At 36.3% G+C, this 52054-nt stretch carries 55 protein-coding genes and 5 tRNA genes; 13 read left to right on the top strand and 47 right to left on the bottom strand.

Going from position 1 to position 52054, the window contains the following annotated elements:
* Positions 1-202 precede the first annotated feature (202 nt).
* Together ACS604_RS18275 and ACS604_RS18270 are read right to left on the bottom strand one after the other, a co-directional pair.
* Positions 203-279, bottom strand: a tRNA-Pro gene (locus ACS604_RS18275).
* Positions 280-596: 317 nt separating this feature from the next.
* On the bottom strand, positions 597-1757 hold the full coding sequence (locus ACS604_RS18270) for a tyrosine-type recombinase/integrase (protein ID WP_474772514.1): 1161 nt from the start codon (positions 1755-1757) through the stop codon (positions 597-599).
* Between the two features lie 239 nt (positions 1758-1996).
* On the opposite strand from ACS604_RS18270, the gene ACS604_RS18265 reads away from it, so the two are divergent.
* A complete protein-coding gene (locus tag ACS604_RS18265; protein WP_474772512.1) occupies positions 1997-3985 on the top strand; it encodes a hypothetical protein in 1989 nt (662 codons plus the stop codon).
* Positions 3986-4016: 31 nt separating this feature from the next.
* On the opposite strand, the gene ACS604_RS18260 is transcribed toward ACS604_RS18265, so the two are convergent.
* Genes ACS604_RS18260 through ACS604_RS18245 form a run of 4 tightly spaced genes read right to left on the bottom strand, consistent with a single transcriptional unit; the run spans position 4017 to position 7367 of the window.
* The gene (locus ACS604_RS18260) at positions 4017-6737 is read right to left on the bottom strand and encodes a toprim domain-containing protein (RefSeq protein ID WP_474772510.1); all 2721 of its coding nucleotides are present in this window, start codon (positions 6735-6737) and stop codon (positions 4017-4019) included.
* Between the two features lie 15 nt (positions 6738-6752).
* Positions 6753-6923, bottom strand: a complete 171-nt coding sequence (locus tag ACS604_RS18255) for a hypothetical protein (RefSeq protein WP_474772509.1) — start codon at positions 6921-6923, stop codon at positions 6753-6755.
* Between the two features lie 4 nt (positions 6924-6927).
* Entirely contained in the window at positions 6928-7161 is a 234-nt protein-coding gene (locus ACS604_RS18250) for a hypothetical protein (protein WP_057073299.1), read from the bottom strand.
* Positions 7158-7367 carry a hypothetical protein gene (locus tag ACS604_RS18245; RefSeq protein WP_057073300.1) on the bottom strand — a complete coding sequence of 70 codons (210 nt, stop codon included), beginning with the start codon at positions 7365-7367 and terminating at the stop codon, positions 7158-7160. The genes ACS604_RS18250 and ACS604_RS18245 overlap by 4 nt, the downstream gene beginning before the upstream one ends.
* A gap of 82 nt (positions 7368-7449) precedes the next feature.
* On the opposite strand from ACS604_RS18245, the gene ACS604_RS18240 reads away from it, so the two are divergent.
* Complete coding sequence (locus ACS604_RS18240; RefSeq protein WP_474772507.1) at positions 7450-7791, top strand: hypothetical protein; 342 nt, start codon at positions 7450-7452, stop codon at positions 7789-7791.
* 23 nt (positions 7792-7814) lie between these two features.
* Positions 7815-8744 (top strand): hypothetical protein, encoded by a 930-nt coding sequence (locus tag ACS604_RS18235; protein WP_474772506.1) that lies wholly within the window; start codon positions 7815-7817, stop codon positions 8742-8744.
* A gap of 59 nt (positions 8745-8803) precedes the next feature.
* Here the strand turns inward: ACS604_RS18235 and ACS604_RS18230 are convergent, their stop codons facing one another.
* From ACS604_RS18230 to ACS604_RS18215, 4 genes are all read right to left on the bottom strand, one after another.
* Positions 8804-9133, bottom strand: coding sequence for a hypothetical protein (locus ACS604_RS18230; RefSeq protein ID WP_474772505.1), 330 nt, complete (start codon positions 9131-9133; stop codon positions 8804-8806).
* A 17-nt stretch (positions 9134-9150) separates the two neighbouring features.
* Positions 9151-9738 carry a hypothetical protein gene (locus tag ACS604_RS18225; RefSeq protein WP_474772503.1) on the bottom strand — a complete coding sequence of 196 codons (588 nt, stop codon included), beginning with the start codon at positions 9736-9738 and terminating at the stop codon, positions 9151-9153.
* A 176-nt stretch (positions 9739-9914) separates the two neighbouring features.
* Positions 9915-10481: a hypothetical protein gene (locus ACS604_RS18220; protein ID WP_474772502.1), complete on the bottom strand. Its 567-nt coding sequence runs from the start codon at positions 10479-10481 to the stop codon at positions 9915-9917.
* A gap of 4 nt (positions 10482-10485) precedes the next feature.
* On the bottom strand, positions 10486-10791 hold the full coding sequence (locus ACS604_RS18215; protein ID WP_474772500.1) for a hypothetical protein: 306 nt from the start codon (positions 10789-10791) through the stop codon (positions 10486-10488).
* Between the two features lie 196 nt (positions 10792-10987).
* On the opposite strand from ACS604_RS18215, the gene ACS604_RS18210 reads away from it, so the two are divergent.
* The 5 genes from ACS604_RS18210 to ACS604_RS18190 all read left to right on the top strand — a co-directional run bounded on the left by ACS604_RS18210 (position 10988) and on the right by ACS604_RS18190 (position 15263).
* Positions 10988-11821, top strand: a complete 834-nt coding sequence (locus ACS604_RS18210; RefSeq protein ID WP_474772499.1) for a hypothetical protein — start codon at positions 10988-10990, stop codon at positions 11819-11821.
* 137 nt (positions 11822-11958) lie between these two features.
* A complete protein-coding gene (locus ACS604_RS18205; RefSeq protein ID WP_474772498.1) occupies positions 11959-13467 on the top strand; it encodes a hypothetical protein in 1509 nt (502 codons plus the stop codon).
* A 77-nt stretch (positions 13468-13544) separates the two neighbouring features.
* Positions 13545-14141 carry a hypothetical protein gene (locus ACS604_RS18200; protein WP_474772496.1) on the top strand — a complete coding sequence of 199 codons (597 nt, stop codon included), beginning with the start codon at positions 13545-13547 and terminating at the stop codon, positions 14139-14141.
* 4 nt (positions 14142-14145) lie between these two features.
* A complete protein-coding gene (locus ACS604_RS18195) occupies positions 14146-14982 on the top strand; it encodes an HNH endonuclease (protein ID WP_474772494.1) in 837 nt (278 codons plus the stop codon).
* A gap of 8 nt (positions 14983-14990) precedes the next feature.
* Positions 14991-15263 (top strand): hypothetical protein, encoded by a 273-nt coding sequence (locus ACS604_RS18190; protein WP_474772493.1) that lies wholly within the window; start codon positions 14991-14993, stop codon positions 15261-15263.
* 9 nt (positions 15264-15272) lie between these two features.
* On the opposite strand, the gene ACS604_RS18185 is transcribed toward ACS604_RS18190, so the two are convergent.
* Genes ACS604_RS18185 through ACS604_RS18175 form a run of 3 tightly spaced genes read right to left on the bottom strand, consistent with a single transcriptional unit; the run spans position 15273 to position 16233 of the window.
* Positions 15273-15488 carry a hypothetical protein gene (locus ACS604_RS18185; RefSeq protein WP_474772491.1) on the bottom strand — a complete coding sequence of 72 codons (216 nt, stop codon included), beginning with the start codon at positions 15486-15488 and terminating at the stop codon, positions 15273-15275.
* Between the two features lie 3 nt (positions 15489-15491).
* Entirely contained in the window at positions 15492-15926 is a 435-nt protein-coding gene (locus tag ACS604_RS18180; protein ID WP_474772490.1) for a hypothetical protein, read from the bottom strand.
* A gap of 4 nt (positions 15927-15930) precedes the next feature.
* Positions 15931-16233, bottom strand: coding sequence for an ogr/Delta-like zinc finger family protein (locus ACS604_RS18175; protein ID WP_262737230.1), 303 nt, complete (start codon positions 16231-16233; stop codon positions 15931-15933).
* Between the two features lie 113 nt (positions 16234-16346).
* Between ACS604_RS18175 and ACS604_RS18170 the strand changes: the two genes are divergently transcribed.
* Together ACS604_RS18170 and ACS604_RS18165 are read left to right on the top strand one after the other, a co-directional pair.
* Positions 16347-16547 carry a Com family DNA-binding transcriptional regulator gene (locus ACS604_RS18170; RefSeq protein WP_080947828.1) on the top strand — a complete coding sequence of 67 codons (201 nt, stop codon included), beginning with the start codon at positions 16347-16349 and terminating at the stop codon, positions 16545-16547.
* A complete protein-coding gene (locus ACS604_RS18165) occupies positions 16513-17316 on the top strand; it encodes a DNA adenine methylase (RefSeq protein ID WP_130175769.1) in 804 nt (267 codons plus the stop codon). Before ACS604_RS18170 ends, ACS604_RS18165 begins: the two co-directional genes overlap by 35 nt.
* Here the strand turns inward: ACS604_RS18165 and ACS604_RS18160 are convergent.
* The 15 genes from ACS604_RS18160 to rpe form a co-directional block, all read right to left on the bottom strand.
* A complete protein-coding gene (locus ACS604_RS18160; RefSeq protein WP_474772488.1) occupies positions 17304-18293 on the bottom strand; it encodes a hypothetical protein in 990 nt (329 codons plus the stop codon). The genes ACS604_RS18165 and ACS604_RS18160 overlap by 13 nt on opposite strands.
* Before the next feature lie 327 nt (positions 18294-18620).
* Positions 18621-18697 (bottom strand) — tRNA-Pro (locus ACS604_RS18155).
* A gap of 4 nt (positions 18698-18701) precedes the next feature.
* A tRNA-His gene (locus ACS604_RS18150) sits at positions 18702-18777 on the bottom strand.
* Positions 18778-18809: 32 nt separating this feature from the next.
* Positions 18810-18886 (bottom strand) — tRNA-Arg (locus ACS604_RS18145).
* 56 nt (positions 18887-18942) lie between these two features.
* Positions 18943-19019: transfer RNA gene (locus tag ACS604_RS18140), tRNA-Pro, on the bottom strand.
* A gap of 142 nt (positions 19020-19161) precedes the next feature.
* Entirely contained in the window at positions 19162-20226 is a 1065-nt protein-coding gene (gene nadA / locus ACS604_RS18135; protein WP_296529007.1) for a quinolinate synthase NadA, read from the bottom strand.
* 144 nt (positions 20227-20370) lie between these two features.
* The gene (gene argJ, locus ACS604_RS18130; protein WP_474772487.1) at positions 20371-21591 is read right to left on the bottom strand and encodes a bifunctional glutamate N-acetyltransferase/amino-acid acetyltransferase ArgJ; all 1221 of its coding nucleotides are present in this window, start codon (positions 21589-21591) and stop codon (positions 20371-20373) included.
* 133 nt (positions 21592-21724) lie between these two features.
* On the bottom strand, positions 21725-22204 hold the full coding sequence (locus ACS604_RS18125) for a methylated-DNA--[protein]-cysteine S-methyltransferase (protein WP_474772485.1): 480 nt from the start codon (positions 22202-22204) through the stop codon (positions 21725-21727).
* Between the two features lie 12 nt (positions 22205-22216).
* Positions 22217-22537 (bottom strand): DMT family transporter, encoded by a 321-nt coding sequence (locus ACS604_RS18120; RefSeq protein ID WP_474772484.1) that lies wholly within the window; start codon positions 22535-22537, stop codon positions 22217-22219.
* A 149-nt stretch (positions 22538-22686) separates the two neighbouring features.
* Positions 22687-23682 carry a cation efflux transmembrane domain-containing protein gene (locus tag ACS604_RS18115; protein ID WP_474772482.1) on the bottom strand — a complete coding sequence of 332 codons (996 nt, stop codon included), beginning with the start codon at positions 23680-23682 and terminating at the stop codon, positions 22687-22689.
* A gap of 28 nt (positions 23683-23710) precedes the next feature.
* Positions 23711-24466, bottom strand: coding sequence for a copper resistance protein B (locus tag ACS604_RS18110; RefSeq protein WP_474772481.1), 756 nt, complete (start codon positions 24464-24466; stop codon positions 23711-23713).
* Positions 24453-26396 carry a copper resistance system multicopper oxidase gene (locus ACS604_RS18105; protein ID WP_474772480.1) on the bottom strand — a complete coding sequence of 648 codons (1944 nt, stop codon included), beginning with the start codon at positions 26394-26396 and terminating at the stop codon, positions 24453-24455. Before ACS604_RS18105 ends, ACS604_RS18110 begins: the two co-directional genes overlap by 14 nt.
* A gap of 40 nt (positions 26397-26436) precedes the next feature.
* Entirely contained in the window at positions 26437-26832 is a 396-nt protein-coding gene (locus ACS604_RS18100) for a hypothetical protein (protein ID WP_312825259.1), read from the bottom strand.
* A gap of 103 nt (positions 26833-26935) precedes the next feature.
* Complete coding sequence (locus tag ACS604_RS18095) at positions 26936-27757, bottom strand: Cof-type HAD-IIB family hydrolase (RefSeq protein WP_238612637.1); 822 nt, start codon at positions 27755-27757, stop codon at positions 26936-26938.
* Between the two features lie 355 nt (positions 27758-28112).
* A complete protein-coding gene (rpe, locus tag ACS604_RS18090) occupies positions 28113-28799 on the bottom strand; it encodes a ribulose-phosphate 3-epimerase (protein WP_474772479.1) in 687 nt (228 codons plus the stop codon).
* Positions 28800-28983: 184 nt separating this feature from the next.
* On the opposite strand from rpe, the gene ACS604_RS18085 reads away from it, so the two are divergent.
* Positions 28984-29256 (top strand): DUF2218 domain-containing protein, encoded by a 273-nt coding sequence (locus ACS604_RS18085; protein ID WP_004794449.1) that lies wholly within the window; start codon positions 28984-28986, stop codon positions 29254-29256.
* On the opposite strand, the gene fghA is transcribed toward ACS604_RS18085, so the two are convergent.
* From fghA to ACS604_RS18055, 6 genes are all read right to left on the bottom strand, one after another.
* Positions 29257-30102, bottom strand: a complete 846-nt coding sequence (gene fghA, locus ACS604_RS18080; protein WP_474772478.1) for an S-formylglutathione hydrolase — start codon at positions 30100-30102, stop codon at positions 29257-29259. It lies immediately after the preceding gene.
* Positions 30071-31522, bottom strand: coding sequence for a C13 family peptidase (locus ACS604_RS18075; RefSeq protein WP_174758402.1), 1452 nt, complete (start codon positions 31520-31522; stop codon positions 30071-30073). The genes fghA and ACS604_RS18075 overlap by 32 nt, the downstream gene beginning before the upstream one ends.
* 136 nt (positions 31523-31658) lie before the next feature.
* Positions 31659-32450, bottom strand: coding sequence for a class I SAM-dependent methyltransferase (locus tag ACS604_RS18070; RefSeq protein ID WP_353157946.1), 792 nt, complete (start codon positions 32448-32450; stop codon positions 31659-31661).
* A gap of 9 nt (positions 32451-32459) precedes the next feature.
* Complete coding sequence (gene tsaB, locus ACS604_RS18065) at positions 32460-33125, bottom strand: tRNA (adenosine(37)-N6)-threonylcarbamoyltransferase complex dimerization subunit type 1 TsaB (RefSeq protein WP_353157944.1); 666 nt, start codon at positions 33123-33125, stop codon at positions 32460-32462.
* 135 nt (positions 33126-33260) lie between these two features.
* Complete coding sequence (locus ACS604_RS18060; protein WP_312825266.1) at positions 33261-33788, bottom strand: DapH/DapD/GlmU-related protein; 528 nt, start codon at positions 33786-33788, stop codon at positions 33261-33263.
* Positions 33789-33807: 19 nt separating this feature from the next.
* Positions 33808-34437 (bottom strand): CoA pyrophosphatase, encoded by a 630-nt coding sequence (locus ACS604_RS18055; RefSeq protein WP_085942204.1) that lies wholly within the window; start codon positions 34435-34437, stop codon positions 33808-33810.
* Between the two features lie 114 nt (positions 34438-34551).
* Here ACS604_RS18055 and ACS604_RS18050 point away from each other — a divergent pair, with 114 nt between their 5' ends.
* Positions 34552-35100, top strand: coding sequence for an NUDIX hydrolase (locus tag ACS604_RS18050; protein ID WP_002115876.1), 549 nt, complete (start codon positions 34552-34554; stop codon positions 35098-35100).
* A 56-nt stretch (positions 35101-35156) separates the two neighbouring features.
* Here ACS604_RS18050 and filF read toward each other — a convergent pair whose 3' ends face one another.
* The 6 genes from filF to filA all read right to left on the bottom strand — a co-directional run bounded on the left by filF (position 35157) and on the right by filA (position 43274).
* On the bottom strand, positions 35157-37085 hold the full coding sequence (gene filF, locus ACS604_RS18045; protein ID WP_312825205.1) for a putative pilus system protein FilF: 1929 nt from the start codon (positions 37083-37085) through the stop codon (positions 35157-35159).
* Positions 37086-37103: 18 nt separating this feature from the next.
* A complete protein-coding gene (gene filE, locus ACS604_RS18040; RefSeq protein WP_474772475.1) occupies positions 37104-38393 on the bottom strand; it encodes a putative pilus assembly protein FilE in 1290 nt (429 codons plus the stop codon).
* Entirely contained in the window at positions 38387-40051 is a 1665-nt protein-coding gene (gene filD / locus ACS604_RS18035) for a putative pilus system OmpP1/FadL family transporter FilD (protein ID WP_005302851.1), read from the bottom strand. The genes filE and filD overlap by 7 nt, the downstream gene beginning before the upstream one ends.
* Before the next feature lie 12 nt (positions 40052-40063).
* The gene (gene filC, locus ACS604_RS18030) at positions 40064-41233 is read right to left on the bottom strand and encodes a putative pilus system protein FilC (RefSeq protein ID WP_474772474.1); all 1170 of its coding nucleotides are present in this window, start codon (positions 41231-41233) and stop codon (positions 40064-40066) included.
* 44 nt (positions 41234-41277) lie between these two features.
* Positions 41278-42111, bottom strand: a complete 834-nt coding sequence (gene filB, locus ACS604_RS18025; protein WP_312825209.1) for a putative pilus system C39 family peptidase FilB — start codon at positions 42109-42111, stop codon at positions 41278-41280.
* Between the two features lie 305 nt (positions 42112-42416).
* Positions 42417-43274: a putative pilus system protein FilA gene (gene filA / locus ACS604_RS18020; protein WP_353157935.1), complete on the bottom strand. Its 858-nt coding sequence runs from the start codon at positions 43272-43274 to the stop codon at positions 42417-42419.
* Between the two features lie 356 nt (positions 43275-43630).
* Here filA and ACS604_RS18015 point away from each other — a divergent pair, with 356 nt between their 5' ends.
* The gene (locus ACS604_RS18015) at positions 43631-44989 is read left to right on the top strand and encodes a chorismate-binding protein (RefSeq protein ID WP_474772471.1); all 1359 of its coding nucleotides are present in this window, start codon (positions 43631-43633) and stop codon (positions 44987-44989) included.
* A 3-nt stretch (positions 44990-44992) separates the two neighbouring features.
* On the opposite strand, the gene hisC is transcribed toward ACS604_RS18015, so the two are convergent.
* From hisC to ACS604_RS17980, 7 genes are all read right to left on the bottom strand, one after another.
* Positions 44993-46078, bottom strand: coding sequence for a histidinol-phosphate transaminase (gene hisC, locus ACS604_RS18010; protein WP_474772470.1), 1086 nt, complete (start codon positions 46076-46078; stop codon positions 44993-44995).
* Positions 46079-46147: 69 nt separating this feature from the next.
* On the bottom strand, positions 46148-47437 hold the full coding sequence (gene hisD / locus ACS604_RS18005; protein ID WP_005302839.1) for a histidinol dehydrogenase: 1290 nt from the start codon (positions 47435-47437) through the stop codon (positions 46148-46150).
* 106 nt (positions 47438-47543) lie between these two features.
* A complete protein-coding gene (gene hisG / locus ACS604_RS18000) occupies positions 47544-48227 on the bottom strand; it encodes an ATP phosphoribosyltransferase (RefSeq protein WP_003655841.1) in 684 nt (227 codons plus the stop codon).
* Positions 48227-49483: a UDP-N-acetylglucosamine 1-carboxyvinyltransferase gene (gene murA / locus ACS604_RS17995; protein ID WP_013198909.1), complete on the bottom strand. Its 1257-nt coding sequence runs from the start codon at positions 49481-49483 to the stop codon at positions 48227-48229. Before murA ends, hisG begins: the two co-directional genes overlap by 1 nt.
* A 6-nt stretch (positions 49484-49489) precedes the next feature.
* A complete protein-coding gene (gene ibaG / locus ACS604_RS17990; RefSeq protein WP_004794487.1) occupies positions 49490-49741 on the bottom strand; it encodes a BolA family iron metabolism protein IbaG in 252 nt (83 codons plus the stop codon).
* Positions 49742-49876: 135 nt separating this feature from the next.
* Entirely contained in the window at positions 49877-50218 is a 342-nt protein-coding gene (gene hpf, locus ACS604_RS17985) for a ribosome hibernation-promoting factor, HPF/YfiA family (protein ID WP_111856410.1), read from the bottom strand.
* Positions 50219-50383: 165 nt separating this feature from the next.
* Entirely contained in the window at positions 50384-51832 is a 1449-nt protein-coding gene (locus tag ACS604_RS17980) for an RNA polymerase factor sigma-54 (protein ID WP_004794488.1), read from the bottom strand.
* Between the last annotated feature and the right edge of the window lie 222 nt (positions 51833-52054).

The following is a 52054-nucleotide window of genomic DNA, read 5'->3' as shown; positions in this document are numbered from 1 at the left end:
ACAGAGAACAGAGAACAGAGAACAGAGAACAGAGAACAGAGAACAGAGAACAGAGAACAAGCTTATATAAACAAGTTCAAAAATTGGAGTATGTATGAATTAAAATTTCGAACTAGAAAACAAAAAAATTTCTTCTATCGGTAAGATATGAAGAAATTTTTTAATCTTTGGGATATTTTTAAAGCTTTAATGCTTTTAAATATGGTCGGAGCAGTAGGATTCGAACCTACGACCCCCTGGTCCCAAACCAGGTGCACTACCAGGCTGTGCTATGCTCCGAAATTGGGGTGAATGACGGGATTCGAACCCACCACAATTAGGCACATAGTTATATATAAATCAGATATTTATACTGAAATAAAACTTTAAAAATACTAAATATGGGAATTTAAGGTCTTTTATACACGTTAGTGGCCAAGCTTTGATTGTTATTTATGGCCACTTTTTGAAACGCGCTGAATCAATGGCTTAACCTTTGTTGGCAGCTCTATACGTTTTGAAGTAATAGAGTAATAAATAAAAAAAGTGCCTATAGTAATAGGCACTTATAAAAGGTTTTGAATGTAAGGTTTCGAGTAAGGCTAGAGTAAATAGAATTACATCGTGATGTAGTTGTTTAGCTTGGTAATGTAGTCTGGCAGATCCTCAGCAATAAGTTTGCCGTAATGCTTGTAAATCATAGATGTATCGCTATGGCCAAGCTGCTCGGCTATCCATTCTGGTGGAACTTGGCCAGACGTTAGAAGTTGGCTGGCAAAAGTATGTCTACCTTGGTTAATTCCACGCTTCCGAACCTTTGCTTTATTTAAATGCTTATTCCAACGATAACGTAATTCATGGTACTCAAAGTGATTCGACCGTTCATGATTAATCCAAACAAAACGAACTTTTTCGACTCTCCTGGTCTTATTATCCCGTTGCAGTACTTCAATTGTTTTTGATCGAGCATTACCTGTAATTTGATATTGTTTTTTGAGAGCCGTAATTGCCGGTTCAAGAAGTTTGATTTTCCGCTTTCTGCGTCGATTCTTGGTTACCCGATAAATTCCCCGGACATAAGATCTCGAAATTTGGATAGTACCCTTCTCTAAATCAATATCTTCCCAAGCGATCGGGATCTGCTCTGACATTGAGAGTCCAGTCCAGAATAGACAAGGCAATAGGTTCTGAATATCGAGATCCGTTTCAGTGTTTAAGATCATTGCAATTTCGACTTTGCTAAACGGATCTGGCTCTGGCGTATCAACTTGGTGAATTACAATGTTTTCAAAAGGGTTGTAAGGCATTTGTCTTTCATCGCGCCAAATCGCATGGATCTGCGAAAAACGAGTAATAATTTCCCGTACGGTCTTATTGTTTAGACTATCTTTTAGCTGCTCAATCCACTTTTTAAGCATGTTCGTATTTATATCTTTTGGGTTAATTTGGCCCCATTTTGGAATGATATGATTGTAAACATGGCCCTTATAAGAATCATAAGTACTCGGTGCAACCTCTTTAATTGTTTGGCTCAAATAAAGCTGGGCATAGTATGTAACCTGATTCTTTTGTAAGTGTTTTGAGTTTGGAAAATGTTTGGCCAAGCTGAATTGCTCCAGCTGTATTTCTAATTTTATTAAATTGGCCAGTTTCTCTGCTCTATCCTGATTCTCTGGAGTAAATGCCCAGTCTAATGTTTCTTTAATGACTTGTTCGGTTGCGATCGGACGCATCCAAATTCTCATCGATTTTCCACGGATTTCAAGTCCTGCAGACATATGTAGACCTACATTTAAGTATCTTAATAATTAGGAATATTTTAGAGGAATGCACGTCCATTCAGAGGCGCATAAGAGGAGCTTAAAAGGTGCTTTCATATAATTAGAAATTTTAAAACAATATTTAATCAAAATATTTTTATTTAAAAGCTCTCTTTCCACTATAATTTTATAGTACAAGCTGTTTTAAAATCTCTTTTCACTTATAAATAACTTATTACATATATTGAGAAAATAGTATGCAATTCATAAAAGATTCTTTTACAGATAAAGTTAGAAGAGGAAAAATTAAATCACCATTACGTCAAGATTTCTCATTAGAAAAATGGAAATCGGCATCTAAAATCACTGACTTTGATAAGCAATTAGAAACTGCAGGCTTACTATTCCATCTACAATTTTCAGCTATACGCCAAGCCCTTAATGATATAAAAAAAGCTAACCTTCCTTTAAATAATGTAGATTTTCTACATTTCTTTATTGGAATAGCAAATCGAAACTCAGTAGTCCTAAAAAAACAAATGGAACAATATATTCCTAAGGAATCTAATACATTTCTTGATTTAGAATTACATGAAACAATATTAGAAAATAATCCATTAGGTATAGAACTTACAATTAATGAGGCTGTTATTGGATCAATAGATGGAATTTACTACAACATAACTACTCATCTATCCGAATCTAAAAAAATAATTAATTTAGAAATATCAAATGAGGAAATTTTCGAAAATTTACAGTTAGAAAATGCTTACTCTCAACTTTATGACATCTATGAAAAATATTGGAATTCTATACTTTATGAGCAAATGACTTTATCTATTATAGATAACAATATAGAACTTAGATCAAATGATCTACTTATGATTCCATATTTAATTTCGGACACAAGGAGGTCTCAAAAGGAACTACATGGAATTCTAGTTGCTCAACCTATAATTCGAGAAATCCTTAATAAAAGAAATTATGTTGAATATAAAAATAATAATTTTTTTATAAGTAATTTTAATGAATTACGTCCGCGAAAGAAGGTCATTCTTGAAAACTGTCAGTTTACATTTACAGAGAAAACAATTTCATTTCTACCAAAAGAAATACCAAATAAAAATTTTGATATAAATGATGTAATTGAAATATTTTTACAACTATGTTCTATAAGTTTAGATATCTTAGATAATTGTCCTAATGATACTGAAATTCCTTTTGGTTCATATCAAAAATTAAAATTATTTAGTCCTGCGATTAATACTAAAAATTTAATCAAAAGTATAAGTTTAGTAACTTCAAAAAAGGAAGATACTATTAGAGAAATAATCGAATTTTTAACTTTTCCAAATTCTGAAATTAAATTCAAAAATAGAAGTGATCTATGGCGAAATCCTATTATAAAAATTAATGAAAATGAAATTATATTTATTTTAGAACCATTATTACATCCTGTGGGAACACGATGCTTTGAAGGATGGATGGCAAATGCTGGTGTTGAGCTAAAGGAAAAGGGAACGCCATTTGAAGAATTTATAAAACAAAAATTAAATTCTGCTCTAAAGAAGAATTCTTACGTTAATAATTTTAAAATTATAGAACATGGTAATATTTCAATTGATAGAGAATCAGAGGAAATTGATCTTCTAGTTATTATAGATAATTTAATTATTATTGGAGAGGCAAAATGTATCCTTTCAACTGACAGTGCCATTTCTTATTGGAATGCTTTAAATACGATTAAGAGAGGAAGCGAACAAATTATTAGAAAAAACAACTTTATTAGAAAGAATTTAGAAAAATTTATTAAACAAGTAGGCTTAAATTACAATTCCAATATTCAATATATAATTCAACCTATAGTTATTACGAGTAATAGTATTGGAGTAGGTTATAGTTTTTTCGATGTTCCAATTGTTGACACTACTATTCTTGTTAATTATTTTAATAGTCCTATATGCCCTCTAATTTCAACAAGCCAGCAAAAGCATTTAGTATATTTAAAATTATATGAAAATCTTGAGACTCTTATTTATAATTTCCAAAAATTTATTAAAAATCCTCCTCCTATCCAAAGTTATAAAATTTATGGAAACACTACTCATGAAATTCCAATTATTAGTCCTTATGACAACTTCAAAACAACTTGGAGATTTAAAAGATTGGCAATTACTGAGGTAAGTAATAAGAAAATTTTAGATCATGATTTTGGCTTCCCTATGATAATTAACAATAAAGGTTAAGAACAATATTGTTCTTAACCTAAAAATTAAATTAATCAGATTTTTGTTGTAACGGTTTTTCGAAGATCCAACACCGTTTTGTTGAACTGGTAATTTTGCTTTGTATGGCTTTATTGGCTTCAATGAAGCGGTAATGAAGGCTATGGCGCAGTGTATTTTGAAGCTCATTTACTTCAGGTAATGCGTATCGATAATCCGCTGCGACTTTGTATAAATGGGCAAAATTGATAGCCATAATGTCTGACCTAGCAGCATGGTTTACGACCGTATCGTGGTTTTCCATTTTTCTAATTGAATCTTCCATTTCTTCGATCGTATTCCAGAAATTCTGGACAATAACTGGATCTGACTTGAGTATCTGGTCACGGCTCTGAGCCATCTTGATAAATTCTTCAGTAACCTGTTTTTGTACTTGTGCTGGCACTTCAATTACATGTCGGCACATGGCATCAAATAGCGACATTAATTGAGCATGGTTATGAACAATACGAGAGCTTTGAATACTGTATTTTTCTTCATGGAGCATTGCGTCATATTTTTCATAGCCAATATTGAAGGCTTCTAAAATGTCTTTTTCTTTGCTCAAGCATTGTAAAATAAACTGGCTAACATTCTCAGGCTCATATTTTGATAAGTTACGTGATGCATAAAGGCTTGCTTTGCTTAGCTGATCTTTAAAGAATTTAACGTGAACAATACGACCCATGATTGCTTCAGATGCTAGAACTTCAGCATTTTGGCTAATAATTAGCGTACCCATGAATAATGGTTCGTATGTAGTATTACCCCCAGATTTCACACCCATTGCACCTAATGACCCACCGTCATACATGGTTTTGCACATATCCCAGTTGAATTGCTTAGATGAATTTTCACCTTGGCGATCTGACTCAATGAATACGACTGGAAGGTTAGATACTTGACGTAAAGTACGTATTAGACCTGCTTTGGATGTTTTAGTAGGATCTAGACCTTCATAGTTCACACGGCCAAACAATTTCCATAAAAACTGGATTAACGTTGATTTACCAGTACCCGGTTCACCAACAAGTTCCAAAAATGGAAATGACTTATGTGTTTTGCGGATCTGCTGTGCGTATAGGCCACCAAAAAAAGCTGTTAAACCAATTAAGCCTTTAACTCCATAGGCTTCGATCAGATCTTTAACCCAAGTTTGTTGATACTCTTCTTGGTTATTGTTTATTTCCAATGCAAATGGCGCATTACATTTAAGGTTTGTATGGCGTGGAAGCTCAAAATAATCTTCTTTATTGATCACATATTGCTTACCAGCTTGATACGCTAAATCGCCTAACACATAGGTTTTTTGCTCTAAGTGATAACCAACATAATCGATTAACTGAACACGTTTAATATCCTTGAGCTCACGTTTTAGAAATGTGAGCAGTTGCTTACTATTCCCTTCATAAAAAACACCTGGTGCAACATGTAGAAGACGTTTGCCAAACTCTGGAGCTGAAGAAATGTGGGAAGGACTAAATGTGTTTTTAATCGTCTTCGCTCCACGTGGGAAATCTATCTGAAAGTAATAATCTGCTTCATCAATTTCCTTTTGATATTGGTAGTAAAGGCCGTGTGGTCGACATTCCATCATGATTTCTACATCTGAAGAATGTTTAATGGCTGCATCACGTCGCTCTTCGATAGCTTTGTCTTTTTCTTCTTGTGCCCAATCTTCATTATCATTGGGATCAAAATTGATGCCCTTCATATAGTCATCGTATTTATCCATATTCAACTTGAACCAATAAACGCAGTTATTGAAATCGAAAGGAAATGACTTAGTACCGAACCGCTTGTAGATAAGTATGCCTTTATCCACAGGTTTATCGGCGATCAATAAAGAACCGTAATATTTATATGTTTCTATGTCTGAAAACTTGAGACGATCTTGTTTATAAAGGTCATTCCAGTCTGTTTTTTTACGCCCACCAGGAGGAAGTGCAGCTTCAGATTCAAAGCCAAGTTCTTCAGCTAAAGCTATATTTTTTCTTATACCTTCATGGCCAGCATTATCGTTATCGTATGCCCACACAAGCTTTGGTAAAGAAAGCTCTTGTTCGGCACATTTCATTGCAATGTGATTAAGTAATATTTTAGGGAAATTGCCAGCAGATAATGCTGAAAAACTGGTAATACCTGATAACCAAAGAGCGATCGTGTCGAAGATCCCTTCAGTGATCCAGATTTCTTTAGACTCAATATAATTTGTGTTTGGAGTCATCCAAGCATGGCCAGCTGAAGACCAATCTTCTTTAAAAGTAGTTTTAGGCAATACCCCTTGTTCATCTAGAACGCGCTGCCACCACCCTGTGTTCTCTTTGTCATCGGTAATTGGGAATCTTAACGTAACAGAAGTGGTTTTCTTTGGTTTATAACGTGTGATGCTTTCTTGTGTGTATAGCCCTTTAAGTTTCTCTAAAGGAAAACCACGACCTTCAACAAGGTAAGCATTTACAGTTTTATTTGGATCTTCAGGAGTTGGTTCAAATCGTTTTTCCCATTTTTCAAATAACTCAGGGAATAAATCACGAATGTGGTTTTCTTTACCACATTCGTTTTTACGTGGGCAGAAAACTACCCACGGTTCCTCAGGATATACCCAAGCTGATGCTTCCTTATGATTACAGTCAGGGCATCTACCACGCAATTTATTGTTGCCTTTTACTTTGAAGCCGTAGACATCTTGCAACTTCTCTACTACTAAAGCTTTGGTTTCTGGAAACATCATTTTCAATAAACTGCCTTAAAATAAATGCCGATTTTTCTTTCTAAGTTCCTGCCCTGCTAATTTTCCAAGTAGTTCTTGGATCCTTTGTCTGGCAAGGTACTCAATGGTTTCATGACCTAAAGACTTTTGTACTTCCTGTACAATTTCCTTCTCTTTATCCGAAAGAGCTATTTCCTGTGTTGGCATCAATTCAGCTCCTTGAAAGGTGATCTGATGCGCCTTTGTTTAAGTAGTTCTCTAAGCTAAAGTTATCTTGAATGTCTTCTGCGATTAGCAAAGCTAAAGCTTGTTTCATAACAAGCTGACGCATGATCACACCCGGATTGACACCTGTAAGCCGTGAGACAACTTTAAATAGATCAGACTCATCATCAGTTAGGTTGACGTTGTAACGGTTATCCCGTTTTTGGTTCATTCGACTCATGGGTTTGGGTCCTCGTTGGTTGATGTTTGCTTTTTACCTTGGTAATAGATTCGTGCGATGACGCTGGAACGGCTTGTATCCGTTTCATCTACCTCTTTATCGATTTCTGTTACTTCTTCTTTTGGTAAATAAACGATGCATGCAACGCGACCACCGCTGATCTTTTTAGATCGGGAACGATTAGAAGGTGAAGTTTCTGTACTCATACAGTATCCTACGGTTATAGTGATGTGCTACGAATCACTATAGCATAAATATTTAGTCTTTCAATAAGTATAGGTGAAATATATGTCCAAAAATTTGGCTGTAGAGATTACACAAAGGTTCACAGAAGAACTGGAACGCAAGAGTTTGAAAGCAAAACCGCTTTCTAGAAGCATTGATGCGCATGAAAATACGTTAGGTAACTATGTTCGGAACAAAGTTCCTGATCAGTGGGTTTACCTTGCAAAACTACAAAAACAAGGCATTGATATTCGTTATGTGCTGTTAGGAATTGATCCTGACTTTAGCGGCCTTACGAGTGAAGAAAGTTTGTTATTAAAAGCGTATAGACAGCTCAGCACCGAAGCTCAGGAAGCTTTACTGCGTTTAAGTTCCGTATATGCAAAAGAAGTCGAAAATAAGTAATTCAAATGTAGAAGAAGTAAGAAATGGCAAGAATCAAAGTAAAACAGTTATTTACCTTTTTATGCGCGGATTTAAAACAATTAATAAGGTTCAATGTTGTACCAGTTGATAAAGGTTTCTCACACATTGACTTTTCAGCTAATAAAAAGAGTGAATTAAATGAATATTTCATTAAATACACGACTGACGCAGGGAATTATGAAATTAAGGATGTAGTTGAATTAATGGAGTATGTTCTGATTTTTTGTCATGAATTAGCGCATTGTTTAAATAACCATAGTGTATATAGACCAGAAGAAAACACAGAATATTCAGCTATGGAGGCTCATGCTGATTTTCTTGCAGGACGAATGGCTACTGCTTTTTATACACATGGCTATAATTTACAAAGAATTATTGAAACTGTTTATAAATACAATAAGAAAGACCAGAGAGATAAAACTGTTTATTGTAAATTAATGGCTAAAGCTATTAGCAAACTTTACTTTGATTTTTACAAAGGCAATGAAGACCCTAGATACCCTCATCCAACAGAAAGAACAGGGCTAAATATTGCAGGTATTAGTTCATTTTTCTACCGTTCTCCTCAATTTCAAACAGTACGAGGTGAATATATAATGATCAATTTAGTTATAACTATGAATTTAGATCCTGAAATTCATACAGATATGAGAGAAGCGAGTATCTTAGGTGAAGCTAATTCGAAATTTATGGAACATGTTCTTGATGTCCATCTTAAAATTCAAGGTGACACTTCCCAAATAAATGATATTCAATCTCCACTAATGCAGCATATTTTTGGTACACAATACATTAAGAATGAAAGAATTCGTCGTATGCATAAAGAACATATGAAGAATGAAGTTCTTAATTTTGTAAAAGAAAAAGGGTTAACAGACTTAATTAATGAGGAAGTCTTTGACGAGTTTGAATTAAGAAAACATAATAATTAGGCAATAGAAAAATAAAATAAAGCCCATAATATAATGGGCTTTAGATTCGTTATTAGACCTTATAAAAATGCAAAGCCTAATGAATTATTAACTATGTTTTTGACTGCGTCTAATGCATCATTAATTGCTTGTTCTACCATTAACAAAGTCATTCCTTTCAATGCTAGCATTACAGCTCTGGCTGTATTTTTTTGCATTTCTAACAGAATACTTGCTTCACCAGCAGAAATTTGCCCAGTTTTTAGCAAAAATTCAATATTTACAATTGTTGTTGCTAACTTATCGAATTCTCCTGTTGCGTAGTCTTTAATAGTGGGCCAGTGCTGTTTAAAAGACTTTTGAGCAGAATTTACCATTATTTGGAATATTTCTTCAAATTGAATACTCATGATATTACCCCTAATATTTATGAAGTTTTATCTTCTTTATCACCACGTTTTTTCGCTAACTCAAGTTTCATGATTGCACCTAAATGAGAACTAAAACTTGTCTGTATGGGTTTGATATAGATTTTTTTTAGTTCTTTATCACCGCGATTTTTTAAGTTAACGGGTGCTCCATATGCAGTATTACAATCCATTGATAGATCAACCCCTTCTTTTTTAACAATTTGCTTTTGAGCATCTGTTAAAGCAGGTTGATTATCGAAACATTGTTTATGCAACAAAACTAAATATGCAAAGTTTTCTTTAAGTAATTGAACTTGTTGTTGAGTTAACTCATTCTTGTAAATGATTGCTGCTCTAGATTCTAAAGCGTTTATATCTGCTAACACGCCTTCATAAAACTTCTGATTTTCTTTAAAAGTAGTTGGTGCTCCTTGAAGGTTTTTCATGGATATAAAATATGTATCCATTTTCTTTTGAAGTTCCTGTGTTTGGGTATCAACGTTTTCGTCGTAATTTGATACTAATTGTATTGAGGTACAACCAGTAAAAATTAAACCAATTGATATAAACAAACCTATGAATTTTGAATCGTTTTTCTTAAGCATTTTTATTTCCCTCAAGTTTTATACATTATGTAATTTATACTTATTTTTTATATGCTTAGCTCCTTTATCAGGATTTAATAAAACTATATTCTTTTTATTTATTTACAGCAATACATATTATTTTAATTGATATTAACTAGATAATAAAAAGCCCACTTTATACAGTGGGCCTTTATCTATTCCTCTAATTTCTGTTGAACAATATTCAACTTGTCTTCTAGATCCATAAGTTTATAAATCAGATCATTTTGTTTATAGATCACATCTCTATTCTCATTTCCCACTTCGAGTGATTTTCTCCATACTCGAATTGAACTCAAAACCATATCTAAACAAAGTTCTGCATCTTTATCTAAAAGTTCCATATTTACCCCATTAGCAATTTGATTTAATTGAAATTGCCAAACCCGTACCTCTGTGTTGTTCCAGATCGGGCTGATTAGGGTATGTTCTCCATTAAACTTAGGATAAATAAGATCTTTTAGCGACGAATTTAATAAACCTATATCGATATTTTTGAATGAATGGTCAGTTTTTGACAGTTCTTCGATCAAATCATTAATTTGATCTGGGCAAATTGATAAAAAGCCCTTGTCTGTTTGGTGATTAAAAAGGATTTGACTGCTAGTCACACTATCTATGAGCAAGAATAATTGTTCACAGAGTAAACGGCTTTTTTCATTTGTTGCCTGAACCCGTGGTGCAATGGGCACATAGGGAATAATATTTTCATTGATTTGCATGAGATTACTTCCCTAAAAAAAGAAAAGAGAATGTAAACGCGACCATACAAATAAATGCAGAACCTTCATAAAGATTTCTGAGGAATTTAGAACGTTTGATTTGCTTTTGGCGTTTTAAAAACGCTTCTAAATCAAGGATAGGCGTGTGTTCGATGATTTGAATAGATTTTTTCATGATGAATACTCTTGGTAAGTTCTTTGCAAACCTACCGCCATCACTTCTCACGGTGATGGTGGCAGACCGAACAGGGGTGAGAATACCGTACCAAGAGAAACGGCCAGCTAAAAGCTGCCCTGCCCGATCTACCATAGTGATTCTATCAGATCAGACATTTTAGGCAAAAAAAAGCCGCTTTAGAGCGGATGTTTTCTGCTCTCTTGGATGTTTTCAGGTTCTCACGCCTGTACACAGATTTTGCTGTGCTTTTTCATATTGCCGATAGTGAATCGTTATGTCAAGATACCAATTTGCTATTTTTAAATAATTCCTAGGTTATTAGCCACTTATGCAAGATAAACAAAATAAAGAGTCCGTAGAACTTAAAAACCCCCAAGTGCTGCAGGTAACCAAATATTACTTTATAAAAGACTTTAATGTTTTTAAAAATAATCTACCTTTATTTATTATTCTTCCTTCAATATTAGGGGGAATATGGCAAGTTCTAGAATTATCATTTATTGACCCTTCATACATTAGATTTTTTTCAATCAATCAAATTATTCCAGATGGATTATTAATATTATTCCTATCATTTTATTTATTCAGCATCCATAATATTATAAATAGTTTACCAATACCTAAATTTAATAAAGAGGATTTCGAAGACACCTCATTGATAGAATTTATAATTTTTAATTCAATACCAGCAATTGCAATTATTTGGGGTTACATAAAAATTTACTCTACTGAATATCATTCATTTTTTACAATTTTATTAAATTTATTTCTATTAGTCCTAATTGCTTTTTTTATCATTGGAATATTTATTCAAATTGATTTAAGCATGATCAAGAAAAACACACGACTCAAAAAAATAATTTTTAATTTTAACTTTAGAAAGACAATATTTATACTATTAATTATTATTTTTTCACTTCCAGTCTTCAAAATGTTAAAAACAGCTAGAGAATTAGTAAGTATCCCCAACAATCTAAACAATTTTAATAAGGCAACTACTAAATTTATAGAAAATAATAAGCTAAAAACTCCCCCTAAATTACTATATTTCAATAAGGATTATTTATTCTATGAAATAAAAACAGGAAACAAAAAAATGATTGAAATATATGAAACCAAAAATCTCTTTTCCGACGATTCTAAAGATTCAAAAGATAAGTAAGTTTAATGCTCCACTTATCGAAATTCTTAGAAGTCCTTCAAATTGACTTAGACATGATACGAACTTAGCGTTATATTCTTGTAAAATAGTGAATCACTATGTCAAGATGCACAAAAACATATTTCGGGGGAAATATTATGTCTGAACTTATTACATCATCATCAGCTGTAAAAGATGAATTAATAATTATAACAAAAACAACTCATGATGATTTAACTTTAATTAAGACTGATCTTAAAAAACTTTATGGATTACAAGAAAAGTTAAATCATGCTTTACCAAATAATTTCTATGAAGATTATTTAAGTACAGAATATACGAGAAATATTGATTTAGAAATTGAAATTTTAGTTAGCGATTTATCGGATGAAATCGATAAATTCGCGGCTAATATTAACAGCTTAACTACAGCTCAAATTCCACTTGTTAATATATATGAACTTAGAACTTCTCCCATAAATTTCAGAAATATTTTCAACATATCAAGATCCACCCTCAACAAAGCTATTGAAGTTTCAAAGAAGTATAAAAAAAATGATATTATAAATATTATTAATGGAATCCAACAGCATTATAATCTTCAAAATGTGTTAAATGATTATTCTGAATTATTTAATAGAAAATTAGATTTACTCCCTCTATTAGAAAATGAAAAAAACGCTTTCTTAAAAGGGAATAGTTTAATTGAAAGTTGGATAAAAGAGATAGATGATATAAAAGTAAAAGCTTTACAAGAATACTCCCAAAGTATTTTTGAAGAAAAAGATCTTGTTATTAAAAAATTTGAACATGAAGCAAAAAACCTATTAAATAGATTTAATAATAATTTAAAAGGACTTGAAATTGATGTAAAAAGTGCTTTAGAAAGTACTCATTTAATGACAACTTCTGTTGATGCTGGTCTAAAAACATTAGCACTTTTGAATGAAAGAACACAGAAACTTGAATTAGATTTTTCAACTATTATTAATGAAAAGAAAGCTAAAATAGATGAAGAATTAAATAAAAAAATACTTGATATAGACAATCAGTTCAATGCAGTAAGAAGTAGACTTAACACAAGAACGGAAAAAATTAAAAATTCTCAAAAAGATCTTATGAAATTATTAGAAAAAACCTCATTACACAAATTAACTGATAATTATAAAATCAAAGCTGATAATGAAGAAAAAGCCTATAAAAATAATAGTAGAATTACAATTGGTGCCATTATTACGGCCATTATAACTACTATTATAATAATTGGTCTACCAATATATGAATATTGGAAACATGTTCCTCCGATAGAACCAAACTTTTATACTATTATTGCGAGATTAACAATTTCACTTATGTTTTTCGTATTAGCAATTTATACTTCTAAACAAGCAGCTAAACATTATGAGTGCTTTCAAGAAAATTATAGAACTTATTTACAACTCGCAGCATTAGAACCATTTATGTCAAGAATGAGTGAAGAAGAACAAAAGGATATTAGAAAAGGTCTTATCCCAACTTATTTTAATCAAAATAGTGATAGCAAATTTTCATCAAAAGGTGAAGAAGTAGGCTTACCAACCTCCTTTAATATGCCAATAGAAAAGGTTGCTGAACTGTTGAAACCTTTTTTAGATAAAGCTAGTGATCCAACAAAACCAAATTCTTAATTAAAGGTAAACTATTTGATTTTTAAAGAGTCACTGTGCAAATATAATGACTCTTTAATTTTTATAAATTATTCATTATGAAAAGAATTTATTTAACCTTGCTTTGTGCTATAGGTTTAATGGGTTGTACTGACAAGCAGGCACAGAAAGAAGCTTCAGATACGGCAGCTGCTGATCAAAAAGCTGCTGAGATTCGCCAGCAATATGAAGACCGACAAGCAGAACTTGAGGAAGAAGATAAACCCCATTTTGATTGGCCAAAAGTTGACTATACACAAGCTGTAGTGAAGGTCGACATTAAAGATGATCAGGCAATTATTAAAGCTGTTGGTGAACCCGTTGTAGAACAAGAAAAACATACAAATGAGAGCGGAGAGTCTGCAACAACTTATTATTTCAGCAAGAATGTTTCAAGTGGTCTAGAAATCACGTTAAGCCGTGAGTTTATTGATGTTGCTTGGCAATTTAATAGTAAAGAGCCTGTAAAAGCATCTGCTATTTTTAATGATGGCCAACGTATTACACGTGCCCTTCTTGGAGGTAAAGAAGGTGCTGCACTTTACGAGAATATCGCTAAAGGTGGTAAAGTAGACTTCGTTAGCTTAGATGATGGTACCGAGATTCATAATGCGCGATGTGGTGCGTATGCTTGTCGATATCAGGTCGTGAGATAAGAAAATGAAATATAGAATTGAGCCAATATATTTAGTTAAAAGTTTTAATTTTAATTTTAATTTTAATTTTAATTTGGAAATTTACTTTACAGTAAAACAGAAAAATATAATCAATATTTTCAAAAATATGAGTCAATATGAAACTCTCTTTAATTATCTAGAATATTCTAAAATTGAAGAATTTACTTATCTTTATCCTTTAGCTGAAAATGAAAAAAAAACTTGTATTTACTGTTTAAAAAACATAGATAGTGTCAAATTTGATAAAAAGCCTCATGTTATATCTCAATTGCTAGGTAATCGTTTTTTACTTCATTATGAAGAGTGCGACGAGTGCAACTCACATTTTGGATCTACATTAGAAACTGAGCTTGACAACTTTTTAAAGCCATATAGAACATTAAATGGAGTGGCAAATAGGAATAATAAGCTCGTAAAAACGATATCAATCAACCAAAAAGAAGAGTTTAAATTTAATAAAGTTGACAATAATTTTCTAATAACTTCTCAAATTGAAAATGCTCAATTTGATGAAAAAAGTAAAATTTTCACCTTAAAAGTTGATTTACTGAAGCATAGGCCATCTGATGTTTACAAAGCATTTATGAAAATTCTTTATGGTCTGTTACCCAGAAATCATTTATCTAATTTTGAAAGAATCAGAAAATGGATAATCAATAGAGATCCTGAATTTCAACTCTACTCACCTCTTAATGTAATTAAAACTCGTTTAGAAGGTTTTCAAAAATTTAATCTGCAAATATTGATTTTTTTTAAGCCCTCAACAAATATTGAAGTTTTTAAAAAACAACTCCCAGTAAAGAGAATTTTGAATATTTAGCAATGATAATGTTTGGAAATATAGTTTTTGAGATTCCTCTAATCTCAGATTTATGCTTTTCTAAGTTAGATTATATGAAATCTATAAATAAGGAATTCAATTTTACCTTCCCTGTTCTTCCAAAGCCTACATTCCCAGACAAGTACGAATTAATAGATTTATCTGAAACAAAAAGAATTACTAGTAAAGAAACACTATATTTTGGATATGAAAAAAGAACTGAATTGGATATAGCAGATTTAAATCAATCATTAAATTCTGAATTCAAAAAAAGCCGCTAAGCGGCTTTTTTATTCTTTATTTTCTCTATATCCAGCCAGCCACATTTGAGGAGCTTCTGCCCAACTCATTAAGACAACTGGCTCTCGTTCGTTGTTATATGCATTCATAAAACGTGCATACCAAAAACGCTTCATACCTTCACAGTAATGTTTAGGAAAGCCTGATGGGTTCATGTCTAAACGTACATTTTTATAAAACAGTTGGAAAAGTTCTTCAGGATGCATATTTTATTCCCCAAAAGTTGCGAGATCCCAAGCACATACATACTGGCCTTTAAAGTTATTTAAAGAATGGAACGCATAAGCCATTGCATCTGCGGTATCACTAAACCTTTTAGCAGCCATTTTAGTTGCTTCAGCTATTGAAGCTTGCCAATCATTAAATGATGGATATTCATCTTTTAAAATTTTTAGTTTTAAAATAGGTCGTGGTTTAAAAGATTTTTTATATTGTGCAAATGACTGATAGCAAGCTTTACGCAATTTTCTATCTGAAATTTTTTTTATTTTTTTAGGGTTAAAACAGAAGTCTTTAGAATAATCCCACTGGAGCATTGGCAATCTAGCAGAGCATATTCCAATAAAACTAATTGTTGTTCGGCCACATGCTCGACCTTTAAGAATAATGTTTGTCTTTAAAATTGCTGAAATAATAGGGTTCAAATAATTATTCTGAAGCATGATCTTGCTCCATTCTGTCGTCATTAGCAGCCTTTATTTCCAGTAAAGTCGGTATATGTATCTTAGGATCTGGTGATGCACTAGGTGAGATGGTGTGAGTTATTTCAATATGGCCACCACAAGTAAAACCACAAAATAAGTTAGGGCATGTGAGCCACACATCTTTAAGTAAGGGATGTCTTTGTTCACTTGATCTGATCTTCAAATTATTACTTTTACAGTGCGGGCAGATTATTTGTGGTCGTGAATTGTTCTTGTTAATAGTGTTGTAATTATTGGGTGAATTCATTCGGCACATCCTAAGAACATATTTATATATATTTTAAATTAAAAGAACAAATATTTGTTCTTTTTCTATATTTTTTATAGTATTTAGTTAGTTTTTCTAATGCAGAAAAATATATGCAAAATTTAAAATGCCAATGTTGTTTTAAATTATTGGCTAAAACTAAGGGATTTGATCACTTTGAGATTAAATGCCCTCGCTGTAAAACATTAAATACATTCCAGAGCACCCAGAGTGCCTTACCTGAATGCCCAGAGCATCAAATACAATCAGGTAAGATTCATGACACAAAACCTCTCACCACAATACAATCCTAGTGGCCATAGTTTCAGTGGTTGGCTTGGCGGTAAATCACAACTAGCTAGAACCATCATTGATATGCTTCCAGAACATAAAACTTATGTTGAAGTCTTTGGAGGAGCTGGCTGGGTTCTCTTTAAAAAAACCCCTTCTACTTTTGAAGTTATTAATGACATTAATAATGATCTGATTAACCTATATCGGATTTTGAAATTTCACTTTGATGCGTTTATAGCTGAATTTGAATTGTTGTTATTTTCACGGACCCAGTTTGACGATTTTAAAGGTAATCAATCTGGTCTCACTGATATTCAAAGGGCGGTTAAATTTTATTATTTAATACGCTCTTCCTTTGGATGCCAATTAGATGGCACTTTCACTTATTCAAAAGATAGAGTTAACCGTGTACGCCTAGGTGAACGTTTACGGGAACATTTACTCTCTATCCATGAACGGCTGTTAAATGTAGTCATTGAAAATCGGTCTTATGATTATGTAATCAATCGATTGGATGGCCCTGACACATTGTTTTATCTAGATCCACCCTATTGGGATTGCGAAAATGTTTATGGTAAAGGCATTTGGTCTAAAGAGGATTTTTATACTCTAAAAGACAAACTAGATAAGATTAAAGGAAAGTTCATTTTAAGCTTAAACGATGTGCCTGAAGTGAGAGAACTGTTTAAGGACTATCAAATGACACATCGTAAAATCCGTTGGTCTGTGAACTCTAAAGCAGCTCATGAGGATCATAACGGCAATGAGTTGATCATTTATAACTTTTGATCTGTTTTGACTTGCTCAAGCATATCTTTTTTAGCATTAAGGCGCGGTAATTCGCGCTTTAATCGTTTCTCAGCAGCAGCTTTACTATGAAAGACGCGATCAATCACTTTTGGATTTGATTGATCACCTAAAGTTACCCACTGACGTGGGGTTTTATTCTTTCCGACCGTGTATTGCGTCTTCAAGCCTGTATAAGGTTTCTGGTCTAGTTCGTTATGGGCAGAAAACTTACCAGTTTCAAGGTCTAATAAAGCATATTCACGATCAAGCCGCTGCTGCGCTCCAGCTTTAGTTAAATAAAGATAAGAGAAGTGTTTAGGATTCGCTTGATCCCCTTTTGTAAGCTTTACAGCCTTATCTACCTCTTGATAATAAACAACGACCCCAGTCCATTTTTTATCTTTTTCTGAGACAAATTGGTCTTCAAATAATTCTGATACATCGTCTGCATCTGGGAAAAAAACTTCAAGCTGGAGATGAGTTGTATAGCCGCTTGAACTGTCTAACGTATCGGTGATAGTTGTTCCAAGCCAATAAATTTCGTCAATTTGTTCTTTGATCCCAATAAATAAAAAAGTCTGCTCCGGGACAAGATCGGGAATACCCTTGGCCAGCTTATAAGTGAGCGTTTCGGCTGTTCGTTTAAAGTGGTTAAGTTTGGCTCTGGCAGCTAAAGTTGCAGTTTGTTTATCACGATGAATATGACGTAATTCTTTTATATTTTCGTTAGATTGATCGCCGACAATGACTTCAAGTTTTTTGGCCATCTTCTCATCATAATAAAAAGCACGAATTGCAATGACTTCTTCACCTCCATCACTATAGCTATAACGATGTTCATCGCCCATTATCCTGGTCAAAAGTTTGGTAGGTAAATCTTGGCCAGAAATAGTCTGACTCTGGCCTTTTGGCATAAAGAGTAATGTACTGTTTTTGATGGTAGCTATAGCATCATGCTCGTCTGCCAAACGTGTCAATAGATTTGCGTCTGATTCATTTTGATCGATATGAATAATTTTATGTTTAGCCAGTTCTTCAGATACTTGGTCATTAAGATCATGTATTTATAAATATTACTTTATTACTTCAGAAACTTCATAACCCAATTATTTTTTATTGGTACTTGATATAGAGGGTTTTGCATGATTTTCATACTCAAATCATTTTTTTTGATGGGAATGATTTGGGAATGCTTCAGTAAGATATATGTACGCATAAACACGTGGTGTTGTATGGGTAATATGTACTATGAGATTTAATTTAGAGGGTTTTTAATATCTGATTTTCTTTAAAAATCAAGAATATGGTCGGAGCAGTAGGATTCGAACCTACGACCCCCTGGTCCCAAACCAGGTGCACTACCAGGCTGTGCTATGCTCCGAAATTGGGGTGAATGACGGGATTCGAACCCGCGACAACTGGAATCACAATCCAGGGCTCTACCAACTGAGCTACATCCACCATCAAATAGTTCTATATACCAAGCTACCGAGTGGCGCGCCTGACAGGATTCGAACCTGTGACCATCCGCTTAGAAGGCGGATGCTCTATCCAACTGAGCTACAGGCGCTTAACCGATGATGCTTATCATGCGATACTTCGCCGATCTTAAAATATTATTTTAAGTGGTCGGAGCAGTAGGATTCGAACCTACGACCCCCTGGTCCCAAACCAGGTGCACTACCAGGCTGTGCTATGCTCCGATCTATCTCAGCTTTTGCTGTATCGCACATCGTGCGGTACGGTGTGCATTCTAGGCGCGACGCCCTCAGACGTCAACACCTATTGTCAAAAAAAGTTAAAAATCCTTATCAAATGTATATTTAACAAGCATTTTGAGGTTTTTTAACGCTTTAACGATGCACTAAAGGCTAACATTCGATCTAAAGGCATTTTGGCACGTTCAGCAAGTGCTGGATCAACGTGTATTTCCTGATCACCTTTTTGTAAAACTTCTAAAATTCCATCGAGTTCATTCATTGCCATCCATGGACAGTGCGCACATGAACGACAAGTTGCTCCCTCACCTGCTGTTGGCGCTTCAACTAAAATCTTATTCGGTACCGCTTGCTGCATTTTGTAGAAAATACCACGGTCAGTTGCCACAATGAGTCTTTCATTTGGCAAAGTCTGCGCAGCTTTAATCAGTTGAGAGGTACTACCTACCGCATCTGCAATGTCTACAACCGACTCAGGCGACTCAGGATGTACCAATACCGCAGCGTCTGGATACAGTGCTTTCATGTTAGCAATACCACGTGCACGGAATTCTTCATGCACAATACATGCGCCATCCCAAAGCAACATATCTGCACCGGTTTTCTTTTGAATATAGCGACCTAAGTGCTGATCTGGTGCCCAAATAATTTTTTCGCCTAAGCTATCTAGGTGTTCAACAATTTCAACAGCACAGCTTGAAGTCACCACCCAATCTGCACGTGCTTTAACAGCAGCCGATGTGTTGGCATAAACAACTACAGTGTGGTCAGGGTGCTGATCACAAAATGCCGTGAACTCCTCAACTGGACAGCCCAAATCGAGTGAACAGGTTGCCTCAAGTGTCGGCATTAAAATTGTTTTTTCAGGAGACAGAATTTTTGCTGTTTCTCCCATAAACTTTACACCAGCAACAACCAGTGTTGAGGCAGCATGATCTCGTCCGAAACGGGCCATTTCTAAAGAGTCAGAAACGCATCCACCTGTTTTTTCGGCAAGCTCCTGTACTTCAGGGTCGCAATAGTAATGAGCAACAAGGACAGCATCACGTTTTTTGAGCTCTGCTTCGATCTGTGCAAACTTTTGTTGTTTTGCTTCTTCACTTAAGCGATTGTCTTTTGGCTCACCTAAACGGTCTAAATGCGCTTGTACAATGTTTTTTGCATCGTTGGCAATTAAAGTCGCATCACTCATAAAACGTCTTCTCTATCCTTCATGCTGGCATACCTGCTCGCATATAACGTTACTGCTTAAATGATTTATTAATTGAATCATTTAATATCAAAAGTTGGGGCTAATAAAAAAGCCTCTTTGTCGAGGCTTGATTATAACTGATATTTAAGAACGGTAATCAGCATTAATTTTGACATAGTCGTAAGATAAGTCACAGGTATATACCGTGTCTTTGGCTTGACCACGTCCTAAATCAACACGAATGGTAATTTCGGTTTGAGCCATAACACGTGCACCCGCTTCTTCGGTATAGTCCTCAGCTGCGCCGCCGTCTTTACAGATTTGCACGTCGTCTAACCATACTTGTATTTTAGACACGTCTAAGTCTTTAACTCCTGCATAGCCAATCGCAGCTAAAATACGTCCCCAGTTCGGGTCCGATGCAAAAAGTGCAGTTTTGACGAGTGGTGAATGCGCAATGCTATAAGCAATGTCACAACACTCCTGAATGTTACCGCCACCCTCTACAGCAACAGTAATAAACTTCGTCGCGCCTTCGCCATCACGGACAATTAACTGTGCTAAACGATTCATTACACGAGCAAGTACATCTAACACTTTAGCGTAGCGTGCATCGTTGTCTGATGTGATTTCAGCGCCACCCGCCTGACCTGTTGCTACAAAAATACAAGAGTCATTTGTTGAGGTATCGCCATCAATCGTAATACGGTTAAATGAATGCTCAACCGTGGTTTTTAGTAACTTTTCTACTAAATCACGGCTAATAGGTGCATCTGTTGCCACAAAGCTCAACATGGTTGCCATGTTCGGGCGGATCATTCCGGCGCCTTTACTAATACCTGTCATGGTATAAGTAATGCCATCAAGTTCAAATTGTTCAGATGCACCTTTAGGTACTGTGTCTGTGGTCATAATGCCAGATGCAGCATCATTCCAAGCCGCTTCTTGTACGCTATTTAATGCAGGCTGAAGACCAGCAAGTAAACGTTCCATCGGAAGCTGTTCACCAATCACACCCGTAGAAAATGGAAGAACTTCAAAACTGTTTACTCCAGCAAGCTCCGCTAACTTCGCGCAAGTATTCTGAGCATTTTTCAAACCCGTAGGCCCTGTTCCCGCATTGGCATTACCCGTATTAATCACTAAATAACGAGGGTTACCTTCGGCAAGATGGGCTTTAGAGACATGAACAGGCGCTGCACAAAATGCATTTTGAGTAAATACACCAGCAACATTTGAACCTTCTGCAAACTCAAAAATGACTAAATCTCGTCGGTTTTGGTAACGTACATATGCTTCTGTTGAGCCAATTTTTACACCTTTTACCACATGCATTTGTGGCATTGTTACGTCACCGACAGCCATTTTTAGAACATCCAAAGTTTGTTGAATAAGATCAATATTTCAAAAAAAGCGATGCAGTAAAGCACTGACCTTATGAAATATCGTAATTGACAGCTTAGTAGAAAAGTCTAAAAAAATCGAGCGCAAAAACGGCTCATTGTTTCTCTAGTTTTAATAAAATATCTTTCTTATCAAGTCCGCCAGCAAAACCCACTAAAGCACCGCCCGCACCAATGACTCGGTGACAAGGTGCAATAATTGAAATCGGGTTTTTGCCATTTGCCGCGCCCACTGCTCTCACCGCTTTTTCATTTCCAATTTGAACAGCAATATCTTTATAACTTCTTGTTTCGCCATAAGGAATGGTCAGCAAAGCAGACCAGACCAGCTTTTGAAATACAGTCCCTTCAAAATCTAGTGGTAATGTAAACTCACGGCGTTTACCTTCAAAATATTCTTTTAATTGTTGTTCGGTCTTTAATAAAACGGGATGTTCAAGTTGTTCGACTAGCTCGGCCAGCCGAACACGTTTTGGATTTTCATTATCCCAGAGTACTGCCACCAAAGCATTTTCATTCGCAACCAGCTTTAATTGCCCAACAGGCGAATTGATATACTTATAAGACAGCAACATAGTTTTATTCTCTTAGGACGGCGATGAAATTTTCATTAAAACCAAACCTGACACAATCAAGACAGCGGCAATCATTCGCATAGCGCCAATAGGCTCATGAAGAAAGAAAATACCGACTAAAAATGACCCAATTGCACCAATGCCTGTCCAAACCGTATAGGCAGTGCCAAGGGGTAAAGTTTTCATTGAAATTGAAAGTAGAATTACGCTCAAAATCATAAAAACTACGGTAATAACACTAGGGGTTAAACGGGTAAAACCGTCGGACATTTTCATAGAATATGCCCAAATGATTTCAAATACACCTGCTAAAATTAAAATAGCCCAAGCCATAACATTCACTAATTTTTATAGTGTCAGGTCGTCCCGACATGATTACCCAATATGGGGGAGGTCGTTCCTCCTTTATGTGAGGACTCAGTTTACTTTAAAATAAAAAATGAAGGCAAACCCTATCTAAAGCTTGCCTGTCTTAGAAAAGATTATTCGTTTTTTAACTGTAAAATTTTTCGTGCACCGTTTAAGACAAACAAGACAATAATTAATCCAATCATTAAATCAGGATAAGGAGAGCCAGTAATGGCAACCAATATTCCCGCGACAATGACACCTAAGTTTACAATGACATCATTTGCAGAAAAGATATAACTCGCCTTCATATGTGCCCCACTCTCTTTATGGTCTCTCATTAAATAAAGGCAACTAATATTGGCTGCAAGAGCCAATCCACCAATTAAAATCATGAGAATTGAAACGGGTTCACTGCCGTAAATAAAACGGCGCAACACATCAATTAACACAATTATGGCTAAGCCGAACTGGAACCATCCAGAAAGATGCGCAGCCTTTAATTGTGCATTTAGATTTTTACCTACCACAAATAAAGCAATGCCATAAATTGCAGCATCGGCAAACATATCGAGTGAATCAGCGATTAATCCTGTCGATGAAGCAATAATACCTGCCATAAACTCAATGACAAACATGACGCCATTAATCAGTAACAGCCATTGTAAAACTTGCTTTTGTGCTGCATTGATTGAAGAACTAGCTCGAACCTTTTTAGGTTTTTCAACAGGTTCATAATGTGGCTGCGTTTGTTGTAATTCTGCTCCTAGTGCTAAACGCTGTAGACTTTGGGTAATCTTTTCAGCTTGAACACTGTGATAAATCGCCAAATGCCGTGCTGGCAAGTCAAAATGAAGCTCTTGAATATCGTCAGCGTAAGAAGCCAAAGCCATCCGTACCATTTGCTCTTCAGCTGCACAATCCATGTGAGGAATATGATAATAACTCACCCATTGGCTGTTTTTAGGCACAGCTTCACTAGGTGTAGAATACTCCTGAGACGGGATGCTTGAACACCCGCAGCTAGAGCCAGTTTTATTTAAATGTATTTGATTCTCTTGTTTTTCTAAAGCCATCTGTGCACCATAACTGACACAAAAAACAATGCCATCAGTATAAACCAATGGCATGTCATTGAGCTTAATTTTTGTTCGGCAATTAGAACTTAAGTGTTAACCCTGCTCCATAATACCAACCATGTTCAGAGTCGGTTCCAGTTTGCCAAGCAGTTTGTTTTAAACCTTTTTCATAGCCGTAACCCACATCAACAAATGGCATGACCTTTTTGTTGATTTCATAACGGGTTTGGAAGCCAGCTTGTAAACTTGATAAACCTGTTTTACTGGCATAGCGAGATTCATCTTGCAAAACAACATCTGCTTTTAAATAAGGTTTACCAATTAACTTTTGGGTAAAGAGTAAGTCTCTTTCCGTTTCTAAACTTAGCTTCCATAGCTGGTCTTCACCTGCATAAAGATATGCATCGGTTTCAAAAAAGTAAGGTGCCATACCATGCAAACCGACTACACCTGCCCAGCGATCTTGCTTATTGTCTTCCCGTTGTAAACGCTCGTAGTTTACCCCAGCCTGTACATCCCAATAATCGGCTACATTTCGACTGTAAAGTACTGAACCGCCGTAATTAGCATCTTCCGATTCGGCTTTTTCAACATGGGCTTTAATGAACAATTTATTTTCATCAGTTCCCACCCAACTTTCTAATTCAGAAGAAAAACTGCCTTCTCCCTCTTCATTTTGAGTCCAGCCAGTATCAATTTTTGTTGCCTGATAGATCTGTCCACCATGTTCGCGTAAATGATCATGTGTTAAGGGTTCTTGTGCCAAAGTAAGAACCGATACACCAGAGAAAACACCGCAACATATCATTTGAGAAAATAACTTAGTGATGCGCATGACTCGCTCCTTTTTCATTTTCAGATTGAACAGGTGCTTGAGATGCATCTACTGCTCCATCATTCACTTGAGCCACAATCAACTTATTCATCATTCCAGCACTCATGTGATAAAGCAGATGGCAATGAATCGCCCATTCTCCTAAAGCATCGGCTGTTAATAACGCAGTAACTGTCTTTCCTGGTGGAACAATAACGGTATGTTTATTTGGTAAGTTTTCAGCTTGCTGACCATTTTCCAATTGCATGAACATGCCATGTAAATGCATTGGATGGGCCATCATGCTGTCATTCACGAACTTCAAACGAATACGTTCACCATTCTTAACTTGCAATGGCTCAGCTTCGCTAAATTTCTTGCCATTAATGGTCCAGATATAACGCTCCATGTTGCCGCCTAAACGAATAACAAGCTCTCGTTCTGGCGCACGTGTGTCTGACTGAGGTGTTAAAGATTGCAAATCACTATATTGCAGTGCTTTCATACCCGCTGGCGTCGAAGCATTTGCCCAGCCATAAACGGGCTCATCCTTTTTAGCCTTATTCTCAGATTGCGCAGGCATTTCAGGCATCTCATGCTTCATATTCATCATAGCGTGGTCATGTTCACTCGATGACATTGCCTGCATATCATGTTTCATTTCAGGCATCGCTGACATGTCGTGCTTCATTTGCATCATGGAATGATCATGTTCTTCAGATGACATATTTTTCATGTCATGGCTCATGTTCATCATTGTGTGATCATGATTAGTCTGGCTCTCTTCTTTTTTCATTTTAGGCATAGCCGACATGTCGTGTTGCATGTTCATTTGATGGCTAGCATGTTCATCAACACCCCCATCACCATGATTCATGCCCATATCGTCCATGGTCAATAAAGAACGCGGACGTGGCTTTGGCATTTGAACTGACCCTACAGCTTGCGTATTTTCATTGTGCAAAGTACCGATAGCGAAACCACTTCGGTCAATAGACTCTGCTTCAATCTGATAATTTGGCTGTTTAGGTTCTACAATCACATCGTAGGTTTCGGCTGTGCCAATACGAAACTCATCAATTGCCACAGGTTTGACTGGCTGCCCATCTGCACTTACAACTGTCATTTTCAAATTTGGAATTCTGACATCAAAAAATGACATTGCCGATGCGTTAATAAATCGCAATCGAACCTTATCTCCAGCTTTAAAATTACCTGTCCAGTTTTGCTGTGGTGTCTTGCCATTAACTAAGAAAGTATAACCCGTCACATCAGACATATCGGTTTTTAACATCCGCATCTGATTCCACATCGAACGATCTTGCCAAGTTGCTTTTAAACCTTGTGTTTTAACTTGCTTCAAAACATCAGATACGGTTTCACGGCGGTTTTGATAATACTCAGCAGATTTCTTCAAATTCTTCATAATGCTATCGCTAGAAGAATTATGAAAATCTGAAAGCATCACCACATAATCACGATCAGTTTTTTCATGTGCAGCTACGGGTATTTTCCCTTTTGGATAAATCACGAGCGGGCCATATAAACCATCTTGCTCTTGGCCTTTGCTATGGGCGTGATACCAATAAGTGCCGTTTTGTTTCACCTTAAAGCGGTAAACAAAATCTCCGTTTGGCGCAATTCCTTTAAAACCATTGAAACCCGGCACGCCATCCATTAAACCGGGTAGTAACAACCCATGCCAGTGTAATGACGTATCTTGATTTTTTAATTGATTATGAACATGAATCACAGCCTCATCTCCTTCTTCAAACTCAAGGAGTGGTGCTGTAAATTTTCCATTTACGGTAATTCTTTTGAGCGGCTGACCAGTAACATTGACCTGTTGTTCATTAATATTAAGGTGATATTCCTTAATTGCCGCGAGAGTCCATGGGGAAACCAATAGACCAAATACAGCGACGAGGCTGCTAATTGTTTTATGAGACATTGCTGTAATCCTTTTTAATTAAAAAATAAGTAAGAAAGGATTAAGCTTTAGGTGGGCGTAAAATCTCTTGCCAGTATCCAGCTAAATGCTGAGCCTGATAAATACTGCTAAATTGAGACGAGATAGGAATGAATTGCGAGTCAATATCTGGTACAGCTTGCTGTAATGCCAGATTCACAATCTGACAATGAACTGGGTTGCAGTCCTGACAATGCTCACCATGCGAGTGAAAAGACTGAGTCATATTTTGATGACAGACAGTCTGATCATCAGTTTGAACATGCATATTCTTATGCGAATTTTTTTCACTATGACACGGCATAGTGTGAAGATCATGCTGTATAGGTGTTTGAGCAACAGACACACCACTCCACCCAATGACCAAAGTCATTAGGAACACAAACCAAGCATACTTGCGTAAGTGTTGTAGAACCATTGTGGTTTATCGCCTAGAGCCGATGAGTAATCTTAACCCCATTAGCATAACCAAGTTTTTAAACAGATACAATTTTCAATCTTAACTGTTTGTTTTAAAGTAATTAAGCAAATGGTGTTTGATGCTGAAGGACTAAATCAATCACGTCTAGTGCACCTTCTTGTTCATTACTTACAGTTGTATAAGGGGCTACTGCTTTCAAAGCTTCAACCGCATTTTCAACCGCAAATCCATAGCCGACAGCTTTAATCATCTGAATATCATTATTGTTATCACCAATCGCGACCACTTGATCAGATTCAACCTGCCATTTTTGTAGCAATAGCTTCAAACCATGTGCTTTATGCTGATCTGGAAGAATCAAATCGATAAAACCAAAACCACTTGAAACAGGCACTAAGACTTTATCTGCAACAAAACTTTTTTTCTGAAAATGTTCAAAAATCGTAAAGCTTTCGTTTTCCTGAGCAGTAAAAGTAATCTTACACACCAAGTCATCTAGTGCATGAAAGTCATTTATAACTGTTAGCTTTTCAAAGTATCGAGCAACTTTGGCATAGTCCTCCGCGTTCATACTGCTATGCACATAAGCACTCTGTTTCCCGCAGATCACCATGGTTGAGGTATATGAAGGATCAATCGCTTTTAGAATCTCAATATATTGTTGCTGACTTAAATGAGCAAAAGCTATTTCTTGCCCTGCATCTACAACATGCGCGCCATTTTCTGCAATAAAAGCAATTTCATGACTAATTTCTGGAAAATAGGTAATCAGCTTTGCGAGTTGGTTACCACTGGCAACCACGAAATGAATATTATTGTGTTTAAGTTGTTCGTACTGTTTTAAAAAACGTGCTTTGTTGTACTGCTTCTTAGAATTAAGAAAAGTCCCATCCATATCTACCGCTAAAATTTTTATCGTCATTAATTATCTAAATCTCTTACTAAAATCTTATTAAAGCAAATTTAGCTTTATTTTTCATGACACTTTTACAGTTTTATACTTATCTATTTCAAAAAGATTTTCACTCAGAGCTATATCGTTTTTTGCACAGGTTATTTTTTAGCGAAGCTTAATAAAAATCAGATAATAAAATATCCAACACGCATAAAAAAAGAACGCCAAAACGTTCTTTTTTCATACATTTCGCTTAGAGAATAAACGGTTGATCTAATTTTGTTTATTTTACCAACATCTTATCCATACGGTTATCAACACAGTTATCCATATAGTTATAAACAAAGTTATCCACAAGCTTATTCTCAGTTCAACATGCTTTTTAAGCGTCTACACTACCCACTTTCGCAAGCTCTGCACGCATTTGATCAATGACTACTTTATAATCTGGTTGACCAAAAATTGCTGAACCGGCAACAAACATATCTGCACCTGCTTCTGCAATTTCACGGATATTTGCAGGACCAACGCCACCATCAACTTCTAAACGAATATCACGGCCACTTGCATCGATAATTTTACGAGCTTCACGCAACTTTTCTAATGTCATTGGAATGAACTTTTGTCCACCAAAACCTGGGTTTACACTCATTATTAAAATTTGATCAACTTTATCAAGTACATAATCAAGATAGTGTAAAGGTGTTGCTGGGTTAAAGACTAAACCTGCTTTAGCACCACCTGACTTAATCAACTGTAATGAACGATCGATGTGGTGCGATGCTTCTGGATGGAACGTAATAATATCTGCACCCGCTTCCAAAAAGTCTCCAATAATTCGGTCAACTGGAGATACCATTAGATGCACGTCAACAGGAGCTGTAATCCCGTAATTTTTTAAAGCCTTACATACACCAGCACCAAAAGTTAAATTTGGAACATAGTGATTATCCATCACATCAAAATGTACTACATCTGCACCTGCGTCTAACACTTTGTCTACATCTTCGCCTAAACGAGCAAAATCGGCAGATAAAATAGAAGGAGCAATCAAGTAAGGCTTGGACATAGGTGGATGACCTGGCTAAAAATTTAAGGAGAGGCTGAAAATTATAACAAAAAAGAAACTACTTGGCCCGCGCTTCCTTGCTTAAATGACAACATTTCAAACTTGCAACGTAACGTTGCAACAATAGAATGCTAACGTCTAAACGAATTTGTTAAGGTACATTAAACCAATGTGAGGATTGATAATGAAAAGCACAACCTATCTATTAACAAACGATGGAAAACGCATTGCAAAACGTCTGGTTAATCATTGGAAACACAAGTTCGAAGTACAAGAAACGGAACAAGACTTTAAAATCTTAATGCCTACAGCAACGATTACACTTGCACCAGAAACAGAGCAGTTAAATGTTGCTATTGATAGCCAGTTAGATGACCACGACCACTTAGAAAAAGTTGTCCTTGATCATCTAAACCGTATGGCTCAACAAGAATTTCAGGTGGAGTGGCAGCACTAATTAGCCACCAACCTTTTCTAACTGGATTGCATGAAACTGTAAGTGCTCATCCATAAAGGTTTGAATAAAGTAATAACCATGATCATAGCCAGCATGTTGTCTTAAAGTTAAAGGCTGTCCCGCTTTTAAACATGCTTGCTTAAATTTTTCAGGGTGAAGTTGTTCATAAAATTGGTCATCTAAGCCCTGATCTACCAAAATTTCGTCAAATACTGCCCCATTTTTTGAGACCAACGCTGTAGCATCATGAGCCAACCAGCTTTCGCGGTCTGCACCCAAATAATGGCTAAAGGCTTTGTCTCCCCATGCACATTCAGTTGGTGCACAGATCGGAGCAAATGCAGATACCGACTTAAACTTTTCTGGATATTTAAACGCTAAAGTTAATGCACCGTGACCACCCATTGAGTGCCCAAAGATACCGACTTGTTGAGCATTTACAGGAAAGCTTTTTAAAATGAGTGGATATAACTCATCTATTAAATAACTTTCCATTTGATAATGCTCAGACCAAGGTGCTTGTGTTGCATTAATATAAAAGCCCGCGCCTTGCCCAATATCCCAATGATCCCCTGCTGCGACTTGTTCTCCACGAGGAGAAGTGTCTGGGGTAATCAATATTAAGCTGAGTTGTGCTGCCATATGTTGCGCATGTGCTTTTATGGCAAAGGTTTCTTCAGTACACGTTAACCCAGCTAAGTAAAATAGAGTTGAGCAAGCTTTACCTTCTAAAGCTGCTGGGGGTAAATAAACACCAAACTTCGCTGGTCCCTTTAAATAAGAAGATTCAAATTGGTATATACGCTGCTCACCCTCAAAGCAGCGGTTTTTTTGCAGGAGTTGCATCGTTTTTAGCCTCTGTTCTTGTTTGAGCAATATCTACACTACCCGTATTTTGTTGAGGAAATAGATACTTTTCCAACTGAGGTAGCATAAGTTCCATATTTTTACCGATCATCCACTGAGGCTCTGAAGGTTCAACACCTTGAGCCACTTCCCATTTGGTTACAGTTTGCTTAGCTGTGTTAAACGAATCTTTCATCGACGATTGCTCTCGCATCGCCAAATCAAAGAAAGCTCGACCAAAATAGGTATAGTCAGCTTCGTTATTACACCCAAAAGAAGTTTTATCAGCAGCTGAAGCAGTAATAATTAAAGTATCTGGAGACTGCAAAGCAGGAATAAAACTTCCTGAATAGCAGGCTGAGATCACAATTACACGCCAGCGAATACCGGATTTATCAAGTGTTTCACGTAACCATTTCGGGTCGACTTGCCCTAAATCTAATGGTGCATTTTCAATTTCGAAGTGATTCTGTTCACCGTGTGAAGTCATATATAGAAATAGGACATCACTATCACGGTTCATTTGCTGCCCCATACGGCGTAACGCTAACTCGATACTGGTTTTAGAGGCAATTGGAATTTCTGTACGGGTGTCTGGGTTATTAACTAGCATCATCGAACGTCCAATCGTTCCGAAACGTGTATCAAACTGTTCTTTAATACGGACCACTTCCGATTTAAAAACATCTTGGTAACTATCGCCAGCAACACCTAAAAAATACCAATGACTTTTTGCCTGCTCACCATATTGGACTTGCTCCAAAGAATCATTTAATAGTTTACTTTGAGCATAAAAAGCATCTTCAGCAAACGTTGGAGCAGAATCTTCTACCTTCCAAATCGGTTGGTCTTTTACAGAAAGTTGCCACACCACCATCGTTGCAATAGTTGCAACCATGACAAGTGCACGTTCCCACCAAGGCCACTTAAGTTCGCGTGAGAAAACCCAAATCACCGCTAAACTTTGCCACACAAACAAAGCTACAAATAAGCTCGGTAAAATTCCGTTATAAATAGCATCGGGAATAAAGTTGAGATAACCATTAGAACCCAAATACTGAATTAAACATTGAATTAATAAAATATTTGTATCTAGAACCAACCAAAGTAAAGCAGGTACTAGCATTAAACGAGGTTGGTTGGTGCGCTGCGATAAGAAAATACCGACAATTAAGGCAATGAATGGCCAAAGTGCATAACCAATTAAACCTTGTGAATTGAAATCACCGATTTGACCCGCCACAAGCCAACTATAAAGAGAGTTGGTACACCCTCCTAAAATTCCCCAGACAATGAGCTGAAGGATAGATGGATGCACTATCTGTAAAGAACGTCTTGACCCCAAAAACAGCCACATTCCGGCAATTTGGTTGCTTTTAAAATCATGCCAAAAGTTAATGGAGGGTTTAAGATCAATCATAAAAGGTTTTCAAAAATTTCGTTTTTGTCAGGCATCTTAAGTGTATGCCTGCTAAGAATTTTAGCAATCATGCTTTTGAACTATATCACATATATTTGTGCATTATTCAAGCAATAAAACCTAACCTTACATAAGCCTACTGAAAATACGCATCAAAACGACAAGCATCTCCTTGCCATTGATGAGCTGGCTCTTGATTCGCCAAGAAAATAGCATGGCGCGGTCGTTTAACGACTACACGTTTAGCAACTTTCTGTGCCAAAACCAGCAAATTATCCCCCAAATCCATCTCACCATCTTCGGGTAAAAGAAGATGTAAAAGCTGCATCTGTTTTTTAACTTGAGCTTGTTTTTTGATGGCTTGGTGATTCTGGTCACGCTGTGGAAACATCGGATCTAGATAAACCACATCAACCAGTTGAGCTGTTTGCTGTAACTGTTGTAAATAACTTGCAGAGTCAGCAAAGATCAGTTGAATCCGATCCATAAACTGGCTTAAAAAGCTGTCTTTTTCAGCTTGTGCTTTTGCATCTTCAAGTAAGGTAAATAAAATTGGATGGCGCTCAACCAATTGTATTTGTGCGCCTAAATAAGCCATGAGTAAGCTGTCATGGCCTAAGCCTGCTGTAGCATCAACCAATATTGGTTTTTCACCTAACTGACAAGCCCGAGCAATCATTTCTGATTTAAGACTTGCACGTTTTAAACGGGAAATTTCGGCCTTCCAGTCGGGCTGCATTTTCATGCCATTTGCAGATAACCATAGCCCATTTTCATCCACACAAAGTGCCAACTCAGGATTTAAACGCAGAAAACGTGCATTCAGCTTTTCAACTAACTGCAAATCTACAGTCACACCTCTAGAACAAAGCACAGCTTGGTAGTGCTGTGCTTGTTCTTGAAAATCTACTTCAAAATATATGTGCATGATTAGCCTTTATTTTGCTTTACCCTGATCTGCTATTTTTTTCCATGCATCATCACGTAAATAAACTGGCAAAGCATATTCAGCATCAACCCACTGCTTTTCTTCTACATAAACACGTGCAATAGAAGCAATGTCTTGTGCAGTTGCAGTGATTGTTTGATGATCTGCATCAGCTTGAAGTAACTTTGCGCCCGAACCAATTAAGCAATGTTTTGCGTAAGCTGCTGCTGGCTCGTAACCCATTAATTTTTCTTCATCAATACATTGCATAATCCCTTGCTCATCTAGAACATAACTTGCAATGTAAACTTCGTTCATACGAGCATCGAGAACCGCAGTCACTTGTTTCAAACCTTCAAGTCGGTATGCCGCTTGAGCTAAAGCTTGCAAACTCGAAACAGGAATAACGGGTAAATCTTGTGACCATGCCAACGCCTGAGTCACAGCTGCATTAATTCGAACACCACTAAAAGAACCTGGCCCGCGGCTAAAGGCAATCGCATCTAGACCAGCAACCTCAAGACCTGTTTGTTGTAGCCCCTGCTCAATCATGGGCAAAATGGTCTGGGTTTGTGCTTTCGCCCGCGTATCGAGTTGAAAAAACAGTTCTTGGGTTTCATCGACTAATGAAATAGAACACTGCTCATTTGCAGTTTCCAACGCCAGCAATTTCATGCACAACCTTAGTATTAATTCAGATTAAAAACGAGGGTTATGATACCCCACTCGGCTCTGATAGGCGAGTTGTTCTCTCTCTAAATAAAAATGCCAAGCTTGTGCTTGGCATAAAAATATTTTTCTAAAAAAGACTTAAAAGTGGAATTCTTTTAAATCTGCATAGTTCTTAAAGTGCTCAGCATAATGCAATGCACTCAAACGTATTTTTGCAGCGCCATCTTCGTCTAAAGTTTTGACAATTTTGCCAGGTGAACCCATCACCACTGAATTATCTGGAATCACCTTCCCTTCAGGAATTAAAGCATTAGCACCGATAATACAATTTTTACCAATCACAACCCGATTTAAAATTACGGCGTTCATACCAATTAAACTATTATCACCAATCGTACAACCATGCAGCATGACTTTATGCCCGACTGTGACATATTCACCAATATTTAATTCAAGCCCAGCATCGGTATGTAGTACAGAATTTTCTTGAATATTGGAGAAATCACCAATTCGAACTATACAGTTATCGGCACGTACTACAGCTCCAAACCAAATGCTGACTTGACGCCCTAACTCTACTTGTCCAATTAGCGTTGCTGTTGGAGCAACCCAACCATCCCATGGTTCATGTAAGGCTTTTGGGTGCTGTCCTTGATAGCTATACATCATAATTTATCAATCCTGATCACTTATTCTTATGAGAAAACTTTGGCATTCCAAAGGTTGGCGAGTTGAGTAAAAATGGCCAATCTTTTTGATAACCCAATCCATATTTAAACAGAGCAACTAACATACGAGCAGTTAAACCCCAAATGATTTCATTATCAATTTGTAAGCTTGGAAAATATAAAGACTGATGGGCATATCGAACTTCATAGGGTGTTGGACGCGTCTCTATAAGTTGTTGTAACGGGACAAAGAAAATTCGATCAATTTCGGTAGGCTGAGGTATTAAAGTCACCTCTGGAGGAATAAGCCCAACAATCGGTTTTACAGACAAACCGCTTCTTGCACGCTGCATCGGCAAATCACCTAACAGCTGCACATCAAACGGATTTAAAGCTGTCTCTTCCTGAGCTTCTCTTAACGCTACAACAATATTACTGGTATCACTAGGATCACGCTTTCCACCCGGAAAAGAAACTTCCCCCGCATGGTTGTTCATATGTATTGAACGGCGTGTAAGCAGTACCTTTGGATCATTTTCATTCGTAATTGCAATCAGCACTGCTGCTTGTGCTTCTTGTATGCGGGTGGAAAAGCGCAATCTTTGCTGTAACTTTTGTGTTAGCAAGTGCTCTTCCATACCATTCACCTATTATTTTCTATCTCTTTGCATCATATCTGAAAATCAAACTTAGGGAATAGAGTTGATGCGTAAGTCTAAAAATTCAGTTATGCTGAGGCATCTCTATACTCGATGATAATTATGAGTTTCTGTGTAGCGTGTGGGCATAAAACCGAACAAAAAATTCCTTTAGGTGATCATAAAGTACGCCGTGTTTGTACTCATTGTGGAAATATTCACTATGAAAACCCCAAAGTAATCTGCGGTGCCTTAGCGTTATGGGAAGACAAAGTATTACTCTGTCGTCGTGCGATTGAACCACGTTATGGTTTATGGACTTTGCCTGCTGGCTATATGGAATTGTTCGAAACCATGGAACAAGGTGCAGCACGCGAAACTCGTGAAGAAGCAGAAGCCGAGATAGAAATAGAACAACTGTACTGTATGTACAATATTCCTCGCATTGGTCAAATTTATGTACTTTTCAAAGCACAGCTGAAAGATGGCATTTTTGGTGCAGGTGAAGAAAGTATCGAGAGTCGTCTGTTTGAAGAGCATGAAATTCCATGGGGTGAACTTGCCTTCCCTAGTGTCGAACATACATTGAGACACTATTTTGAAGATCGTAAGAAACAAGTTTTCCCAACTCATCTTGAAACTTTGGGTACGCGTTTAGACCATACGGGTTAATCAATTAAACAAATAAAAAAGACCGCTAAGCGGTCTTTTTTATTTGTCTTTTATTTTTAAGACTTAGTCTTAATCTGATAGCAATCAGCCGTTCTAAGTGTCACAGTTCCTGCCATACGCTGACCTAAAGCTTTTTCAGCTTCAGTCGGAGCAGGTGAAATATCTTTAATATTGTTATATACCTGTTGATAGAAAGCATATGGATTTAACCATGAAACTGTTTTGTTATCATAAGTAGTAAGATTTGCACCACTGGTCTGCCCTTGCAATAGGTTAGCAACGTTAATTTTTGCACCACTTACAAGTAATGTTTGACTACCAGTTTGAGAAGTACTTTGAACTACATTTGAATTTAAGCCAGCTACAATACCATTTAAACTCCCTAATTCAGGCACCGCAAAAATCATTCTCACAGTAATTGACTTATCATTGGTTGCTGATTCTGTTCCTCCAGTTGTACCAATTCTGTACTGCTGAACCCCATTGTTATCAATTAAACTTGTATTTGAAACTACTCCACATTGACCAGACATATCTGTCGCAGTAGCTTCAGGTTTAATATCTGTTCTAATATTCCCATTCTCATCAATGACAATACCCAAATCAATAGGTGCAATTCCTGCTGTATCAAATTTAAAGTTTAGAGTTGCATATAATGGGAAAATATAAGTTTGGCCAGATTTAACGTTCTTAGCAGTTTTAAAAATCTGATTAGACAAATAGCTCGCAGGACTTACCTTATAAATATCCATAGAACCATTATAATTTTGGTTATCAACACTTTGTTTCCATAAAGCATACTGCTGAGGATTAGGGGTTTTAGTATCCGTCAAAGCTAAATATGAACTATCACGCCCTGCAATAAGTGAATCATTTAACAATTTACCTTGATAAATCACTAAATCTTCATTTGCATTACTAGAAGTTTTTAAACGAAATGGTTGTGTTGATTTAATTTCGGTTTGTATTGGATCAAGCCAAGTGGTCTGCGCATTTGCAATCATTTGGGTTGGTTTTGATTTCGTCAAAACATTTAATACTGCACTAATTGCTACCTGACTTGTGATTGTACTTGTTCCTTTCCATTGCAAACCATAACCAAATGTATATCCTTGACGATCAGATAATAAGAATAAATTACCAAAAACATGTTGGGTATTTGCCCCATTTTTCGAGCAATCCGCCAAATTAGTCAAATTACATCCGTAAAAGTTTTCAGAAATAAAATTAGGCGGAGCCAAAGTAATATAATCTGACTGATATAGACCAACTAAACTTAAGTTTGCTAATTGTGTTACCAGTTCAAAAGCTTGCTCATCTGACACCTGACTTAAATCTAGCCAAGGTTTTAAAATATTGGTATAAGCCCCATTTTTCCATTCTGTAGCTGTAATATTTTGAACTAAAATATTTAAAGTATTCTTCTTATCATCGGTAAATTGTGTTGGCTGCAAATCACCAGCAATATTATCAGTACGTTCTAAGCCAATGCTTTGAAAGAGTTTTACCAATGCCATTGCAACTCGGACTGTAGGATCATCTTGGCTAAGTGATGTTGGGGTCTGCCCAGTTAATCCAATCGCCATATCCATGATTTTCAAACGCGGTGGAACAGTCATCTGAATTTTTGAAACAGTATCTAACTTAACAGAACCTAATTCAATTTTTCTTGTTGCTTTGGCATCTTGCAAATAAAAACTAGCGGTATCTCCAGCTTTACAAGATCCAATAACACTATTACCTGAAGCTTTGGTAATAAAGCTTAGATTCGCTGCACTACTACATGTAAAATTAATACCAGCAATTGGGTAATCTAAAGAAAATTGTAGACAATCACTGCTTGTTATAGAACAACTTCCATTAGCAGTAGCTCCTCCTGATCCGTTTGTAGGATTCTCATTTATTGTGGAACTACCGCCACCACATCCATTTAGCATAACCGCTAATGTGGTTAGCGCAAAAGGCCATAAAAATTTTTTATTCATTAGATACCCTACTTATTTTCAACGTAATACGGAAATTTGAATTTGTCCCTGATTCGATAACTCAGTTTCTGCAACATCTATAGCAGAGGATAAGGGCGTTAACATCATGTAATGTGCTGATGATGGTACTTTTAAAACACCTTGAATTGATGCATGTTGTAACATAGTAGAAGGATAAGATTTACTCTTAAAACCACTTACCCCTTCTAAAATACAGCCCTTATCATCTAAAAAAACAGCTAAAGGCCAATAATATAAAGGTTTCTCATTACTAGCAGCGAACGACATAAGTTTTAAATGTTGGACTGAGGGATCAAGCTTTATCAACTCATACTCAAACTTTTCTTTTAACGGTTTTCTTGGCCATACATTTACTTCTTTATTTATACTAAGCGTCTTAATTGATTTGTTATAACCCTTGATAAAACATTGATCTTGTTCAAAAGTGGCTACTAATTCTTTTGAAGATAACCGCATATATGTGGGCGCTAATACAACTGTAGACTCTTTATCTTGAGTATGGCGATTAAAAAGCTGATCTAAAGTTGATCGGCTGACACCTTTCTTCCGCTCTACTGATTCTGTTCTTCCTAAGCCATCTGGCACGAGATAAAAACGTTTTTTCCCTTCAAGATTAAATTCCTGATCTTCAAGATATTCATTATTTACATATTCCACACCATCAATGGTAGTAAATTTAGACTTATCTTGTGTAGAAGTTGGTGCTGGGGAAGCTTGCGAAGTGCTTTTTGTCGGTGGTGGAATTAAAAGCAAATCTTTTTGCCATTCATTGTTAGAGGGCGTTTGAAGTTTTACATTTTCAATAGGTGTTTTTAATTCACGATCATTTGTTGAAGCGGACTGAGTATTCTGGGCTTTTTGCTGTGCAGTTGGTGCAGTTGGTGCAGTTGGTGCAGTTGGTGCAGTTGGTGCAGTTGGTGCAGTTGGTGCAGTTGGTGCAGTTGGTGCAGTTGGTGCAGTTGGTGCAGTTGGTGCAGTATTTAATTTCTTTTCTGCTTGTTGTTCTAATTTTTTTGGCAAATCTTTAATTTGCTCTTTTTCTTTATAATTTTTTTGAGTAGGAAGAATTACCGTTTTATTTGGTGGATTTTGAGGTTTTATTTCTATCTGAGGGATAGACGTTTTTTTCTGATCAACTCTTTTACTCGGCACAATCATAGGACGACCATCAGGACCAATAATCGTATAAAAACCGTCTGCATAAGATGTAGAAACATTTGCTATCACAATACACAAAATTGAAATAGCAAAATTAGGTCGAAACATCCATTTATACTGTTTTACCATTTTGTTCTGTAACTCAAACCAAGCACTGTAATTTTCGTATTTGTTTTTACATCTAAACCAGCATAAGGGTTTAATAAAATATTATCGACACCACATTTATTCGATAAAGTACTCGTACATGCTGGAATATTATCTCGACTACGTAAGAAACCAACTGAAAGGTCTAAATCAGTATCTGTATCAAAACGATACCCTAATCCTAAACCAAACAATTGCGCATTGTTAATTGGAACCATGGTATTACGTTTGTCATCAGGAATAGCACTAGCTCGAGGCTCATAACCTGCTCTTAACTTCAAACGATCCGTTGCCGAATACTCCAAGCCGATTCCCCAACTCCATGGTGAGGTAAACTTTAATGGCAATGCTAAAGAATTATCAGTCACATCATTAGATAATAGTTTTGCAACTTTAAGTAGTGAAATCTGACGATCAAACTCAAATTTAAATTTATCCCATGCTGAATAATCAGTCCATCCAACATCAAAGTTTACTTGTAAATCTGGCAAAATTTTATATTTAATACCAGCCTGAAAATGTGCGGGATATTCTAAATCCATCGCGACTAAACCCGATTCAATATCAGGTACATATCCAGGTAAACCAAGAATTCGAGCTAGAATTTGTCCAGTCGCCGATGAGTTCAGCCCGCGTACCAATTCTTGAGGTGCTTTGGCATTATCAATCATGTATTTGCCTTTCATACGCATCTTGGCTGAACTTTGATAGACCATACCGAAGCCAAAATCATCTGTCGGCTCCCACAGCAACCCCAAGTTATAACTTGGGCTTAAAGACTGCTCCATGGAAACTTGTAAGGCCCCCATTTTATTAAAGGGATTCATACCTTCCTGAGCATTACACATTCCGAATAATAATAGATCAGTAATCATGTCATTATTATTCTTAAATGGCGCACAGACCACTTCATCAACCATACGTAAGACACCAATCATCTCATTCGGAAAACGAAGATCTGTTTTTAATGCCAGGGCGTTATATGACATACCAATTGAAGCACCAATTGATAAATGGTCATTAACTTGGAAACCAAAAGATGGAGACAAATAAGTAATACGCTCTACAGCAACTTGTTGTCCCATATAGTTACCAGCATTACCATTTTCTGCGCCAAAACCTGCTACCAATGGTGCATATACTGCTGTTGCATATGTGACTTTCGAACCTGGAGGCTTATAGGCGATTCCTGCTGTAGGAGCAACGAGTGGATAACCAGCTCCTAAATCAACCATTTTTTTAAGAATAGGCACATATAAGCTGGCGTATTCGACATCTCCATGAACTGAGTCTTTAAAATCTGTACAAATATTCGCAGTAACTTCTGGACCATCATTACAAACAAGAGGATCATCTGAATAACCAAAAACGTTATACCCAGGCGGTGCTGAAAATTCTCGCTGGATATCAAAATTAGCTAGAATACCTTGTACATCAGTTTGCAGTCCATCAATCTTAGCTAATGCGGCGGGGTTAAAATGAACTGCGCTAATGCCTGGCGGATCTGCCGTTACAGCATTCCCCATCGATAGTGAACGAATATCAACAGCTAGGTTTTGTCCTAATTGAGCATTGGCAAAGCTAGAAATACCAGAGATCACAATTGCCGCCGTTAGAGGACATAATTTAGGATATTTCACCTGCATATCTCCTTATTTTTGTTTTTTATTAAAACCTAGAATATCTAACGGGAACGATAAACCAAGTGAGACATCTGGTGCATCCTCGGTTAAACCAAAGCCAACTGTACCATTAACAATCGTATCAGGTGAAACACGTACACCTAAGGCAAAAGCCATCATTGCACTACTTTGGTCTGGAGATTTATAAGATTCTCCATTTGCAAATTGGAACTCAGAATTTAGGTTAAAGCTTTGTTGATATGACATGGTTAATGACACATCATAGTTAAATGAATAAGCAAAACCGAAAGAGAAACCGCCACTAATTCCAGGGTCGAAAGATTCTAGAATACGGTTACCACGTACCTGATTTAAACCAGACTCTTTAAAACCATAATTGGCAGAGGCAGAGGCAAATAAAACAACTGGATCGATATATTTACGAGTACTAGCGCCTATACCTGCAGAGTAATACCCTTTACCAGTTGAAAGCTCATTTTGACCAACTTCGTAAGGACTATCACCAGTTTTACTAGATAAACTACCAAATAGGACTAAAGGTAAACGCCCTTGTTTAAGAGGGAAAGGCTCCCAACGAGCGCCTAAAGAAATATCACCCAATCCTGCAGTGGTAGAATCGCTATTGATATCAGATTTAGCAACTAGAGGTACTGTTGCTGAAAGTGTTAAATTATCTAAAACACCATATTGAGCTGTGAAACTATTGGTCAATGTATGTTGAGCATCTTCCCTGATACTTAATCGACTAATACTAGAGTTATCATCTCCTAGTGCTAAATCCAAAATACTGTCGCGGTAATAGGTATAATCAAGATCATAATATGTAGAAATCTCACCTCTTTTAATTAACGAATATTGTCTTTCATTCGAGGTAAATACTTCTTGTAAATTTGTTTCTTGACTCGCATCACCTTCTTTTTTCTGTAAAGCTGTGGCAGCTTGATTAGCTCCAGTATTTGCTGTTACAGGATCACTAGTTACTACGTCTGTAGACGGAGTTACACTTCCATCTTGAACTGAATCTGTTGCTGGCGTTACTTCTGATGCCGTATTCATTTCAGAAACAACGGCAGTATTTTGAACTTCCGTTTGTGCAACTTGATCCTTTGCATAGATTGTTCCTGTAATGGCACTCATACTTAAGGCCAATACACTCATCTTCATCCATCGATTATTCATATTCCTTCCACCCAATTTATTTATTTTACTAAATCAAAAATTCATTACTTACGTTTGTAATAAAGACGCATAAAAGTTTCTATCGGCTGATTATGATTTGAAGAATGACTGTCATTATCCAAAACCCGTCGCATTGTTGAGGCTTTATTTGCTAAACGGTCATAATTAAATGTCGGATATTGCACATCAACAAAGGCATAACGGTTAACAGTTGCATCTTCCACATGGCGCATATCCGCATCTTTTAATGCTAATAAGTCTTTACGCTGCGATTCAGGAACAGAAATAACAAATAAAGTATTATTATCCCAAATTTCTTTAAATCGATTTTCATCAAAACTGATATTTCCTAAAGCAGGATCAGCAACATAGACTCTTCCATCTTTATAAGCTTTATATACGACAAAATGTTTAAACCCAGCATATGAAATGGGAACAATTGCAGGCTGAGCTAATTTAACTAAATCAGGAAACTCTCCCCGGTAACCACCACTATCTAAACCAATAGCAGTTACAAAACGTTTCATATCAAGTAGTGAAAAGCTGCGGCGTTCAATAATACGTTGATATTCACCATACTGAAGTAACCCACTCATTGTTTGCTGTTCAGTCAAACTGGTACCAACATACCCATTTAACAAAGTAGTAAGTGCAGCCGAACCACAGCTATAGTCATATGCTTGTCGAACAATACCGCGAAATTGATCTTCTATCGCAGGTTTAATCGTAACGGGTTCAATGTGATTTCGGTGAAACGATAAATTACGTGAATCGGCCGTCTCTGTATAATAAACAGTTCCCGGTGGTTTTTTTTCTATTTCGAAGGCTTCTGTCGCAAAGTAATACATCAATGCTGAGCCTAAAACAATCTCTAACATAAGCACTTGGTCTAAATGGTGGCCTAACTGGCCTTATTCATTTTATTCTTAGAGCAATAGCTCTACATCCCTGTGTCTCGAAGATACCTTTTTTTTTTGTAAAAAACAGCTTTTTTTTAATCTTTTTGATGAACGTATAGTTCTACTCTAATTAAATTGTTAATTAGCTCTCATTCTTAACTAGCTGCGGTTTTAATCTATTTAATATATATATCGTAATTTTATTAATTCTTAAGAGAAATTTAATTAAAACTTCAATTAAAAAAGCGCGTATTAAACGCGCTTTTTATTTTCAAATTTTTAAATTAGTGACCAGAAATTGTAATTGTAGAAGTACCTACATTTAAACCTTGAATTTCTAAATCACCAATTGATGCATTACCAGCAGCACCAAGGTGAACACCTTGCGCATAAACGTTCATGCCTTGAGTACTATTATTTTGAATTTTCAAGCCTGTTGGCACAACCGAGATATTTGCATTTACATCTAAATCACCAGTTGTATTACCCGCACCACGCACCATTACTTTGTCTAGGACAATTTTACCACCGCCAGCAGCATCGTTAATCCCAAAGTTAGATAGTGTTAAACCACCTTGTAAGCTTGAATTTACTTTAATCATTGCACCTTGCGGTGTCGCACCTAACTGAACATTGGCTGAAATTTGACCTAAAGATAAATCTAGACCAGAGATAATTTCAGTTGGAGCCGTTTCGGTAATACCACGTACAGCAGTCGTTGTATTTAGAGTACCTGAAGTACCAACACCAATTGAACCAACATGCACATTAACAGCGCCTACTGTCGCTGCAACGTTTAAGAAAGCACCATTTTGACCTGAAGCACCATTGGTATCAATTTTAAGATCTAACAAATTCTTTGTTGTATCAACTTGTGTAACGCTCACTCCACTAATTGCAATTGCACCGGCAGTATCAGATGCACCAGCAATTGCTGGAGTTGCAGTTGTAGAAAGACCATCATTATCGTGTACATATAACTTATCGATATTAATACCAGAAGCACCTAGAGCAATACCGATATTAATACCATCTTGACCTGTAGCAGCGCTTAGTGCAGCATCGTCCATTGACTGCATTGCCATTGCATTTGCACTGATAGCTAAAGAAGAAACTAAAGCAAGTTTAGTGAACATTTTCATTGAGCACTCTCCCAAGAGCATTTATTTTTTGACTTTAACCACTCTCATTGTCTCAAATTGCATTTTTCTTTATATAGCAACCGAAACTTCCAATCCTTGAGTAGTTTTGCTTAGCAATTACTAAATTACATCTACGTTACTTTTTGTTCAACTAGTGTTGTGCATTTTTTGCCAACTACCCGACAAACGGTACACTCAATTTATTTCGCTTTTAACTCTAACGCCCCCTACCAATCCCACTCTAAAATTCGACTATTTTATCAACAAAAAGTATCTCTCTTCTAAGTCTTCTCCCTGATGATCCGCAAGTTGTAGTAAACTAATATTTCCCTCATTAACTATTCTGTTATTTAAAAATGTCTCAGTTAAAGAAAAAAATCTCATTACATGGTAAAAGTACTGCCGAGATTTTAAAAAATTTACAAGGATTAACTGGACTCATTTATTTAAATGACAATAATAATCCTGTTATTGGCTTTCTCCCTCAACAATACATTCTTATTCAGAATAAAAATAATATAGTATTTCAACGTCAGAACTTTAATGAATATAAAAATATATTAAAATCGAACCAATTATTAGATTTTATTCAACTAAAAGAAAATAAATTAAAAGAAATCAATAATACTAAATCAATAATAAGTTTTAATGGCGGCTATGTCGGTTTTATTAGTTATGATTTTGCTGCCCATCAATTTATTAATGCTCAAGCCCATATACAACCGTCTTTATTCTTAGGTCAATATCGTTCTTTTTTAAAATATATAGATAATGAGTGGTATTTTTTTAGTGATGAAGAAAATGCATTAGACCTATTTAAATATATTAAAAAGAAGTTAGAGATTCCCAATTCAAATAAATCTAAAAATATATTTGAATTAAAAACTTCTATTCAGCCAAGATGGTCTAAAGAACAATATTTCGAGGCTTTTAACAAAATACAAGAATACATTAAAGCTGGGGATTGTTATCAAATTAATTTAACCCAAGAATTTAAAGCTAATTTCAAAGGATCTTTATTAAATAAAGCTGAAGATTTATGGAGCCTTACTAATGCCCCATATGCAGGTTATTTAAAATTAGATCAATTTGAATTATTAAGTTGTTCTCCTGAACTCTTCATAGAATTCAATCAAAATAAACAAATTAAGACACGACCTATTAAGGGAACCATGCCTCGATATGAAGATATCGAAAAAGATTTTATTTCAAAACAAACTTTAAAAAACTCGCAAAAAGATCAGGCCGAGAATGTCATGATTGTTGATTTATTACGTAATGATTTGAGCATTTATGCCAATACAGGGTCCGTAAAAACAACGCAATTATTCGAGATTGAAAGTTTTAATCAAGTTCATCATATGGTCAGTGAGATTGTTGCCACGCTTAAAGATGATATTAATCCAATGCAAATGTTGCTCTCTGCTTTACCGGGGGGATCGATTACAGGAGCCCCAAAAATTCGGGCGATGCAAATTATTGAAGAATTAGAAGAAGAAGCAAGAGGTGCTTATTGCGGGACATTAGGTTATTTCAATTTTGATGGAACGGGTCGCTGGAATATTCTTATCCGTAGTTTTCAACAATATCAAAATCAGCTCTCTTTGTGGGCTGGTGGTGGTATTACCATTGCCTCAAATGCAGAAGCAGAATATCAAGAAAGCCTTGATAAAATTTCTGCTATGCTGAACTTGATGAACAGCACAGCAGACTAAAATTTAAAGAATATCTTGTTTTAACGTTTGCACTAAACGCATATTCTGCTCATCAGTACCCACTGTGATACGCAAAAACTGATTAATACGAGGCTTATTGAAATAACGCACAATAATACCTTGTTCACGTAATTGTTGTGCAAGTTTGCCTGCATCATGGACTGAGTGTGAAGCAAAAATAAAGTTCGCTTTAGAAGGTAAAACTTTAAAGCCCAAAGCAGTTAAGTCATCTACTAGCTTTTCACGACTAGAAATAACTTTCTGACAGTGTTCTTCAAAATAAGCCTGATCTTCAAAAGAAGCTACCGCGGCTGCAATTGCAAAACGGTCAATAGGATAGGAGTTAAAACTATTTTTGACAGCTTCAAGCGCTGCAATTAAATGTGGCTGCGCGATTGCAAAACCAACGCGTAAACCAGCTAATGAACGAGATTTTGAGGTTGTTTGACAGACAACCAAATTCTCATAGCGACTTACAAGACCAACTGCAGATTCTGCACCAAAATCAACGTAAGCCTCATCGATCACCACCACTCGATCTGGATTTGCTTTTAAGATTTGCTCGATATCTGGCAACCCCATTGCAATACTGGTTGGTGCATTAGGGTTTGTAATAACAATCCCACCATTTGGTTGCATATAGTCCTTAGCTTCTATCTCGAAATTCTCATTGAGTGGAATTTCTTTAGTTTTTGTTCCAAAGAACTGACTATAAACTGGATAAAAACTATAAGTAATATCTGGATAAAGAATCGGTTCATCTTGAAGGAAAAATGCTTTAAAAATATGAGCAAGTACTTCATCTGAGCCATTACCAACGAAAACTTGAGATACCTCAATATTCTGTTGTTTAGCAATTGCTTGTTTTAAAGCTGTTGCATCTGGATCTGGATATAAACGCAATGCATCAGCTTGCTGAGTTAAAACAGCTTGAACTGCTTCGACTACTTTGGGTGATGGTGGATATGGATTTTCATTCGTATTGAGTTTCAATAAATTCTGAATTTTAGGCTGCTCACCCGGAACATAAGGCTCTAATTCACGAACTTCTGGACTCCAAAAGCGCATTTGTGCTGTAGATAAAGTCATGGTCTTATCTCAAAAAAGGGCTGAAAATCAGCCCTGAGTAATAATTAAAAAACGACAAGGTTGATAAGCTTATTGATAACGATAGCGAGCTGAGCGTGCATGGGCATCTAAGTTTTCTTGGACAGCTAATATATCGGCTGTTTTAGCTAACGTTTTAACTCCATCTTTCGAACACATAATCAAGCTCGAACGTTTTTGGAAATCATAAACGCCTAACGGAGAAGAAAAACGAGCAGTTCCAGATGTCGGCAATACATGGTTTGGACCCGCACAATAGTCACCGATTGCTTCAGGTGTATAACGTCCCATGAAAATTGCTCCAGCATGTCGAATCTCTTCACTCATTGCTTCAGCGTCATCTAGGCACAGTTCCAAATGCTCTGGTGCAACCTGATTAATTAACTCAATTGCTTCTGCACGGTCTTTAACTAATACCAAAGCACCACGGTTTTCAATTGAAGTTCGAGCGATATCTGCCTTTGGCAATTCATTTAAATGCTTTTCAATTGCCAACTCGACTGCATTAAGCAAAGCTTCATCTGGAGTTATAAAAATAGCTTGAGCCACAGTGTCATGTTCAGCTTGTGATAAAACATCCATAGCCAACCAATCTGCATTATTCTCACCTTCTGCATATACTAAAATTTCAGAAGGTCCAGCAATCATATCAATACCGACTTGGCCAAATACAGCACGTTTAGCAGCTGCTACAAAACGATTCCCCGGACCAGTAATTTTATCTACAGGTGGAATTGTCTGAGTACCATAAGCCAAAGCTGCTACAGCCTGCGCCCCACCAATGGTAAATACTCGGCTAACTCCCGCAAGATAAGCTGCGGCAAGAACCAAGGGATTTAATTCACCATTCGGTGCTGGAACAACCATGATAATTTCAGGTACACCTGCAACATGAGCAGGTACAGCATTCATTAGAACTGAAGATGGATAAGAAGCTAAACCACCTGGCACATAAATACCAACACGGTCTAAAGGCGTAACTTTTTGCCCTAATGTATTACCCAAATCATCTATATAAGTCCAGCTATCTTGTTTCTGAGCTTCATGAAATGTACGAATACGCTTTGCTGCCAACTCTAAAGCATCACGAATTTCTGGGCTTAAATTATCAAAAGCAGTTTTAAGTTGTTCTTGAGATAATTCTAAATCTGAAAATTGATGCGCAGGATGTCGATCGAACTGTTGAGTAAGTTTTAAAACATGATCATCACCATGCTGACGAACATCAGCAATAATTTGATCTACTGTTTGCACTAAATTAAGATCATTCACAGTTTCAAATGCCAATAGCTCAGCAAAAACCTGTTTGAAGTTTTGATCTTGAGTCGATAAACGTCGCATCAATTTACCCACAAGGCGAAAAAGAAAAAGTAAGTTTACCCTTTTTCTATGCGCTTGTGGGCATCATCTAGCTTAACTATCGCAAAAGCATGATGGGAAATTGCTTTTAACGCGATTGAACAGCTTGCTCAAGCTGTGAAATGATTGGATTTAACAAAGTTTGTTTACGTTTAAAACTGGCTTTATTTACAATTAATCGAGAAGACACTTTGCAAATCTCTTCTAATGGCTCAAGACCATTTGCTCTTAAAGTATTACCAGTATCGACCACATCCACAATGTAATCACCTAAACCAACCAAAGGTGCTAACTCCATAGAACCATAGAGCTTAATAACATCAACCTGCTCACCTAAGCTTGCATAGTATTGACGTGTAAGATTGACATATTTCGTGGCAATTTTTAAACGACCCTTTGGATGCTCCATCCCTACTTTACCAGCAGTCATTAACTTACATTTAGCAATCTGCAGGTCAAGCAACTCATATACATGCTGAGCACCATGCTCCATCAACACATCTTTACCCGCTACACCTATATCTGCTGCACCATTTTCTACATAGGTTGGTACATCAGACGCACGTAAAATTAAAATACGTACTTGCTTATGCGTAGTAGGGAAAATTAGTTTACGAGACTTTTCCGGATCTTCGAGTAAATTAATACCCGCCGTAGCCAATAAAGGTAATGTCTCTTTTAAAATACGCCCTTTACTCAATGCCAAGGTCAAACCATGATCAAAATTACCCATCACATCAAAATTAGGATCATCGTTTCTTACATCATTCATTAACTTACTCGCTTAATTTTGGCACCTAAACCTTGAAGCTTCTCTTCGACATGTTCATAACCACGGTCAATATGGTAGATACGATCAATTAACGTATCTCCCTCTGCAACTAAAGCAGCTAGAACCAAAGAGAATGAAGCACGTAAATCTGTTGCCATAACAGGTGCTGCCTGTAAGGTTTCAACTCCGGTTACGACAGCATCGTGACCTTCTACCTGAATATTAGCGCCCATTCGTGACAATTCAGGAACATGCATAAAACGATTTTCAAAGATCGTTTCAGAGATTGTCGCGAAACCACGACCAATCACATTTACTGCCATGAGCTGTGCTTGCATATCAGTTGGAAATTCTGGATGTGGCAAAGTTCTAAAACTTACAGCTTTAGGGCGTTTACCCATCATATCAAGTTCAATCCAGTCATCACCACGAGTGACTTCCGCACCCATTTCTTCAAACTTATCCAAAACAGACTCAAGTAATGCAGGGTCAGTATGTGTAGTTTTGACACGACCACCCGTAATTGCAGCAGCTGCTAAATATGAACCTGTTTCAATACGATCAGCAACAACAGCATATTCACAGCCATGCAAACTTTCTACGCCTGTTACAACAAGAGTATCTGTATCAAGACCTTCGATCTTAGCGCCCATTTTAATTAACATTTGAGCAAGATCAGTGATTTCTGGTTCACGTGCTGCATTACGAATAGTCGTAACGCCATCTGCTAATGCTGCTGCCATCAAGATGTTTTCGGTACCCCCAACAGTCACCATATCAAAAACAACTTCGCCACCTTTTAAGCGACCATCAACTGAAGCATGGACATAACCATTTTCAACTTCAATATGCGCACCCAAAGCTTCTAAAGCTTTTAAATGTTGGTCCACAGGTCTTGAACCAATCGCACAACCACCAGGTAAAGAAACTTTAGCATTACCATAACGCGCTAATAATGGTCCTAAAACCAAAATTGAGGCCCGCATTGTTTTTACCAGCTCATAAGGTGCAAACTGATTATCTAAAGTAGAGGTATCTGCTTTTACTGTGTCATTTTCATAGCCAATTGTTACCCCTAATCCACCAATTAGCTTTACCAAAGTATTAACATCTTTAAGATTTGGAACATTGGTTATTGTAATTGGAGAATCTGCAAGAATAGTTGCAGCAAGTAATGGCAAAGCAGCATTTTTAGCACCAGAAATGCGCACTTCGCCCTCGAGCTTAACACCACCCGTAATTAAAAATTTATCCATTAATATTTAAGCTCCGAAAAGGCTTGCTTTACGCCATTCATCTTTGGTCATTGCACGAATTGTTACCGCGTGAACTTCCCCACTTGCAATATAAGTATTTAATGGTGCATAAACTAATTGTTGACGAGCCACTGTACGCTTACCTTCAAATTGATCATCCACAATACGGAGGTCAAATTTTCCGGCCTGTCCGCTCACCGCTACTTCCGCTACCGGGAAAGCTTCTTTTAAAATTTGAGTGAGCTGTTCACTATTCATTGCAAAGACCTCTGACACAACCTAAGGGGTAAAACGGAGTATTTTACTATAACTTTTTCCCAGAATTCAGTACGTGTTTATATTTTATCAATAAAAAAGAGGCTATCTTTCAAGCCTCTCTTAAATTAACAAAACTTATTGAACAGAAACAGTAACTTGCGAATAAGTACATTGCATTTTTCGATATCTTAATAATTGTCTTTTTAATTTTTCTGTCAATTTTTTAATTGAAGTATACATATCATCAGCGGTTGCCTGAGCAAACAACTCAATCCCCGGCAATCTTACAATAGCCTCTGCAACATGATTTGAACTGCCCTTATGAGAGCGCTTATCAATTTGATGATCTTTGGTTAATTTAATCTGCATACTATTCACCTGATCTAGGTGTTTCGTCAATTGATTAAACTTTGATTTAATATTTTCTTCTATAGCGGGTGTAATTGCTAAATGATGTCCACGAATCGTTATTTGCATAATTCTATCCCTCACCTTTTTTAGGTTATCTAAAGAAGAACTAAAACGATTTAATGCTATCAAAAAAAATTAGGACAATTAAACCATTTTAGCGGCTCCTCTTGGTGAAATTAAAATTTCATTATTTCGTCATAATGAACCTCTAGAATAGCCATACTTCAAAATTCAGATCAAGACTTTTCTTTCAGACGATGAAGGAATATGTAACGATTCACGATATTTTGCGACCGTCCTTCTTGCTACTTCAATGCCCTCATCTTTCAATAATGTAGCAATTACATTATCTGACAAAGGTTTACGCGGATTTTCACTTGCTACGAGTTTTTTAATCATTGCACGAATTGCAGTGGAAGAAGCCTCTCCACCAGCAGTTGTACCTACATGGCTAGAGAAAAAATATTTCAACTCAAAAAGGCCACGTGGGGTAAGCATATACTTATTTGTTGTTACACGAGAAACTGTAGATTCATGCAACTCTACTTCTTCAGCAACATCTCGAAGAACCAATGGTTTCATTGCTTCTGCACCGATCTCCAAAAAAGCTTTCTGATGCTCCACAATACAAGATGCTACCTTTAATAGTGTTTTATGTCTTTCATCAATGCTTTTGATAAAGTTTTTCGCCTCAAGCATTTGGTTACGCAAATATAGATTATCTTCACTCTGATCTGCTCTACGAATCATACTGGAGTAAAAAGAATTAATTCTTAATTTAGGTAATACATCTGGGTTTAGTTGGACCTGCCAATGTAAATCTTTTTTGGAAACAACCACATCTGGGATTTGATAATCTGACTCTTGTTTATCAAAATCCATACCTGGATAGGGTTTCAATGTTTTTAAAAGATTGATTGCAAACTTTAATTGATCTTTTGTTAAACCCGTTTGTTTGAGTAATTTATTTAGATCATTTGCTATCAAAAGCTCATAATATTGCAATAAGCTCTTTGCTTCGTTTAAATATTCAACATCTTTCGGTAGGAATTCGAGCTGTATTTTCAAACATTCCGCTAAATTACGTGAACCAATCCCTAGTGGGTCAAGTCGTTGAATATGCTTTAAGACAACTAGAACCTCATCTTCTTCAATATCTTCCTCGATATCCATCTCATTTAATAATTGTTGGGCAGCTAAAATTATTTCTTCTATTTCAGCATCTAAGAAACCTTTATCATCTAATGCATCAACAATACAGTAAGCAATTAATTGATCTATTTTAGAAAAGTGCAAAAGATTAACTTGTTCTAAAATATGTTCCTTTAGAGATAATTGAACTTGACGATTATCCTCTCGCTCTTCAAATTCTGGAGTAGCCAATGCTGTTGATTGATGAGTATAAATATCATCCCAATCTGTATCGACTGGTAAATCATCAGGCAAATGGTTGGCATTTAATTCAGTTGTTAAATCATCTGAATCTTTACTTTCTAACGCAGATAGGCTATCTGTTAATGATTCTTCTTCTATTTTTTCAAGTAAAGGATTACTATCTAGTTGAATTTGAATTTCTTGTTCAAGCTCTAAGCTAGAAAGCTGTAACAAACGAATCGCCTGCTGTAATTGAGGTGTTAACGATAAAGAATTCGCAACTTTCAACCCAACAGATAATTTCATATTTTAGATTCCATTAAACAAGCAAAAATCATGCCTACTTAATATTTATAACATATAGTTTCTATTTATCATATATATTGGTATGAAATTTCTAGAAGAAAAAGTGGATTTTTTTAATGAAAAGTTTTGATACCTAGCTAATTAAGAGGTCGGTTTAGAAGCGCATTTTTAACTTAGAATAGGTTCGAAATTTCCTTTCTCTATAAAAAAAGGACTCTTAAT

The sequence above is a fragment of the Acinetobacter sp. Li1LvA2 genome (genome assembly GCF_056156705.1).
The sequence above is the reverse complement of the archived record's forward strand: the minus strand, read 5'-3'. Positions and strand labels throughout refer to the sequence as shown.

Bases quoted from the DNA above. Each gene is read 5' to 3' on its own strand.
- ACS604_RS18190 (WP_474772493.1), top strand. From the start codon at position 14,991: ATGTTTGGAAATATAGTTTTTGAGATTCCTCTAATCTCAGATTTATGC.
- ACS604_RS18270 (WP_474772514.1), bottom strand. From the start codon at position 1,757: ATGTCTGCAGGACTTGAAATCCGTGGAAAATCGATGAGAATTTGGATG.
- ACS604_RS18120 (WP_474772484.1), bottom strand. From the start codon at position 22,537: ATGGCTTGGGCTATTTTAATTTTAGCAGGTGTATTTGAAATCATTTGG.
- ACS604_RS18195 (WP_474772494.1), top strand. From the start codon at position 14,146: ATGAAATATAGAATTGAGCCAATATATTTAGTTAAAAGTTTTAATTTT.
- ACS604_RS18170 (WP_080947828.1), top strand. From the start codon at position 16,347: ATGCAAAATTTAAAATGCCAATGTTGTTTTAAATTATTGGCTAAAACT.
- ACS604_RS18255 (WP_474772509.1), bottom strand. From the start codon at position 6,923: ATGCCAACACAGGAAATAGCTCTTTCGGATAAAGAGAAGGAAATTGTA.
- ACS604_RS18105 (WP_474772480.1), bottom strand. From the start codon at position 26,396: ATGTCTCATAAAACAATTAGCAGCCTCGTCGCTGTATTTGGTCTATTG.
- ACS604_RS18200 (WP_474772496.1), top strand. From the start codon at position 13,545: ATGAAAAGAATTTATTTAACCTTGCTTTGTGCTATAGGTTTAATGGGT.
- nadA (WP_296529007.1), bottom strand. From the start codon at position 20,226: ATGAGTGATGCGACTTTAATTGCCAACGATGCAAAAAACATTGTACAA.
- argJ (WP_474772487.1), bottom strand. From the start codon at position 21,591: ATGGCTGTCGGTGACGTAACAATGCCACAAATGCATGTGGTAAAAGGT.
- hisC (WP_474772470.1), bottom strand. From the start codon at position 46,078: ATGACTTTATCTACAGCACAAATGCGCTTTTGGAGTCCAGAAGTTCGT.
- ACS604_RS18095 (WP_238612637.1), bottom strand. From the start codon at position 27,757: ATGACGATAAAAATTTTAGCGGTAGATATGGATGGGACTTTTCTTAAT.
- hisG (WP_003655841.1), bottom strand. From the start codon at position 48,227: ATGAATGATGTAAGAAACGATGATCCTAATTTTGATGTGATGGGTAAT.
- filB (WP_312825209.1), bottom strand. From the start codon at position 42,111: ATGTTAGAGATTGTTTTAGGCTCAGCATTGATGTATTACTTTGCGACA.
- ACS604_RS18085 (WP_004794449.1), top strand. From the start codon at position 28,984: ATGAAAAGCACAACCTATCTATTAACAAACGATGGAAAACGCATTGCA.
- murA (WP_013198909.1), bottom strand. From the start codon at position 49,483: ATGGATAAATTTTTAATTACGGGTGGTGTTAAGCTCGAGGGCGAAGTG.
- ACS604_RS18210 (WP_474772499.1), top strand. From the start codon at position 10,988: ATGCAAGATAAACAAAATAAAGAGTCCGTAGAACTTAAAAACCCCCAA.
- ACS604_RS18225 (WP_474772503.1), bottom strand. From the start codon at position 9,738: ATGCTTAAGAAAAACGATTCAAAATTCATAGGTTTGTTTATATCAATT.
- ACS604_RS18230 (WP_474772505.1), bottom strand. From the start codon at position 9,133: ATGAGTATTCAATTTGAAGAAATATTCCAAATAATGGTAAATTCTGCT.
- ACS604_RS18265 (WP_474772512.1), top strand. From the start codon at position 1,997: ATGCAATTCATAAAAGATTCTTTTACAGATAAAGTTAGAAGAGGAAAA.
- ibaG (WP_004794487.1), bottom strand. From the start codon at position 49,741: ATGAATAGTGAACAGCTCACTCAAATTTTAAAAGAAGCTTTCCCGGTA.
- ACS604_RS18185 (WP_474772491.1), bottom strand. From the start codon at position 15,488: ATGCATCCTGAAGAACTTTTCCAACTGTTTTATAAAAATGTACGTTTA.
- ACS604_RS18260 (WP_474772510.1), bottom strand. From the start codon at position 6,737: ATGATGTTTCCAGAAACCAAAGCTTTAGTAGTAGAGAAGTTGCAAGAT.
- ACS604_RS18110 (WP_474772481.1), bottom strand. From the start codon at position 24,466: ATGCGCATCACTAAGTTATTTTCTCAAATGATATGTTGCGGTGTTTTC.
- ACS604_RS18165 (WP_130175769.1), top strand. From the start codon at position 16,513: ATGACACAAAACCTCTCACCACAATACAATCCTAGTGGCCATAGTTTC.
- ACS604_RS18075 (WP_174758402.1), bottom strand. From the start codon at position 31,522: ATGATTGATCTTAAACCCTCCATTAACTTTTGGCATGATTTTAAAAGC.
- ACS604_RS18070 (WP_353157946.1), bottom strand. From the start codon at position 32,450: ATGCACATATATTTTGAAGTAGATTTTCAAGAACAAGCACAGCACTAC.
- ACS604_RS18060 (WP_312825266.1), bottom strand. From the start codon at position 33,788: ATGTATAGCTATCAAGGACAGCACCCAAAAGCCTTACATGAACCATGG.
- ACS604_RS18240 (WP_474772507.1), top strand. From the start codon at position 7,450: ATGTCCAAAAATTTGGCTGTAGAGATTACACAAAGGTTCACAGAAGAA.
- filE (WP_474772475.1), bottom strand. From the start codon at position 38,393: ATGGTAAAACAGTATAAATGGATGTTTCGACCTAATTTTGCTATTTCA.
- hpf (WP_111856410.1), bottom strand. From the start codon at position 50,218: ATGCAAATAACGATTCGTGGACATCATTTAGCAATTACACCCGCTATA.
- ACS604_RS18235 (WP_474772506.1), top strand. From the start codon at position 7,815: ATGGCAAGAATCAAAGTAAAACAGTTATTTACCTTTTTATGCGCGGAT.
- ACS604_RS18115 (WP_474772482.1), bottom strand. From the start codon at position 23,682: ATGCCATTGGTTTATACTGATGGCATTGTTTTTTGTGTCAGTTATGGT.
- filF (WP_312825205.1), bottom strand. From the start codon at position 37,085: ATGAATAAAAAATTTTTATGGCCTTTTGCGCTAACCACATTAGCGGTT.
- ACS604_RS18220 (WP_474772502.1), bottom strand. From the start codon at position 10,481: ATGCAAATCAATGAAAATATTATTCCCTATGTGCCCATTGCACCACGG.
- ACS604_RS18050 (WP_002115876.1), top strand. From the start codon at position 34,552: ATGAGTTTCTGTGTAGCGTGTGGGCATAAAACCGAACAAAAAATTCCT.
- ACS604_RS18100 (WP_312825259.1), bottom strand. From the start codon at position 26,832: ATGGTTCTACAACACTTACGCAAGTATGCTTGGTTTGTGTTCCTAATG.
- ACS604_RS18245 (WP_057073300.1), bottom strand. From the start codon at position 7,367: ATGAGTACAGAAACTTCACCTTCTAATCGTTCCCGATCTAAAAAGATC.
- tsaB (WP_353157944.1), bottom strand. From the start codon at position 33,125: ATGAAATTGCTGGCGTTGGAAACTGCAAATGAGCAGTGTTCTATTTCA.
- fghA (WP_474772478.1), bottom strand. From the start codon at position 30,102: ATGCAACTCCTGCAAAAAAACCGCTGCTTTGAGGGTGAGCAGCGTATA.
- ACS604_RS18205 (WP_474772498.1), top strand. From the start codon at position 11,959: ATGTCTGAACTTATTACATCATCATCAGCTGTAAAAGATGAATTAATA.
- ACS604_RS18215 (WP_474772500.1), bottom strand. From the start codon at position 10,791: ATGGTAGATCGGGCAGGGCAGCTTTTAGCTGGCCGTTTCTCTTGGTAC.
- ACS604_RS18015 (WP_474772471.1), top strand. From the start codon at position 43,631: ATGTCTCAGTTAAAGAAAAAAATCTCATTACATGGTAAAAGTACTGCC.
- ACS604_RS17980 (WP_004794488.1), bottom strand. From the start codon at position 51,832: ATGAAATTATCTGTTGGGTTGAAAGTTGCGAATTCTTTATCGTTAACA.
- filC (WP_474772474.1), bottom strand. From the start codon at position 41,233: ATGAATAATCGATGGATGAAGATGAGTGTATTGGCCTTAAGTATGAGT.
- ACS604_RS18175 (WP_262737230.1), bottom strand. From the start codon at position 16,233: ATGAATTCACCCAATAATTACAACACTATTAACAAGAACAATTCACGA.
- rpe (WP_474772479.1), bottom strand. From the start codon at position 28,799: ATGTCCAAGCCTTACTTGATTGCTCCTTCTATTTTATCTGCCGATTTT.
- ACS604_RS18250 (WP_057073299.1), bottom strand. From the start codon at position 7,161: ATGAGTCGAATGAACCAAAAACGGGATAACCGTTACAACGTCAACCTA.
- filA (WP_353157935.1), bottom strand. From the start codon at position 43,274: ATGAAAATGTTCACTAAACTTGCTTTAGTTTCTTCTTTAGCTATCAGT.
- ACS604_RS18125 (WP_474772485.1), bottom strand. From the start codon at position 22,204: ATGTTGCTGTCTTATAAGTATATCAATTCGCCTGTTGGGCAATTAAAG.
- hisD (WP_005302839.1), bottom strand. From the start codon at position 47,437: ATGCGACGTTTATCGACTCAAGATCAAAACTTCAAACAGGTTTTTGCT.